The sequence below is a fragment of the Gordonia sputi NBRC 100414 genome (genome assembly GCF_000248055.1).
In the GTDB taxonomy this organism is placed as follows: Bacteria; Actinomycetota; Actinomycetes; order Mycobacteriales; family Mycobacteriaceae; genus Gordonia; species Gordonia sputi.
In genome coordinates this window covers 57,672-114,427 of the sequence record NZ_BAFC01000083.1, presented here as the reverse complement: position 1 = coordinate 114,427, position 56,756 = coordinate 57,672, and the positions used below count along the sequence as shown (strand labels likewise).

General features: G+C 65.4%; 53 protein-coding genes, 1 pseudogene and 1 riboswitch (2 of these 55 cut by a window edge). Of the genes and pseudogenes, 27 read left to right on the top strand and 27 right to left on the bottom strand.

Features of this window, described 5'->3' with window-relative positions; genetic code table 11:
• Both GOSPT_RS22845 and GOSPT_RS14000 read left to right on the top strand, forming a co-directional pair.
• Window positions 1-221 carry the 3' portion of an SRPBCC domain-containing protein gene (locus tag GOSPT_RS22845; RefSeq protein WP_005206949.1) on the top strand. It extends 109 nt beyond the left edge of the window, so only the last 221 of its 330 coding nucleotides appear in the window; its start codon lies off the left edge, out of view; it ends in the stop codon at window positions 219-221.
• A gap of 162 nt (window positions 222-383) precedes the next feature.
• A complete protein-coding gene (locus GOSPT_RS14000) occupies window positions 384-944 on the top strand; it encodes a dihydrofolate reductase family protein (RefSeq protein ID WP_005206948.1) in 561 nt (186 codons plus the stop codon).
• 128 nt (window positions 945-1,072) lie between these two features.
• Here GOSPT_RS14000 and GOSPT_RS13995 read toward each other — a convergent pair whose 3' ends face one another.
• Window positions 1,073-1,759, bottom strand: coding sequence for a DUF899 domain-containing protein (locus tag GOSPT_RS13995; RefSeq protein WP_005206947.1), 687 nt, complete (start codon window positions 1,757-1,759; stop codon window positions 1,073-1,075).
• A 191-nt stretch (window positions 1,760-1,950) separates the two neighbouring features.
• Window positions 1,951-3,618 carry an ABC-F family ATP-binding cassette domain-containing protein gene (locus tag GOSPT_RS13990; RefSeq protein ID WP_039856018.1) on the bottom strand — a complete coding sequence of 556 codons (1,668 nt, stop codon included), beginning with the start codon at window positions 3,616-3,618 and terminating at the stop codon, window positions 1,951-1,953.
• Between the two features lie 77 nt (window positions 3,619-3,695).
• Here GOSPT_RS13990 and GOSPT_RS13985 point away from each other — a divergent pair, with 77 nt between their 5' ends.
• The 4 genes from GOSPT_RS13985 (at window position 3,696) to GOSPT_RS13970 (ending at window position 6,092) form a co-directional block, all read left to right on the top strand.
• A complete protein-coding gene (locus tag GOSPT_RS13985) occupies window positions 3,696-4,091 on the top strand; it encodes a tautomerase family protein (RefSeq protein WP_005206945.1) in 396 nt (131 codons plus the stop codon).
• A 77-nt stretch (window positions 4,092-4,168) separates the two neighbouring features.
• Window positions 4,169-4,750 (top strand): dihydrofolate reductase family protein, encoded by a 582-nt coding sequence (locus GOSPT_RS13980; protein WP_005206944.1) that lies wholly within the window; start codon window positions 4,169-4,171, stop codon window positions 4,748-4,750.
• Window positions 4,751-4,797: 47 nt separating this feature from the next.
• The gene (locus GOSPT_RS13975; RefSeq protein WP_039856015.1) at window positions 4,798-5,145 is read left to right on the top strand and encodes a VOC family protein; all 348 of its coding nucleotides are present in this window, start codon (window positions 4,798-4,800) and stop codon (window positions 5,143-5,145) included.
• Window positions 5,142-6,092: an exodeoxyribonuclease III gene (locus GOSPT_RS13970; RefSeq protein WP_005206942.1), complete on the top strand. Its 951-nt coding sequence runs from the start codon at window positions 5,142-5,144 to the stop codon at window positions 6,090-6,092. The genes GOSPT_RS13975 and GOSPT_RS13970 overlap by 4 nt, the downstream gene beginning before the upstream one ends.
• On the opposite strand, the gene GOSPT_RS13965 is transcribed toward GOSPT_RS13970, so the two are convergent.
• Window positions 6,000-6,470 carry a DoxX family membrane protein gene (locus GOSPT_RS13965; RefSeq protein ID WP_005206940.1) on the bottom strand — a complete coding sequence of 157 codons (471 nt, stop codon included), beginning with the start codon at window positions 6,468-6,470 and terminating at the stop codon, window positions 6,000-6,002. The two genes, GOSPT_RS13970 and GOSPT_RS13965, sit on opposite strands and share 93 nt — an antisense overlap.
• 44 nt (window positions 6,471-6,514) lie before the next feature.
• Window positions 6,515-6,979 (bottom strand): DM13 domain-containing protein, encoded by a 465-nt coding sequence (locus GOSPT_RS13960; RefSeq protein WP_005206938.1) that lies wholly within the window; start codon window positions 6,977-6,979, stop codon window positions 6,515-6,517.
• A gap of 177 nt (window positions 6,980-7,156) precedes the next feature.
• Here GOSPT_RS13960 and GOSPT_RS13955 point away from each other — a divergent pair, with 177 nt between their 5' ends.
• The 3 genes from GOSPT_RS13955 to GOSPT_RS13945 are packed head-to-tail and all read left to right on the top strand — an operon-like array spanning window position 7,157 to window position 9,631.
• On the top strand, window positions 7,157-7,846 hold the full coding sequence (locus GOSPT_RS13955; protein ID WP_005206937.1) for a response regulator transcription factor: 690 nt from the start codon (window positions 7,157-7,159) through the stop codon (window positions 7,844-7,846).
• Window positions 7,846-8,988: a sensor histidine kinase gene (locus GOSPT_RS13950; RefSeq protein WP_005206935.1), complete on the top strand. Its 1,143-nt coding sequence runs from the start codon at window positions 7,846-7,848 to the stop codon at window positions 8,986-8,988. The genes GOSPT_RS13955 and GOSPT_RS13950 overlap by 1 nt, the downstream gene beginning before the upstream one ends.
• Before the next feature lie 34 nt (window positions 8,989-9,022).
• Complete coding sequence (locus tag GOSPT_RS13945; protein ID WP_005206933.1) at window positions 9,023-9,631, top strand: MSMEG_1061 family FMN-dependent PPOX-type flavoprotein; 609 nt, start codon at window positions 9,023-9,025, stop codon at window positions 9,629-9,631.
• On the opposite strand, the gene GOSPT_RS13940 is transcribed toward GOSPT_RS13945, so the two are convergent.
• A complete protein-coding gene (locus GOSPT_RS13940; RefSeq protein ID WP_005206930.1) occupies window positions 9,625-10,443 on the bottom strand; it encodes a DUF1684 domain-containing protein in 819 nt (272 codons plus the stop codon). The two genes, GOSPT_RS13945 and GOSPT_RS13940, sit on opposite strands and share 7 nt — an antisense overlap.
• Window positions 10,444-10,638: 195 nt before the next feature.
• On the opposite strand from GOSPT_RS13940, the gene GOSPT_RS13935 reads away from it, so the two are divergent.
• Window positions 10,639-11,397, top strand: a complete 759-nt coding sequence (locus GOSPT_RS13935; RefSeq protein ID WP_005206928.1) for a ferritin-like domain-containing protein — start codon at window positions 10,639-10,641, stop codon at window positions 11,395-11,397.
• 5 nt (window positions 11,398-11,402) lie between these two features.
• Here GOSPT_RS13935 and thiD read toward each other — a convergent pair whose 3' ends face one another.
• The gene (gene thiD, locus GOSPT_RS13930; RefSeq protein WP_005206926.1) at window positions 11,403-12,215 is read right to left on the bottom strand and encodes a bifunctional hydroxymethylpyrimidine kinase/phosphomethylpyrimidine kinase; all 813 of its coding nucleotides are present in this window, start codon (window positions 12,213-12,215) and stop codon (window positions 11,403-11,405) included.
• Window positions 12,216-12,321: 106 nt separating this feature from the next.
• A complete protein-coding gene (locus GOSPT_RS13925; RefSeq protein ID WP_005206925.1) occupies window positions 12,322-13,695 on the bottom strand; it encodes an NADP-dependent succinic semialdehyde dehydrogenase in 1,374 nt (457 codons plus the stop codon).
• Window positions 13,696-13,799: 104 nt separating this feature from the next.
• Between GOSPT_RS13925 and GOSPT_RS13920 the strand changes: the two genes are divergently transcribed.
• Entirely contained in the window at window positions 13,800-14,222 is a 423-nt protein-coding gene (locus tag GOSPT_RS13920; protein WP_005206924.1) for a nitroreductase family deazaflavin-dependent oxidoreductase, read from the top strand.
• 80 nt (window positions 14,223-14,302) lie between these two features.
• Complete coding sequence (locus GOSPT_RS13915) at window positions 14,303-14,800, top strand: flavin reductase family protein (protein WP_005206922.1); 498 nt, start codon at window positions 14,303-14,305, stop codon at window positions 14,798-14,800.
• Here the strand turns inward: GOSPT_RS13915 and GOSPT_RS13910 are convergent, their stop codons facing one another.
• The 6 genes from GOSPT_RS13910 to GOSPT_RS13885 form a co-directional block, all read right to left on the bottom strand.
• Window positions 14,801-15,037, bottom strand: coding sequence for a hypothetical protein (locus GOSPT_RS13910; RefSeq protein ID WP_005206920.1), 237 nt, complete (start codon window positions 15,035-15,037; stop codon window positions 14,801-14,803).
• A gap of 112 nt (window positions 15,038-15,149) precedes the next feature.
• On the bottom strand, window positions 15,150-16,004 hold the full coding sequence (locus GOSPT_RS13905; protein WP_005206918.1) for a sigma-70 family RNA polymerase sigma factor: 855 nt from the start codon (window positions 16,002-16,004) through the stop codon (window positions 15,150-15,152).
• Between the two features lie 126 nt (window positions 16,005-16,130).
• Window positions 16,131-17,207 (bottom strand): threonine aldolase family protein, encoded by a 1,077-nt coding sequence (locus GOSPT_RS13900; RefSeq protein WP_039856055.1) that lies wholly within the window; start codon window positions 17,205-17,207, stop codon window positions 16,131-16,133.
• Window positions 17,208-17,244: 37 nt separating this feature from the next.
• On the bottom strand, window positions 17,245-18,774 hold the full coding sequence (locus GOSPT_RS13895; protein ID WP_005206915.1) for a pyridoxal phosphate-dependent decarboxylase family protein: 1,530 nt from the start codon (window positions 18,772-18,774) through the stop codon (window positions 17,245-17,247).
• Between the two features lie 18 nt (window positions 18,775-18,792).
• On the bottom strand, window positions 18,793-20,181 hold the full coding sequence (locus GOSPT_RS13890) for an MFS transporter (RefSeq protein WP_005206913.1): 1,389 nt from the start codon (window positions 20,179-20,181) through the stop codon (window positions 18,793-18,795).
• Window positions 20,174-22,132, bottom strand: a complete 1,959-nt coding sequence (locus GOSPT_RS13885) for an amidohydrolase family protein (protein WP_039856009.1) — start codon at window positions 22,130-22,132, stop codon at window positions 20,174-20,176. The genes GOSPT_RS13890 and GOSPT_RS13885 overlap by 8 nt, the downstream gene beginning before the upstream one ends.
• 178 nt (window positions 22,133-22,310) lie before the next feature.
• On the opposite strand from GOSPT_RS13885, the gene GOSPT_RS13880 reads away from it, so the two are divergent.
• Window positions 22,311-23,342, top strand: a complete 1,032-nt coding sequence (locus GOSPT_RS13880; protein WP_039856052.1) for an LLM class flavin-dependent oxidoreductase — start codon at window positions 22,311-22,313, stop codon at window positions 23,340-23,342.
• 43 nt (window positions 23,343-23,385) lie between these two features.
• Here the strand turns inward: GOSPT_RS13880 and GOSPT_RS13875 are convergent.
• A pseudogene (locus tag GOSPT_RS13875) lies at window positions 23,386-25,279 on the bottom strand (acyl-CoA thioester hydrolase/BAAT C-terminal domain-containing protein).
• A gap of 175 nt (window positions 25,280-25,454) precedes the next feature.
• On the opposite strand from GOSPT_RS13875, the gene GOSPT_RS13870 reads away from it, so the two are divergent.
• Both GOSPT_RS13870 and GOSPT_RS13865 read left to right on the top strand, forming a co-directional pair.
• Window positions 25,455-27,923, top strand: coding sequence for a Tex family protein (locus GOSPT_RS13870; protein WP_005206906.1), 2,469 nt, complete (start codon window positions 25,455-25,457; stop codon window positions 27,921-27,923).
• A gap of 86 nt (window positions 27,924-28,009) precedes the next feature.
• Entirely contained in the window at window positions 28,010-28,426 is a 417-nt protein-coding gene (locus GOSPT_RS13865; RefSeq protein WP_005206903.1) for an NUDIX hydrolase, read from the top strand.
• Here GOSPT_RS13865 and GOSPT_RS13860 read toward each other — a convergent pair.
• A complete protein-coding gene (locus tag GOSPT_RS13860; RefSeq protein WP_005206901.1) occupies window positions 28,398-29,201 on the bottom strand; it encodes an SGNH/GDSL hydrolase family protein in 804 nt (267 codons plus the stop codon). The two genes, GOSPT_RS13865 and GOSPT_RS13860, sit on opposite strands and share 29 nt — an antisense overlap.
• Before the next feature lie 118 nt (window positions 29,202-29,319).
• Here GOSPT_RS13860 and GOSPT_RS13855 point away from each other — a divergent pair, with 118 nt between their 5' ends.
• Both GOSPT_RS13855 and GOSPT_RS13850 read left to right on the top strand, forming a co-directional pair.
• Window positions 29,320-30,132, top strand: coding sequence for a shikimate 5-dehydrogenase (locus GOSPT_RS13855; protein WP_005206899.1), 813 nt, complete (start codon window positions 29,320-29,322; stop codon window positions 30,130-30,132).
• Window positions 30,133-30,265: 133 nt separating this feature from the next.
• Window positions 30,266-31,648, top strand: a complete 1,383-nt coding sequence (locus GOSPT_RS13850) for a glycoside hydrolase family 183 protein (protein WP_005206898.1) — start codon at window positions 30,266-30,268, stop codon at window positions 31,646-31,648.
• A gap of 12 nt (window positions 31,649-31,660) precedes the next feature.
• Here the strand turns inward: GOSPT_RS13850 and poxB are convergent, their stop codons facing one another.
• Together poxB and GOSPT_RS13840 are read right to left on the bottom strand one after the other, a co-directional pair.
• Window positions 31,661-33,394, bottom strand: coding sequence for a ubiquinone-dependent pyruvate dehydrogenase (gene poxB / locus GOSPT_RS13845; protein ID WP_005206895.1), 1,734 nt, complete (start codon window positions 33,392-33,394; stop codon window positions 31,661-31,663).
• 96 nt (window positions 33,395-33,490) lie between these two features.
• On the bottom strand, window positions 33,491-33,892 hold the full coding sequence (locus GOSPT_RS13840) for a PIN domain-containing protein (RefSeq protein WP_005206887.1): 402 nt from the start codon (window positions 33,890-33,892) through the stop codon (window positions 33,491-33,493).
• A gap of 70 nt (window positions 33,893-33,962) precedes the next feature.
• Here GOSPT_RS13840 and mug point away from each other — a divergent pair, with 70 nt between their 5' ends.
• A complete protein-coding gene (gene mug / locus GOSPT_RS13835; RefSeq protein ID WP_005206885.1) occupies window positions 33,963-34,532 on the top strand; it encodes a G/U mismatch-specific DNA glycosylase in 570 nt (189 codons plus the stop codon).
• A gap of 55 nt (window positions 34,533-34,587) precedes the next feature.
• Here the strand turns inward: mug and GOSPT_RS13830 are convergent, their stop codons facing one another.
• The 4 genes from GOSPT_RS13830 to GOSPT_RS13815 form a co-directional block, all read right to left on the bottom strand.
• A complete protein-coding gene (locus GOSPT_RS13830) occupies window positions 34,588-34,884 on the bottom strand; it encodes a DUF503 domain-containing protein (protein ID WP_005206883.1) in 297 nt (98 codons plus the stop codon).
• A gap of 83 nt (window positions 34,885-34,967) precedes the next feature.
• Entirely contained in the window at window positions 34,968-35,822 is an 855-nt protein-coding gene (gene ppk2, locus GOSPT_RS13825; RefSeq protein ID WP_005206882.1) for a polyphosphate kinase 2, read from the bottom strand.
• Window positions 35,823-35,916: 94 nt separating this feature from the next.
• A complete protein-coding gene (locus GOSPT_RS13820) occupies window positions 35,917-36,903 on the bottom strand; it encodes a malate dehydrogenase (RefSeq protein ID WP_005206879.1) in 987 nt (328 codons plus the stop codon).
• Window positions 36,904-37,017: 114 nt separating this feature from the next.
• Window positions 37,018-37,512: an META domain-containing protein gene (locus GOSPT_RS13815; protein ID WP_231894662.1), complete on the bottom strand. Its 495-nt coding sequence runs from the start codon at window positions 37,510-37,512 to the stop codon at window positions 37,018-37,020.
• 131 nt (window positions 37,513-37,643) lie between these two features.
• Here GOSPT_RS13815 and secA2 point away from each other — a divergent pair, with 131 nt between their 5' ends.
• The 8 genes from secA2 (at window position 37,644) to gcvP (ending at window position 47,284) form a co-directional block, all read left to right on the top strand.
• Window positions 37,644-40,094 carry an accessory Sec system translocase SecA2 gene (secA2, locus tag GOSPT_RS13810; protein ID WP_005206875.1) on the top strand — a complete coding sequence of 817 codons (2,451 nt, stop codon included), beginning with the start codon at window positions 37,644-37,646 and terminating at the stop codon, window positions 40,092-40,094.
• Window positions 40,095-40,116: 22 nt separating this feature from the next.
• A complete protein-coding gene (locus tag GOSPT_RS13805) occupies window positions 40,117-40,716 on the top strand; it encodes a CDP-alcohol phosphatidyltransferase family protein (protein WP_245548720.1) in 600 nt (199 codons plus the stop codon).
• A 28-nt stretch (window positions 40,717-40,744) separates the two neighbouring features.
• Complete coding sequence (gene gcvH, locus GOSPT_RS13800; RefSeq protein WP_005206871.1) at window positions 40,745-41,149, top strand: glycine cleavage system protein GcvH; 405 nt, start codon at window positions 40,745-40,747, stop codon at window positions 41,147-41,149.
• Window positions 41,150-41,361: 212 nt separating this feature from the next.
• Complete coding sequence (gene garA / locus GOSPT_RS13795) at window positions 41,362-41,811, top strand: glycogen accumulation regulator GarA (RefSeq protein ID WP_005206869.1); 450 nt, start codon at window positions 41,362-41,364, stop codon at window positions 41,809-41,811.
• Window positions 41,812-41,854: 43 nt separating this feature from the next.
• Complete coding sequence (ftsR, locus tag GOSPT_RS13790) at window positions 41,855-42,541, top strand: transcriptional regulator FtsR (RefSeq protein ID WP_005206868.1); 687 nt, start codon at window positions 41,855-41,857, stop codon at window positions 42,539-42,541.
• A gap of 117 nt (window positions 42,542-42,658) precedes the next feature.
• On the top strand, window positions 42,659-43,159 hold the full coding sequence (locus tag GOSPT_RS13785; RefSeq protein ID WP_005206867.1) for a bifunctional nuclease family protein: 501 nt from the start codon (window positions 42,659-42,661) through the stop codon (window positions 43,157-43,159).
• A gap of 264 nt (window positions 43,160-43,423) precedes the next feature.
• Window positions 43,424-44,104, top strand: a complete 681-nt coding sequence (locus tag GOSPT_RS13780; RefSeq protein WP_005206866.1) for a MerR family transcriptional regulator — start codon at window positions 43,424-43,426, stop codon at window positions 44,102-44,104.
• Window positions 44,105-44,130: 26 nt separating this feature from the next.
• Window positions 44,131-44,222, top strand: a riboswitch (glycine riboswitch).
• 167 nt (window positions 44,223-44,389) lie between these two features.
• Window positions 44,390-47,284: an aminomethyl-transferring glycine dehydrogenase gene (gcvP, locus tag GOSPT_RS13775; protein WP_051993899.1), complete on the top strand. Its 2,895-nt coding sequence runs from the start codon at window positions 44,390-44,392 to the stop codon at window positions 47,282-47,284.
• A gap of 10 nt (window positions 47,285-47,294) precedes the next feature.
• Here gcvP and GOSPT_RS13770 read toward each other — a convergent pair whose 3' ends face one another.
• The 6 genes from GOSPT_RS13770 to guaB1 form a co-directional block, all read right to left on the bottom strand.
• Window positions 47,295-48,494: a substrate-binding domain-containing protein gene (locus tag GOSPT_RS13770; RefSeq protein WP_005206864.1), complete on the bottom strand. Its 1,200-nt coding sequence runs from the start codon at window positions 48,492-48,494 to the stop codon at window positions 47,295-47,297.
• 67 nt (window positions 48,495-48,561) lie between these two features.
• Window positions 48,562-50,778: a malate synthase G gene (locus tag GOSPT_RS13765; RefSeq protein ID WP_005206862.1), complete on the bottom strand. Its 2,217-nt coding sequence runs from the start codon at window positions 50,776-50,778 to the stop codon at window positions 48,562-48,564.
• 141 nt (window positions 50,779-50,919) lie between these two features.
• The gene (locus GOSPT_RS13760) at window positions 50,920-51,897 is read right to left on the bottom strand and encodes a hypothetical protein (RefSeq protein WP_005206860.1); all 978 of its coding nucleotides are present in this window, start codon (window positions 51,895-51,897) and stop codon (window positions 50,920-50,922) included.
• Complete coding sequence (locus GOSPT_RS13755) at window positions 51,894-52,970, bottom strand: hemolysin family protein (protein WP_005206858.1); 1,077 nt, start codon at window positions 52,968-52,970, stop codon at window positions 51,894-51,896. The genes GOSPT_RS13760 and GOSPT_RS13755 overlap by 4 nt, the downstream gene beginning before the upstream one ends.
• Window positions 52,963-54,369, bottom strand: coding sequence for a hemolysin family protein (locus tag GOSPT_RS13750; RefSeq protein WP_005206857.1), 1,407 nt, complete (start codon window positions 54,367-54,369; stop codon window positions 52,963-52,965). Before GOSPT_RS13750 ends, GOSPT_RS13755 begins: the two co-directional genes overlap by 8 nt.
• A gap of 150 nt (window positions 54,370-54,519) precedes the next feature.
• Window positions 54,520-55,959, bottom strand: a complete 1,440-nt coding sequence (gene guaB1 / locus GOSPT_RS13745) for a GMP reductase (RefSeq protein ID WP_039856047.1) — start codon at window positions 55,957-55,959, stop codon at window positions 54,520-54,522.
• Between the two features lie 148 nt (window positions 55,960-56,107).
• On the opposite strand from guaB1, the gene GOSPT_RS13740 reads away from it, so the two are divergent.
• Window positions 56,108-56,756, top strand: the 5' portion of a protein-coding gene (locus GOSPT_RS13740; protein ID WP_005206846.1) for a glycosyltransferase family 2 protein. 395 nt of this gene lie beyond the right edge of the window; 649 of the gene's 1,044 nt are visible here — the first part of the coding sequence; its start codon is at window positions 56,108-56,110; the stop codon falls past the right edge of the window.

Genomic DNA, 56,756 nt, shown 5'->3' with positions numbered 1-56,756 from the left:
CGGTCGGCAACACTTTGCCCGCAAGTGAGATCGAGTTCGATATCCGATCAGGCGGTTATCAGCAATGGACGGAGGTATCCGCCGCCGATCCACACATCCGCGTCCGGGTGCGCGTCGATTTGACCGACGTGGTGGAGGGCGAACTCATCGACGGTCTGATGCATGTCGGTGGTCAGCTTCCGGGAGGAATTGAGCCATTCCAGACCAGGATTCGGTACTAGTTTTCCGACGAGAACGATGGACGGACTCGGCTCACGATCCGCCAATGGCTCCCTCCAGAGCAACGGGGCAGTGCTCGGCGAGGCTGGAGCGAGGCATTGACCAAACTGGACGCCGAAATACTCGCGGCCAGACCCCATCATCCGAGATAGGAGAACAGTGAAGTGGCCAAGCTGATCTATGCCAACAACATGTCGCTTGACGGGTACGTGGAAGACGAAAGTGGCAAGTTCGATTGGTTCCCCGTCGACGATGAAGTTTTTGCGGCGCACACCGACCTTCTTCGCTCCGCGGGCACCTTCCTCTACGGCCGGCGCCTCTACGAAGCGATGTCCGTTTGGGAGACCGATCCCGCCTTTGCAGAACAATCGGACCTCATGGCCGAGTTCGTAAAAGTATGGAAGGCGGCGAGCAAAGTCGTGTACTCGTCCACCTTGACCGACGTGGCAACCGGTGACACGCGAATCGAGCGCCAGTTCGATGCCGCAGCGATACGCGAAATGAAGGCAGCGGCCACCAGCAATCTCACCATCGGCGGCGCACAGGTAGCCTCGGCGGCGTTCAATGCAGGGCTGGTCGACGAGTGCGAACTCTTCGTCCTCCCCATTGTTGTCGGCGGCGGTAAGCCAGCTCTGTCGCGCGGCGTTCGAGCCGCGCTCGAACTGCTCGACGAGCACCGTTTCGGAAACGGTGTAGTTCGCCTTCGGTATCGCGTTCTGACCTGAGTCGCCGCAGGGACTAACGGCCAGTCGAGTTCCGGTTTCCCAGAAGCGCGGATTCCGCGCGTGTGGGCAACCGCAAGCGGCACCGCCAGGGAGCGGCGGGCCGGGAGGTCCCGCCCTCGGCAGGAGCGCTAGTCGTTCTCGTACCGGTCGCTGAGGCGCATCCACGAGTACGTCGGTTCCTGCGGGACGCCGGGTGGCGAGTTCTCCCAGTCCTCTTGACGGCCGAACGGCGTGAGGTCGAGAAGGTCGAACACGAGCATGAATGTCTCTTCGCCTCGACCGAACGTCGACCACGTATGAAATACACGGTCGCCCCGGCGAAGGAAGACGCTGATCGCTTGGCGCTCCTCGCCGTCGACGGTCGCACCGAAGTCGGTGTTGAATGCGTCGCCGACGGTCGAGTACCACGGCAGCTGCCAGCCCATGCGATCTCTGAAGGCACTCAGCCGATCCAGTGGTGCACGGGAGGTCAGGACGAACGACGTCCGTCGAGCGTGGAGGTGGGAGAGCGGACCAATATGGTCGGCCATCATCGAACAGCCGTCACAGCCTTCCTCCCAGTCAGGACCAAACATGAAGTGCTGCACGATGAGCTGAGGCCGTCCGTCGAAGAGGTCAAGCAGTGTCACGCGCCCATTCGCGCCCTCGAAGGCATAGTCCGAGCGCACTTCGACCATCGGCATGCGGCGTCGTGCCGCGCTGACCGCGTCCTTCATGCGGGTGAGCGCCTTCTCCTGCTGCAGCAGAACACTCCTGGCATCGTCCCAGGCAGCGCGGTCGACGATGGCCGGCCAGTCGGGGTCGCTGCTCGTCATCGGCGCACCTCTTCCGTGCCGTCACTACCGCGCTGTAACCATGCCTTGAGCGATGCGAGCATTCTGCGTCCACCCTTCACCGTGATGTCCACCATTCAGCACCACCGGACGTCGCATTGTTCCCATTTGGGTAGATTGCCGGGAAATCTGCCGCCAATCCGGCGCAACAACTATCGCGGTCGCCGCCTGGATCACTCGACGGTCACGTGCCCGCCGTCGACGTGCCATCGGGTGTCGATGCGCACCTTCTCGAGCATCCGACGGTCGTGGGTGACCAGGAGCAGCGCGCCGTCGAACGACTCGAGTGCCGCTTCGAGCTGTTCGATCGCGGGCAAGTCGAGATGGTTGGTCGGTTCGTCGAGCACGAGTACGTTGACTCCGCGCGCCTGAAGCAGTGCCAATGCCGCGCGGGTGCGCTCGCCGGGCGACAGGTCGCCGACGGCGCGGTCGACGTGATCGGCGCGGAGGCCGAACTTGGCCAGTAGTGTTCGCACTTGTTCGGTCGAGTAGTCGGGGACGAGTTCCTCGAACCGGTCGGCGAGCGGTTGTGGACCGGTGAATTGTCCACGCGCCTGGTCGATTTGGCCGATCGCCACACTTGCGCCGAGACTTGACGTGCCCTCGTCGGGCGTCACGGACCCGGTGAGGAGGCGTAGGAGCGTCGACTTTCCGGCTCCATTGGGTCCGGTGATGCCGATCCGCTCGCCGGCGTTGACCTGGAGCGACACCGGCCCGAGGGTGAAGTCTCCCTGTCGCACAACGGCGTTGGCGACGGTGGCGACCACCGAGCTCGATCGCGGCGCCGACCCGATGGTGAACTCCAGCACCCACTCCTTGCGGGGCTCGGCGACTTCGTCGAGTCGAGCGATGCGACTCTCCATCTGGCGCACCTTCTGCGCCTGCTTCTCGCTGGACTCGCTGGCTGCGCGGCGTCGAATCTTGTCGTTGTCGGGAGCCTTGCGCATGGCGTTGCGCACACCCTGACTCGACCATTCGCGTTGAGTGCGCGCCCGCGCCACGAGGTCGGCCTTCTTCTCGGCGAACTCCTCGTACTCCTCGCGGCGGTGGCGCCGCGCGACCTCGCGCTCCTCCAGAAAGCTCTCGTAGCCGCCGTTGTAGACGGTGTTGGTGTGCTGGGCGAGGTCGAGTTCGATCACGCGAGTCACGCAGCGCGCCATGAACTCTCGGTCGTGACTCACCAGCACAACGCCACCGCGCATGCCGCTGACGACTTCTTCGAGTCGCGCGAGGCCATCGAGATCGAGGTCGTTCGTGGGTTCGTCGAGGAGCACGATGTCGAAACGTGAACACAGCAGCGCGGCCAACCCGACGCGAGCCGCCTGGCCTCCCGACAGCCCGGTCATCAAAGCGTCTTCGGGAGGAGTGTCGCCGGTTCGTAGACCGACGTCGGCGAGTACGGCCGGCAGTCGCTCGTCGAGATCGGCGGCACCGGTGGCCAGCCAGTGGTCGAGCGCCGCCGAATACACATCGGCCGGATCATCCTCTGCGCCCGACGCCGGCGCCTCGTCGGCCAGTGCTGCCGCTGCTAGCTCCATGGCCTCGCTGGCCGCAGCGCAGCCCGTTCGTCGAGCAACGTACTGGGCGACCGTCTCACCCGGCACGCGCTCGTGCTCCTGTGGCAGCCACCCGACGAAGGCGTCGGCCGGCGCGCGCGTGACAGTGCCCTCGAGCGGAGCGAGGCTGCCCGACAGGACCGCCAGCAACGTCGATTTGCCCGCGCCGTTGGCGCCAACAACTCCGACAACGTCGCCCGGCGCGACCGTCAGATCGAGATGATCGAACAGCACACGATGGGCGTAGCCGCCGGCGATGTCCTTGGCGACGAGTGATGCGGTCATTGCTATATCGTCGCACTCACGTCGTTGCGACATGCTCGCCGAGTCCGGCCGTGGTGTGCAGGCGGTATCGTTTCTTGATGCCAAGCACCCAGGTCGAAGTTCGTCGGACGTACGCCCCAGAGACCGAGGCGGCGATTCTGGACGCGGTTCACGACTCCTTGGTCGCAGCGTTCGCGATCCCCGTCGAAGACAAACACGTGAGACTTGTTGTGCACGAGCCTCATCGCTTCGCGGTACCGCCGACCCTGTCGTCTCCGGAGGCGTACACCCTCGTTGTCGTCGACTGCTTTGCCGGCCGGAGCGTCGACGCCAAACGTGCTCTCTACCGAGAGGTTTCACGACGACTGGGCGTGCTCGGCATCCCGGCCGACCACATCACGGTCATCGTTCGCGATATCGAGATGGCAAATTGGGGTATTCGAGGCGGGCAGGCCGCCTGCGATGTGGACTTGGGTTTCGACGTCAACGTGTGAGTGAAGCGCACGCTCGCCGCGACGCACGCGCGTGAGAAGACATCGTCGACTCATGTCCGTTATGGGAGAATCAACCGATGCGCAGACTCGTCTACTACGTGGCAACGACGCTCGACGGATTCATCGCTGGACCCGACGGTGGTGACCCTTCCGGGGCCGACTTCTTCCCGATCACCGACGACGTTGTGCAGTTCATCGTCGAGAACTATCCCGAGACGCTACCGGACCCGGTGCGCACAGCGCTCGGAATCGACGGTGCGGGAACAGTTTTCGACACGGTCGTCGAGGGGCGTGGATCGTACGAACTCGGTCTTGCCGCGGGTATCCCCGACGCGTACCCACATCTTCGTCACCTGGTGTTCTCGACGACTCTTCCAGGGAGCAACTCTGGAGCCGTGGAGATCGTGCGAGACGAACCCGCCGAGACAGTGCGCGAACTCAAACGCGAAGAGGGACTCGACATTTGGCTTGTCGGCGGCGGAACGCTGGCACATGCGTTGCTTCCCGAGATCGACAGGTTGGTGCTCAAAGTGAACCCGTCGATCATCGGCAGTGGGGTGCCGTTGTTCAACGGGCCGTTCGCGCCGACCCTGTTCACCCCGGTGGACGAGACAGATCTCCCCGGCGGTGTACGGGTGCTCACCTACGACCGCCGCTGACGCCGGCCCCGGCCGTCGGGCCGGGCGGTCGGTGAGAGAGTGGGAGTATGCATGTTGATCGAGTGGTTCCCAATCTCACCGTCTCGGATCTCCACCAGGCCGTTGCTGAGCACTCTGCGATCCTCGGCCTGCGCGTCCTCATGGATCACGGATGGATCGTCACTCTGGGAGACGACGACGGGCATCAGCTCAGCGTCATGACCTCCGACGCGTCCGCGCCGGTCAACCCCGACGTCTCGATCTTCGTCGACGACGTCCGAGAAGCGCTCGCCCAGGCGCATGCCGCGGGAGTGGAGATCGTGCACCCGCTGACCGACGAACCGTGGGGCGTCACACGATTCTTCTACCGGGCATCCGACGGTCGCGTGATCAACGTCGGCACCCACACGCAATGAACGACGGCGGGGCCGCGTCCCACAACCGGCCTGACCCTTTCACGGTTGTGTCATTCAACGTCAACGGGATTCGAGCAGCGCGACGTCGAGGATTCGACGCGTGGTTGGCAGAACGAAGCCCCGACGTCGTGGCGCTTCAGGAACTGCGCTCTCCGGCAACGGAAGTCGGCAGTTTTCCCGGCTACTCGATCGCGCTCGACGTCGGATCGATTGCCGGACGTAACGGCGTGGCAATTCTGACCAAGACACCACCGACCGCAGTGCGGACCTGGCTGACCGATCCGCCGAAAGCACGCGGACTCAACGAATTCGCCACGCACGGAAGGTACATCGAAGTCGACCTCGCCGACCGACCGGTCACTGTCGGGTGCCTCTACCTGCCGAAGGGCGGACTGCCCGCGCATCGTCAACGAACAGGAGCCATGCGCGACGCCCCCGACGGTGGGGCGAAGTACGACCGAAAGCAACGATTCCTGAGTGCATTCGCTCGTGAGCTGAACCGAAATCGCCTGTCGGCCCAACGTGACGGTCGGGAGTTTCTGCTCGTCGGGGATCTGAACATCGCCCATACCGAACACGACGTGACCAACTGGCGCGCTGCCCGGTCGATGGACGGCTTCCTGCCCGAAGACCGCGCCTGGTTCGATTCGGTTTTGGGTTCGCGTCGACTCGTCGACGTGGTCCGGCGTATCCATGGTGATCGACCCGGACCGCTGACCTGGTGGAGCTGGGCGGGGGAGTCGTTCGCCAAGGACGTCGGCTGGCGCGTCGACCATCAGCTCGCCACGCCAGGTCTGGCTCGCCGCGCCGTGTCGGTGACAGTGGACAAAGAACCATCGCCGGCGCAGCGATTGTCAGACCACGCGCCGCTCGTGGTGACCTATCGCGAGCGACGACCTTTTCAACTGGTGGACGGCCGCCAGCGAGGTGCGCAGGTTTACTCGTGACGCCGTCGACGCGAACGCCGCGACGGCCACCGAGAGCGCGAGCATGATCGGGTATTGGGTGACGAGCTGATCCGCCGACCAGTAGTTGCAGAGCTGAAACGCTGACAGCAGCGCCACAGGCAATGTGGCGAGTCCGAGGACCAGCGCAATACCCAGTGCCACTTCGAGCAGCGGGACGCCAACGCCGAAGGCAGTCGGAACATGTCCGACGACGTCGCGGGTGAACGCGCGGTAGAAGCCGGGTACTCGCTCGTTGCTTGCTGCACTCTGCACGACGAGAAGAATGTCGGCCCGCCCGAAACCGGCGTGATACTTGACGATCCCTTCGTGCAGCCAGAGCGCGCCGAGTGCCACACGTGCGAGGGTGGCGGTGACCACCGTTGCCACCCTCGCTCTGCGCGCGACGCGGGAATCCGTTGTCGTCACTTCATCAGCTCTGCGGCACCGAATACGGCTTTTGCCTTGTCGCAGTGCACCACCACGTCCGAGTAGGCGGCAGCATCGACGCCGGTGGGCACCTCGAAGGACTGAGAAGCCTTGTCGTAGGCGACTTTACCGAGTGCGACTCCGTTGCTGACGTCTGATTCCGAGGTGCCCTTGGCCAGGTAGAGATGCAGATCGGGACCCTCGTCGGACGAGAAGCCTGACAATTCCACCTTTCCCGCCGTGAGAGTCGCTGTGCCCGACACCTTTTTGTCGTTGAGTCCCGCGAACGCTCCGTGTGCTGCAGCTGTCGAGCTCATGGGGGCCATCGACGTCTCGGCCGATGCGGACATCGGGGCCGCCGAGGTCGTCGTCGCAGATGTGCTCTGATCGCTGCATCCGGCGATGGCGCCGACGACTACAAAGGCTGCGAAGGCGCTGGCGATGAAGGTCTTGATCCGCATGTGTTTCTCCTGACGTGGTGGATGTGCCGACTCGGCACGACAGGAATTACAGCAATCGCGGAGGGCGCAATCGGCGATCATTTCAGCGTCGTAAGCCCACATTTCAGCGCCGTAATGATTTCAGCACCGTAATAACTGAAGCTGGGGGACACGCGATTTCGCGGTTACGCTCGACTGATGCAGCAAGGCGCACGAGTGATGGTCGTCGAGGACGACCCGGCGGTCCGAACCGTCGTCGCTGATCACCTTCGTGCTGCGGGGTGCGAGGTCGCGATGCACGCCGATGGAGAGAAGGCATGGGTTGCGCTCAGCGCGGAGATGCCCGATCTGCTGATTCTGGATCGGATGATCCCACTGATCGACGGCGATGAATTGTGTCGTCGGGTGCGCGCAGTGTCTGAGGTACCGATCATCATGTTGACGGCGCTCGATGGACCCGACCATCGAATAGCCGGACTCGAGCGAGGCGCCGACGATTATCTCGGCAAGCCATTCGCGTTGAGGGAGTTGCAGCTTCGAGTGAACTCGTTGTTGCGCCGCAGCGCCAACACCAGTGCGCCGTTGACATTCACCGCGGGGCTGTTCCGCGTCGATCCCGCTCATCGCAGAGTGTGGGTCGACGGAAAGGAGATCGCGTTGACAGCCCGCGAGTACGAACTCCTGCTCTATCTGGTGCGCACTCCGGATCGGGTTGTCAGCCGGGAGGAGATCCTACGCGAAGTGTGGCAGTGGGCCTTCGGCGACGCATCGACGGTGACAGTTCACGTGCGACGGTTGCGCGAGAAGATCGAACCCGAGCCTCGCTTTCCGCGCTTTCTGCACACCGAGTGGGGCGCCGGATACCGATTCACCGCACGGGGCGAATGATGTTGGGCCCTTATGAAGTCCTGCTGATCGCGGGCACCACGTTCGCGGCGACCGCGCTGGTGACCATCCTTACGGTGCTGGTCCTCAGGCTCACGCCGCACAGAGGTATTGCCCTGCGATGCGCTGTCGTCCTCGCGGGATCGTTGGTGTCGATCGTGGTGTCCACCCTGGCGGTTGCCGCGGAGATGTACCTGTCCGGGCACGACGTCGTCGTGCTCGCGTATGTCATCGGAATCTCGGCGCTGATGAGCATGATCGCCGGCTGGGCGGTGACGGGGCGCGCCATTCGATCGCCGGTTGAGGCGCTCGTCGCCGATGCCCGCCGGGTCGGCGACGGTGACGTTGTTACCGCGTCGCTCACAGGATGGCGCGAATTCGACGAGGTGTCAGCAGAATTGGCCGAGACATCGCGACGCCTGGCAGACGCCCGCGCACAGATTGCTGAATTGGATGCCGCGCGACGGCAGTTCTTCGCCTGGATCTCGCATGATCTGCGAACACCTCTCGCCGGAATGAGGGCGATGGCTGAGGCACTCGAGGATGGCACGGCAGCCGAGCCGGGACTCTACATCGCAACGATTCGCACGAAGGTCGACACAATCAACAAAATGGTCGACGACCTGTTCCAGCTGTCCAAGCTCCAGACTGGTTCGTTGGAGCTGTGTTGCGAGCCTGTTGTCCTACGCGATCTTGTCAGCGACGCCGTGGCGGACGTTCAGGCAATCGCGACCGGTCGAGGTATACGCATTGTCGACGATGGAATTGACGGTCACGTCGTCTGGGCGGATCCCCGCGAGATCACACGCGCGATCGGCAACCTGCTGAGCAACGCCGTACGGCATGCGCCGGATGAGAGCACGATCACCGTCCGTGCAGTCGAAGGCGACGCGACGCTGGTGCTCAGCGTCGTCGATCAGGGCGAGGGCGTGTCGTCGGAAGACCTCGGGTCGATCTTCGACATCGGATGGCGCGCAGACACCGCGCGCACCTCTGACCGCGTCGATACTGCGACGACGGGGGCCGGTCTGGGCCTCGCGATTGTGCGAGGCATCGTCGAAGCGCACGGTGGAAGCATTCGGGCGCAACGCACGGCCGCCGGCTTTCAACTGGATCTGGAACTGCCGACCGCCGCAGCCGGTTGACCTCATATCGTGCTGGCTGGGCATCATGGAGGGTATGCAGATCACCACGCAGGCACAGTTGCGGGAGGTCGTCGGGCATCCGGCAGAGATCATCGCGAACAAGGCCATGCCGCAGCTGCTGGCGGCGCACGTCGAATGGCTCGCCGCGACACCGATGATCTTCCTGGCCACATCGGACGCGTCGGGACGCGTGGATGTATCACCCAAGGGCGACCCCGCGGGCAAGGTGGTGCACGTCATCGACGAACACACCATCGCGATCCCCGAGCGCCCAGGTAATCGACGCGTGGACGGTTACGAGAACATCCTCACCAATCCGCACGTCGGCGCGATCGCGGTGATCCCGGGGCGTGGCGACACGTTGCGGGTCAACGGATCGGCACGCATCGTCGACGATGGTCCGTACTTCGACCACCTCGCGGTCCGCGGCAAGCGACCCATCCTCGCCGTCGAGGTCGACGTCGAGGAGGTGTTTTTCCACTGCTCCAAGGCATTCATGCGGTCCGAACTCTGGAAGCCCGAGACGTGGGACCCCACGAGGGTGCCGAGCACTGCGAAGCTCGCCAAACAGGTGATGGCGGGCCTCGACGACATTCCGGACGAGGAATTCGGCGACGAAGCGTACCGACCGTGGCTCTACTGAGCTGAGCGCTCGTACGGCGTCTTCTCACCGGCGGTGACCTCGACATCGAGGTGATTGCCCGCGGGCGGTAGCGGGCACGTGGCGAAGTCGATGAACGCGCACGGCAGATTGGTCGCGCGATTGAAGTCGAGCACCACACGTCCGCCGTTGCGCAGCACCTCGTCGGCGGCGTCGACGGCCAGGCTTCGATTCGCCGCATACGTGGTGATTCCCGAGGTTGTATCTGTGAACAGCACGCTCAGCCCGCCCTGCTTGCCGTTGAAGGCAATGAGTCGACGCTGCTGCCCGTCGTGGTCAAAGACCAGCTCACCGGGGGAGACGTACACGTGGGCCAAACCCTCCGCGACGGCGCCGACGGTCACCGGCCGCGGCTGTTCGTACGGCTCGAACCGCGCTTCGACGACCCACGCGGGATCGGCGTCATATGCCGGAACGCCACGAAAATTGCGCACCGTGGGCGCGTTCTCGTCGTGCACGCGGATCAGATAGCCGTCGCCGCGTCGTGCTACCTCGATGTGTACGTTTTCGATGTCCACGACCTCACCCGGGCCGGTCGGTTCGAGGTCGAAATCGCGGGTGTCGAAGGACTCGCCGTCGCCCGGTCGAAGGTGGGCGGTCGGGCCGTCGAACCACCAGGTTCCCGGCAGCCCCTCGAAACGCGACGGTTCAGTGTCGAGCCATTCGAGGCGGTTGATCGACAGCCAACCGAGCGGAGCCGCGAGATCGCGCTCGCGGGTGGCGTGCCACTGCTGCCATTCCTCAGCGAAGCCATCCTCGGCAGACGTTGCCGATGTGGACACTGTTCGGGTCATTCGATGCTCCCTGGATCGTTCGCGTTACTGACGTCCACTGCAACGACGAGGAGTAGACCGTCATGCCCACAGACGTCCGCTGGGTCCAACCCTTGACTCGGCGTCGGCCGCCCCTGCAGTCCCTCGTGCACGCGCTCACCGGGCTGGCATCGTCTGTCCGAATGAGCATCGGACAGCAGACGCTAGCCTGGCCGGATGAACCCGTCCCGATACTGGCGTAACGACTTCGACGATGCCATCCCACGACGCGTGCGCGCAGGCGAACCCGACTGGGGCTGCGGTTCGAAACTGCCGCGCTCGGTGGTCGAGAGTCTGCAGAAGTTCCAGGTCGGAGAAAGCGGTGACGGTGCGCACCTGATTGCCAAAGCGGACTCGACCGGCGACACGGATTACGCACACGCGGTGCGGCTTTTCGTCGCAGAGGAGCGCAATCACGCGCGAATGCTCGAGGAACTGCTATGTGTCGCTGGCGCTGTTCCAATCGATCAACACTGGTCGGATGCCGTGTTCGTGCGAATCCGACGCTCGATGGGGCTGCGGATGGAGATCATGATCCTCGCGATCGCCGAGGTGATCGCGCTGCGCTACTACCGTGCGCTCGCGGAGGGGGACGACGCTCTTCTCACCGAGGTTGCCGAGCGGATTCTCGCCGACGAGGTGCGCCACGTGCCGTTTCAGTGCCACCGCCTGCGCGTGGCATTTGCGCGCACTCCGACGTGGCAGCGCGCCGGTATCGCTGCGGCCTGGCGTGGGCTGGCGCTGGCGGTCTCTGCGCTTGTCGCCGTCGACCACGGTGGTGCGCTCAGGGACCTGGGTGTCGGGAAATGGCGGTTCGTCCTCGAGACCCGACGGTTGTTCGCCGACGCATCCGACGCGGCGTTCGGTCAGGCCCGCGAACTCGCGGACGACGGCTTGCCGACGTCCAGACAGCCCGCCGGGGTCCACGCGGGCTGAAGCGATCAGGCCTCGAGCGCGTCCACGAAAGCGCCCTGCCACACCGTGTCGAACGGGGTGTGCCCCGACACGCGGCCGTTGATGCCCGCCGTGGTGAATTCCTTGGCGAACGCCACAGCCTCACCGATCTCGGCGCCCTTCGCCAACTCGGCCGTGATGGCGGCGGCGAGCGTACATCCGGCCCCGGAGACTCGCTCGGACCCGACTTTCGGCGCGGCAAGGACTGTCACGTCAGACCCGTCGAACAGCACGTCGACGGCGTCGTCCCCGGGAAGTTCGACGCCGCCCTTCGCGATGACGTACTTCGGCCCGAGATCGGCGATGCGGCGCGCGGCCTCAGCGAGATCGTCGACGCTGGTGATCTCGTCCATGCCGGACAGGATCTGCGCCTCGAAGAGATTCGGGGTGACCACCGTCGCGAGCGGAATGACCTTCTCGCGCAAGGCCGTATCGGTGTCGAGTGCGGCGCCCGGCTCTTGGCCCTTGCAGATGAGGACGGGATCGACGACGACATGCCGCCACTGTCGCGCGGCAAGAGCGTCGGCGACGACGTCGATGGTCGCGGGAGTCCCGAGCATGCCGACCTTGACCACGTCGAGGTCGTGGGTCGCTGTGGCCGCCTCGATCTGGTCGGCGATGACGTCCGGTTCGACGGGGACGAACCGGTGCGCCCACCCGTTCTTCGGATCGAACGAGACGATGCAGGTGGTGGTGCCCACTCCGTAGACACCCAGCTCCTGGAAGGTCTTCAGATCGACTTGAATCCCGGCGCCGCCAGTCGCTTCCGAACCGGCGATGACATATGCAAAATCAACCACACATCAAGCCTACGACTCCGCAGCTCGCGGCCTGAAGTCGCCTTTCACGAGGCGGCAGTGGAGCTCGAGCGCGAGGCCGTCGACTTGTTTGACGATCAGGCTCCGATCAGGCAATCCATACCGTCTTGATGTTGCAGAACTCGTGGATGCCGTGGGAGGTCAGTTCGCGGCCATTGCCTGATCGCTTGATCCCGCCGAATCCCAGTTCTGGATACGAGGTGGTCATGCCGTTGATGAACACCTGGCCCGATTCGATCCGGTCGATGAACTGATCCTGTTCGGCCTCGTCGGTGGTCCAGGCGTTTCCGCCGAGGCCGAAGGTGGTGTCGTTGGCGATCGCAATCGCCTCGTCGATGTCCTCGACGCGGTACAGCGCTGCTACCGGACCGAACGCTTCGGCGGAGTAGATCTCCATGTCGTCGGTGATGTCGGCGAGGATCGTCGGTTGGTAGAACCATCCGGGCCGCTCGACTCTGCTGCCACCGATGAGTACCTTCGCGCCCTTGCCGACAGCGTCGTCGACAAGTTCTTCGAGATCGGTGCGCCCCTGTTCGGTGGCGAGCGGTCCGACGTCGGTGGCGTCGTCGGTGGGATCTCCGATGACGAGGCCGCGGAATCCCTCGGTGAAATGGTCGACGAACTGGTCGTATACGTCGGCGTGGATGATGAATCGTTTTGCGGCGATACAGGATTGGCCGTTGTTCTGTACTCGTGCCGTGACGGCGGTCTTCGCGGCGGCCGCGATGTCGGCGCTGGGCATGACGATGAAGGGGTCGCTCCCTCCGAGTTCGAGCACGGTGTGCTTGACCTCGTCTCCCGCGATCGCGGCCACCGACCGACCCGCGGGTTCGCTTCCGGTCAGTGTCGCCGCGGCGACCCGCGGATCGCGCAGGATCGACTCGATCATTCCCGAACCGATCAGGAGCGTCTGGAAGCAGCTCTCCGGAAAACCGGCTCGATGCAGGACGTCTTCGAGATACAGGGCTGATTGCGGAACGTTGGAGGCGTGCTTGAGAATGCCGACGTTGCCCGCCATCAGCGCGGGTGCCGCGAAGCGCACCGCCTGCCAGAGCGGGAAGTTCCACGGCATGATCGCCAGTACGACGCCGAGTGGTTGATAGCGCATATATGCGCGACTGGCGCCAACAGCTTCGGCGTCGGCCTGCTCGTCGGCGAGCATGGCGGCGCCGTGGTCGGCGTAGTAGCGAAAGCCCTTCGCGCACTTCAGTGTTTCTGCCTTCGCCGAGGCGAGGGTCTTGCCCATCTCCTCGGTCATCATGGCTGCGACGCCGTCGGCTTCGGCTTCGAGTAGGTCGGCGGTGGCGCGCAGCCAGGTCGCGCGCTGCTCGAACGAGGTGGTGCGATAGCTCGCGAAACCACTGACCGCTCGGTCGAGCGCCTCGTCGACTTGGTCTTCTGTCAGGGAATCGAACTCCCGGACGATCTCTCCGGTCGCCGGATTGGTGGTGGCAATGGCCATGTCGCTGGTCCTTCCGCGTCGGGTCCCCTCTCATGCCTACCACTCGTGATCGAAACGTTGCGTCGATGCGGAATCAGCGCGGCGCGGAGGGCGTTGTGCGACCCATGAGCGAACAACCGGAATTGAGCCCGAGCGACTGGGTACGTGATCAGACCAAGAAGATCCTCGAGCAGGGGACGACCGACGGTGTGCTGGTTGCCGATCGTCCCGTCGTGCTGTTCACCACGACGGGTGCCAAGTCGGGGAAAAAGCGCTACACACCATTGATGCGCGTCGAGGAGAACGGCAAGTACGCCATGGTCGCGTCGAAGGGTGGCGCTCCCGAACATCCGGCGTGGTACTTCAACGTCAAGGCGAATCCGCAGATCACAGTCCAGGACGGCGACAAGGTGTACGAACTCACCGCCCGCGAGGTCGAGGGCGATGAGCGTGAGCACTGGTGGGAGCTCGCGGTGGCCGCATACCCGCCCTACGCCGAATACCAGACCAAGACCGATCGTCAGATCCCGGTGTTCGTGCTCGAATGACGATATCGGCAGCTCCCGCGGGGTGATTTGCCTCCCATCTCATGGACTTGAAGTGCTGTTGAGGTTTTATCGTCGACGGTATGCAGTCGCTTTCTGACGCGGTGGATGCGCGCACTGCCTTCACCACCGCGTTTCGTCTTCACCCTGCGGGAGTTGCCATTGTCGCCGCCGAGACTTCTGGGGGTCTCGCGGGCCTGACGGTCTCGAGCCTGGCGTCGGTGTCCGTCGACCCGCTCGCCGTTTCGTTCTCTGTGACCAGTTCGCGGGGGAGCGCCGGCGCGGTGCTCGGCGCCGACACCATCGGAATCAGTTTGCTCGACGCCCGACACGTCGACGTTGCCGACGCCTTTGCCCGTCCAGGGGCACCCAGATTCACGACGAATCAGGGCTGGACCAGTTTCGAGTCGGGCGAGCCGGTCCTGCGTGATGCAACCGCTGCGCTGCGGTGTGTCGTCGTCGAAACGATTGCGGTGGGATCGTCAACCCTCGTCGTTGCCGAGGTACTCGAGACGCGGCTCGGTTCGTCGACGCAACCGCCGATGGTCTACCGCGACCGCGCTTTCCACGGGCTCACCTGATCAGTCCTCGGGCAGCCCTGCGAACGTCTGCTTGACGCCCTTGTACCAACCTATCGACTGACGAGGGTGGCGCCAGCGACCCTTCATCGCGTCGCGCGCGTCCTGATGTGTTGTGTCACCGGCTTTTTCGGCATCCTTGAGATGCTGGTCCTGCGCTTTGATGATCTCGTCGGCGGTCGCGCCGTGGTGCGCCAGCTCGCAGGGGCCGCCGAGTTGCGTGCAGGTCATGGTTTTCATCGGATCTCCTCAATAAAGGGCCGTGCTTTGTGTACGGGCGGTTCTTGGTCATAGATTTCTTGGTGCTGCACAGGGATGACGAATCGGCGGCCTCGAATGTGACCGAACGAGGTCAGGCGCGGTACTCGTTCTTCTCGCGTCGGACAACACGGCCGAGAACGTCCTGATCGGCGCGGAACGTGATCCGGGCGACCATGCCGTCGACCACGTCGAAGTCGAACAGGACCATCGCGGCGCCGCGACGGAACCACGCCGACGCCGGGCGGTCGTCGACGAAGACCGCCAGCGCGCCCTTGGCGCTCCCGTTGAAGAAATCGGCGATGCTGCGTCGGCCGTCGATCTGGGCGGGGGTGCCGGTGGCTATCGCAACGTCGTCGGCTCTGACCTGGGCGTCGGGAGCCAGGAGCTCGAGAAGACGCTCGAAGTCACCGTCGCGGGCTGCAGCCATGAACGCGTCGACGACCTCCCAGTCGGCGAGGGTGTCGTCGGCCGCGGGTTGGCGAACTTTTGCCCTGGCCCTCGAGGCGAGTTTGCGTGCGGCCGTGGGCGTGATGTCGAGTGCTGACGCGATGGTCGCGAATTCGAAACCGAAGGTGTCATGCATGACGAACGCGACGCGTTCGGCGGGTGACAGGCGGTCGAGAACCACGGTGAGCGCGATCCCCACTGAATCCGACAGCGCGATCACGTCAGCGGGATCGGGATCCTCGGAGTGTTCGTCGATCGCGGGTTCTGCGGCCTCGGGGATTCGGGCCCGCAGTCGGTCGAGACACAGCCTGCTGGTGACGGTGGTCAGCCAAGCCGGCAGATTTTCGATGTCGGTCTCGGTCGCGTTCATTCGCAGCCAGGCCTGCTGCACAACATCCTGGGCTTCGGCGTCGTCGCCCAGAATGCGGCCGGCCACGCGGATCAGGCGTGGGCGCTCCGCCTCGAATTGGTGGGCGCGATCATCCGAGTTCAGAACCATGTCACCACCTCGTCTCTGGCTGGCTGGTCCCAGCCCGTTGTGTCCAGTCCCAGTGTCTTGTTGTTGACTCACACCTTGTTGACGGTTCACAGCACGCAGATGTGACAGCTCCGCGGCGAGGACGGGTCACGTCGTCGCGAATCCCCAGCGGATCGCGTCGACGAAGCGGTCGACATCGTCGGTGGTCGTGTCCCAGGCGGTCATCCAGCGCACCTCGCCGACGCTTCGGTCCCAGTCGTAGAAGTGCACGCGTTCGCGGATGCGGTCGGCGATGTCGACCGGCAGTCGGGCGAAGACGGTGTTGGACTCAGTCTTCTGGGTCAACGTGAGCCCGGCGAGTGAGCCGTCGTCGATGCCCTTCTCCAGCTCGGCGCGCAGCCGGGCCGCCAGGGCGTTGGCGTGCGCGGCGTTTCGGAGACCGAGGTCGTCGTCGAACAGCGCGAGCAGCTGTGCGGAGGTGAACCGCATCTTGCTCGACAGTTGGGTGGTCGATTTGCGGAGGAATCCGGCGCCGGGAGCGCGGTCGGGGTCGATCACCACGACCGCCTCGGCGGACATGGTTCCGTTCTTCGTCCCGCCGAGGCTCACGATGTCGACACCGGCGTCGGTGAGGAACTCTCGAAACGGTTGCCGCAGAGCGGCGGCGGCGTTCCAGAGCCGCGACCCGTCGACGTGGACCGCCATTCCGAATCGGTGTGCCGTCTCACTGAGGTCGGCGATTTCTGCTGCGGTGTACAGGGTTCCGAGTTCGGTAACCTGTGTGATGCTGACCGCCAGAGGCTGTGCGAGCTGCTCATCGCCGAGCGCGTCAGCTCCTGCTTCGATCTGCGACGGAGTGAGCTTGCCGTCGCCGGTGCTCATGCCGATCACCTTGATGCCCGAAAGACGCTCGGGCGCAGCGCCTTCAGAGGTGTTGATGTGTGCGCTGGATGGCGCGATGACAGCACCCCACCGTGGAAGAAGTGCCGAGAGTGCGACGACGTTCGCGCCCGTGCCGTTGAAGAGCGGGTAGACCTCGGCACGATCGCCGAACTGACCACGGACCACGTCGCGGAGACTGCGCGTGTACTCGTCTGCGCCATACGGAGACTGGTGTCCGCCGTTGGCGGCTGCGAGCGCTGCGAGCACGTCGGGATGTATTCCCGCGTAGTTGTCGCTGGCGAAGGAGCGGTGGTTGTCGTCGTGTAGCGAAGAGATGGTCACGCTGTCCACGTTGTCACTCTCGGCGAGCCGGCTCAATCTACGGGCTGCAGTACGCGGCGAGGAACTCGGCCAGCAGGCGGGCGGTGACGGGGCGTGGCAGTGATTCGACGGCCGCGATGATCGCGGGCATGTCCAGGTCTGACACGCCACCATGCCGACGCGGGTCGATCCCGGCAGCAATCAGAACCTCTTCCGCTGCCGCACTGGGCAATGCGAGCGCCTGGTCGAGAGTGACGGCGCCGCTGTCGAATGCTCCGGCCAGTTCACGTAGGGCCTCGGGCGCCGGCCGGGCGGGCGCGCCGCGGACCTCTTCTGCCGCGAGCGCGAGCACCTCGACGAGTTCGTCGACGACGGAATCGGTAACCGGTGTGATCGTCAGGTGTGTGGTGGCAGGCAGGACTGTGCCGTCCGGCTGCGTGAACGCCGGCTGAGCCTGCAGTGCGAATCCGCGGGCCGACACCGCGGAGCCCCACAGGTGGGTGTCGACGGGTTCGGATGCCTCAGGGTCGGTGCGTACGGCGAGAACCGGTCCCGACGGCGCGCCGACGACGCATAGCCCGTCGATCCCGTCTATGGCTGTGACGACGTCATCGAAGGCGTGTCGGATTCGTCGCGTCAATGCGGCGTACCCGTCGGCACCCAGGGTTCGGCTGACCGCCCATGCCGAGGCGAGTCCCGCAGCGGAGCGCGAGCCGAGCAGCGTCGGATTGACGATCGGGTAGCCGGGCCAGTCGGTGATGGAGAAGAACTGGGCGCGGTGTCGGTCGCGGTCGCGGTGCAGCAGAAGCGACGAGCCTTTTGGCGCGTAGCCGTACTTGTGCAGGTCGGCGGAGAGGCTGGTGACTCCGTCTACTCGAAAATCCCAGGGAGGCAGACCATCCCACCACGCCAGTGCGAAACCGCCGAGGCAGGCGTCGACGTGGAAGGCGAGATCGCGCGACCGGGTGATCTCGGCGATCTCGGCGATCGGATCGAGCGCTCCCGTCGGGTAGTTGGGTGCCGAGGCCACAACGAGAATCGTGTCGTCCCGAATGGCATCGGCGATGTCGTTGGCGCGCACCGCAGTCGATGCCGTCGGCACGGGCACCCGAATCGCCTCGACACCGAACAACGCGGCGGCTTTGAGGAACGCCGCGTGTGCGGTCGTCGGCACGACCATCGACGACTGCCCGGGTGCGGCGCCCGCGCGATCGCGGGCAGCCTTCACGGCGAGCAGGCAGCTCTCGGTGCCACCGGAGGTGACCGACCCGACGGCGTCCGGACCGTGGAAAGTAGTGCGGCCGAACTCGATCAGATCGCGTTCCATTGCCGCCACGGAGCCGAAGACCGTCGGGTCGAGTCCGTTGACCGACTGCACCATTCGTGCTGCCGATGCCGCGACCTCGTCGAGCACCCCGAGTCCGGAATCGTAGACGTACGACAGCACATGTCCGCCGTGGGTCGGAGCATCCGCCGATCGATAGTCAGCCAGCACCTGCAGAGCCGCGTCGGCTCGATCCTTCAGGTTCGGTGGTTCCTGAGCCCGTGGAGCCACCGGGTCGGTTGCCTCGGGTTCGGGAGCGGTCATCGACATCGTCCTTTCGGGTCACTGAGTGGGGTGCCCCGTCGGGCTGGGGTGAGCTGACAGAGCGTCGACGCCGGCGTCGTCGCGATAGCCGCGGAGGAAGAGCAGACTGAATGCGACGAGTAGCGCCGGTACCAGCGAGAAGGCGAGTGCGATAGCGGTGAGCGCCGAATCCGGTTGTCCGACTGCGGTATCGCCGCTCGAAGACACGAACCCGCCGATCGCCAGAATCAGCAGGAACACGCCCGGTCCGAGAGCGAGGCCAACCGTCTCACAGGCGGTCCACACCCCGGACATGGCACCGCCCCGGTCGTGGCCGGTGGTGCGGCGATCCGATTCGATGATGTCGGGCAGCATCGCGAGCGGGAATGCCTGCATCCCCGCATATCCGACGCCTGCGACCGCCACAGAAGCCAGCATCCACCAGCCAGGGGCCCACGCCGCCACCAGCAACGACGCCGTTGCGGCGATGAACAGCACTGACGCCAGGACCAGCCCGGCCACCTTCCCGAATCGGTGTCCGAGTCGATACCAGAGCGGCATCACGATTAGCGCGGGTCCGACCAGCGCGACGAACATGTACGTCAGCGCCGACTTGTTGCCGAGGAGATACGTCGCTACGTATTGCGCGCCACCGAGCATGACCGCGCTCGCGAGTGCCTGAATCACGAAGAGTGCGACGAGAAGTCCGAAGTTGCGTACCTGTGTCAGCGCTGCGACACCATCGCGCAGGCGGGTTCTGGGCGGTTCGACGACTCGTGACGGCGCAGCGGATCGGGGCGCTGCGCCGAACGTCGCGATGAGCATCCCGGTGCCCAGGACCAGTGCTGCCACGACAGCCATGACCGCGTACCCCACGTGGCCGCCGCCCGCCGCGTCGCGAATCGCCGGACCGCCCGCGCCGACCAGCAGAATAGCGAGCGCCAGTACCGCGATTCGTGTGGTGATGAGGCGGGTCCGTTGGTGATAGTCGTGCGTGATCTCTGCGGGTAACGCGACGTAGGGCACCTGGAAGAAGCCGTAGGCGATAGCCGTCAACGTGAAGAACACGAACACCCAGGTGGCGGCCAGCGCAGGGGACGCGCTCGGTGGGACGAGGAACGTGAGTACGAACAACGGGACGAGTGCCAGCGCCCCGAAGACCATGAAGGAGCGTCGGCTCCCGGTGCGGGCTGCGCGTGCGTCCGAGCGGGCGCCGATGATCGGGTTGACCACGACGTCGATGATCTTCGGTGCGACCACGACTATCGAGGCAACCGTCGCCGCAACCGCAAGCGTGTCGGTGAGGTAGTACGCCAGTACCAATCCGGGGAGCGTGCCGAAACCACCCGTACCGACACTGCCCGCGGCGTACGACAGCAGCGTTCGACGTCCGAGCACGGCTGCAGGTGGCGCGGGCCGGTCAGCCACGGTATACCTCGACCCGTTCCCACATTCGGGTGTACGCCTCCGCGGCGGCGAACAGGTCGTCGACGACGCGGGGGCCGTCGACCGGCCCCGCCTGGACGCGAAGGCTCTCGATCCAGTCCGGCAGAAGTCCGTAATGTGCTGTGCCGTCGACGTTCACGTCGAAGACGCGTTTCCCGGAGACCTGCCTGCTGATCTCGGTGACACCGTCGGCTCCGCGGAACGGATATCTCACCGGGTTGCGACTCGCTGACGGTCGCGGGTGTGCCTGGGCGCCGAGACCACCCATGTCAGGGCCGAACCCGACGCCGAAGAAATAGTCGGGACTGCGCTGCTCGCGCAGCACACGCCACGCGGAGAGGTAGTCGGGTGGCAGGTCGCCGTGTCGCCCCTTCTCACCCGGTTTCCCCTCGGCAGGTGTCGCGAACAATCCGACGATGCCGCCGGCGGAGAGGATGCGGCCATAGTTGCGCGGATCGGTCCACGTGTGCGACGAGATCACTCCTGGATAGTGACGCCTGGAGATGATGTCGAGGACGGCTTCGGCCGATTTGGCGCTGAAGTGGTCGATGTCGATGGCCATGTTGCGGTCGATGAGTCCGTTGACCGCGTACGCGCCCAACGACGTCAGCCCGCGAACGTTGCACTGCTGCCCGCGCGGGTAGCCGAGGACCGGGTTGTCCTTCTCGGCGGTCTGGCACTTCTCGACCTGCCACGGATGCCCGTTGGACAACTGCTCGCCGGTGTTGACGGCGGTTCCGGTGACGCCCTGGTCGAATCGCGTTCCGCCGAGCGCGTTGTCGAATTTGTGCGTGAGGATCACCTGGCGAATGCCCATCGACTTCAGTTCGTCGAGTCCTCGATCGATATCGGTGCGCGAGCACAGCGAACGACCGGAGACCTCACGGCACCCGAACGGCTCGGAGATCTCGATGCCGAGAGTCACGGCCACCTTGCCGTCCGCGATGACTCGACGGGCGTCTGCCGCCGAGGACACGATGCGCAGGAATCCCTTTCCGGGGCCACCATTTTGGGCGTCGACGTAGTCGACGAGCTGGTGTAACAGCCGGTGTTGGATGCGCACCGATTCCATCTCGTTGCACGGCTGATCGCCGCGCCAGTACTTCTCGCACAGCACGCGGTTCTGCACGTAGTAGTTCTGGATCATGCGCAGTCCCGACCGCCAGGAACGTTCGATCCAGCGGTAGTAGGTCTGCTCGTGCGTTAGTGAATCCCATCTCGGCCACTGCGAGAACGTCGGCCAGCCGTCGGTGGCGTGCGGGCCGGGGCGCGACAGCACCTGCTCGGACACCGCGGGAATGCCGTCAGGCTCGTGGTCGGGGCAGTCGCGCAACGCAACCGTCACACCCAGCGGATCAAAAGGCTTACCGCAGTGCAGTTCTCCGCCGAGGAACTGCTCGGAAAGCAGATGCGCGTGCGAGTCGACGAAGCCGCGGAGATTGCCCTGGGCGTCGGTGCCACGCATGACGGGACCGGTCACGTCGATCTCCGGTTCGGGAAACGGTCGACATCCCATCGCGGGCGTGAGATGTACTTCTCGAGGTCCGCCACTTCCTGCGACGGCGGGTGTCAGTGTGCAGTCGCGACCGCTGCCTGTCACATTCCACTGGGCGCGAGGGCTGACGGGGTGCGTGAGTGTTGGCGTGCCCGCAGTCGCGGTGAGTAGACGTTCGTCCCTACCGGAGAAGAGATAGCTGCCGAGGCCGGCGGCCTTGGCGGTGAACGGCCCGGACTGCCCGCCCACGTTCTTCCCGCCTCGATCGGCGATCTGCACGCAGGTGTTCGCCAGGGCGTAGACGTCGCCCGTGACCGCTCCCGCACGTGCAGGGAGAAGGACGGTGAGGGTGCCGACGGCGAGGCAGCACGCGAGGATGAGTGCGGTCGGTGCGACCCGAACGCGGTTGTGAAGGCGAGGCGTCGCCGTTCTGGTCATTCCCGGCACGGTAACCGAGCGCGCTTGTACCCGCCGACTTTTCGATACCGGTGAGCCAAAGTCGGACGTGGTCAGGTCATCGCACCGACGTGCATTTCCTGCGACGACGCTCCGCGACGCGCGGCAGGGATGGACGGGGTATCACTGACAGGAGAGCAGAATCACGATGGGAGATGTGATGCCGCGCGAAGGCGAATCACTACAGAAGATGGGGTTCCTCACGATAGGTCGGTTCGACGAGGCCGACCCGAGGGCTGGTCACCTCGAGACGCTGCGCACGATAGAGGCGGCCGAAGAACTCGGCTTCGACAGCGTGTGGTTGCGTGACCGGCACCTGCAGCACGGCATCTCGTCGCCGGTTGCGATGCTCGCGGCCGCGTCGATGCGGACGACGCGGATCGAACTCGGTACGGCGGTGATACCGCTCGGACTGGAGAATCCGTTCCGCCTCGCCGAAGACCTCGCCACGGTCGATCTTCTCTCCGGCGGTCGTATCAATCCCGGTGTGTCCGTGGGTACTCCGATGAGATACGACGATTTCAAGACCGCGCTCTACCCGGACACCTACGACCGTGAGGACTTCTCCAAGAACCGGGTGCTGCGGCTGCTGTCGCATCTGCGGGGTGAACCGGTGAGTGAGTTCGAGGGAACCGTCGGGATCGAGACCTTCTCCCGAAGCGTTCAGCCGCAGTCACCGGGTTTGGCCGGCCGCGTCTGGTATGGCGGCGGACTCGAATCGGCGAAGTGGGCCGCTCAGCACGGATTGAACTACCTGACTTCCTCGGTGGTCAGTATCGAGGGCACGACGTCGCGGGACTTCGCGACAATTCAGGCCGAACACATCGACGCCTACCGGGCAAACCATCCCGATCCGTCGTCGGCGCGCGTGTCGCAAGGGCTCGTGGTGATCCCGACGGACTCCGCGACACCCGACCAGGTACGCAAATACGAGGCATACGCGCAGTCTCGCTTCGAGCGGACGCTGAGCCCGCAGGGTCCGCGCGGAATGATGTTCTCGCCGGACTATGTCGGAAGTTCCGCTGAGTTGGCTGAGAAGCTGTTCTCGCACAAGGGGTTTCAACGAGCGACCGAGGTGGCGTTCGCGTTGCCCTTTACCTTCGACGCCGCAGACTACGAGCAGATCATCACCGACATGGCGCAGCATCTCGGACCAGCGCTGGGTTGGATACCCAAGAGCGCCGAGTCATAGGCGGTCGGGGTCGCAGGCAGTCGGGGGTCATGGGCAGTCGGGTTCACGCCAGGGTGGAGTCGAGGAATTCGGTGATCTCGGCTGTCAGCGCCAGGCAGGCCATGCCGTGTTCGCGTGGTTGGCCACCGAGATCGATCCCGCCGACCACCTGGACCTGCGACGGGTAGAGACCAGGACGCAGGAGGTGCCCCGCGCCGTCGTAGCGGATATGCGTATCGGACTGCGACCCTCGGCGGCCGAGCAGCGCGTCAGCCATCTGCTCGGATGGCCACAGGTGATCGTCGGAGCCGCTCACGCACAGGATCGGGCACGCGATCTTCTCCCACGCGATGACGGCATCTGCCGTCTGCGAGCGGTTACGTGACACGGTGTCGAGGCCCGCACTGTATGCGGGTGCCAACCTCAGCAACGTCGGCTTGGTGCGTGCGACATCTCGCGAGAGATGCCATGCGTTGCTGATCAATTGTGGCATGAGGACTCCGCTCGGCAGCGGCGCGTACGAGCACGATTGGCCGCGGTAGCTCCACGACGAGGTGTCGGGTATCTCGCCGCCGTCGCCGATCGCCTGCCAGGTCACCGAACTCGGGCTCAACAAGACGAGGGCTCCGACGGGAAGGTCGGGTTCGCGCGCGAGGGTGGCCGCCACGCCTTCGGCTCCACGGGAGATGCCCAGCGCGGCAACGGTGGTCGAATCAACCTCGGTGCGCCGTGACAGCCACGAGATCGCGGTGGCGAAGCGCTCGAGTGGAATGCCTGCGACCGGAACTGCTTCCGGGTCGGCGTCGAGCCAGTCATAGGCAAGGGCGACGATGCCGCGCGATGCCAGTGCGCAGATCGTCGCCCGCTGGGAGTCGTATCCGCCCTCCGAACCACCGAAACAGACCACGGCGCGTCGGGCATGGCCCTCTGCCGGCAGTGCGAGGAGACCGGGTCTGCCGTCGACGTCGACCTCGCTGACGCGAACGCCGGGAGCTGTTGCGGACCGGAGTCGCGTGACGTCGGAGCGATGCTGGCCTCCTCTCGCCTCGATGCGAAGCTGCCACGGTTCCGCGGGAGGAATGAACAGGTCGGCGCGGTCGGGTTCGCCGGTGAATGCCATTGCCCAGAGGATGTCGTCGACGGATTGTCCGGTGCCGGCCAGGCGGCCCTGCCACCGCCAGAGTCGGCCGTAGAGATCCTGCCCGGACACCGACACCGCGATGTCGGGGATGCCGGGGGCGTCGACGCCGATGGAGAACGGTTCGTCGTGGCGGCTGGTCGACGGCGCGCGTACGACGACGCGGGGGTCCTGATCGTCGGCAGGAGCGTCGGGCTGGGCGACCGGATCACCCGGATGCGTCGCGTCCTGTCGCTTGCTGATCGCATCGGTGTGCGACGAGAACCACGCGGGGAAGACCCCCGGAGACGGTGCCTGCGACACCCAGGAGCGTGAACGGCACAACCCAGTAGCAGACGATCGACAATGTCGACGCGCCGTCGCGGATCGTCGCCTCGCCCTGTACGAGGGGCGGGATCAGCGACACCACTGTCATCACTCCGAAGACCGCGATCCACATCCACGTCATCGCAGAGGTGATCACGCGGAATCCGTCGCTGCGCGCGACGTCGTCGGTGACGGACGCACGCGCGTACTCGCGGACGAACGGTCGACCGATCACCATGCCGACGAGGGCGATGAGGAAGATCGCGGCGTTGCCCAGTGGTTGTAGCCAGCGCTCCAGAAACGAGTCGCTGACGGTGAATGCGAGGACGGTGAACATCGCGAAAACCAATACAGCACCGGCCTCGAGGGTGTGCCAGGGCTGTCGACGCAGCCGCTGCACCGCGACAGCGAGCACGGCCAGGCAGAGGGCGACGATCACGGCGACGCGAAACGAGGTGTTGCCGACCAGAATCCAGTAGATGATCCAGGGGGAGAAGCCGATCAGGAATCCCATGTGGCACTCGATTCTCGGATAGCGGACCCAATGGTGGTGACCCCCACCGGCCGATCTTACGGCTGGTCCCGGAGGTGCGGGACGGAATCGCTTGCCGCATCCGCGACGATGTCGTCGACGACACGCACATCCACCGCACGGATCGTTGTCGGCGCGCTTCGGTAGGGTGCTCCGGGTGACTTCGAGTGCATCCGAGACGGTTTCCGGAATCAAGTCGGTCAACGCACGCCTGGCGGACGAACTCCAGGTCGGCGAGCATCAGGTGGCTGCGGCGGTCAGACTCCTCGACGAGGGTTCGACGGTTCCGTTCATCGCGCGCTACCGCAAGGAGGTGACCGGCTCGCTCGACGACGCGCAACTGCGACTGCTCGACGAACGGCTGCGTTACCTGCGCGAACTCGATGAACGACGCGCCGCTGTGCTCGCGTCGATCGAGGAACAGGGCAAACTCACCGACGAGCTGCGGAACGCTCTGCTGACGGCGGAGACCAAGTCGCGCGTCGAGGACATCTACCTGCCGTACAAGCCCAAGCGTCGAACCAAGGCGCAGATCGCGCGCGAGGCAGGCCTCGAACCACTCGCCGACCGATTGCTCAGCGACCCATCGCTCGATCCCACTGTCATCGGAGCCGAATTCGTCTCCGACGCGGTAACCGACGCCGCTGCGGCACTCGAGGGTGCCCGACACATCCTCATCGAGCGGGCCAGTGAAGATGCACAACTCGTCGGCGAGGTGCGCGAGACGTTCTGGCGACAGGGATCGTGCGCCAGCGCCCCGCGCTCGGAGGAGATCGCGAAAAGCGCTGCGGGACAGAAGTTCCGCGACTACTTCGACTTCGCGGAGCCGCTCGACGAGATGCCGTCGCACAGGGTGCTCGCCGTGTTGCGCGGCGAGAAGGAGGGCGTGCTCGCCGTCGACCTCACCGGAGGCGACGACGAGGGCTATCAGTCGATGGTCGCGGCGAGCCTCGGCGTCGACCTGTCCGGGAAGGGCGCGGCGTCGACCTGGCTGGCCACCACCGTGCGATGGGCATGGCGCACCAAACTCATGATCTCCACGGCCGTCGACGCTCGGGTCCGTCTGCGTCAGCGCGCCGAGGACGACGCCGTCGCGGTGTTCGCGAAGAACCTGAAAGACCTGCTCCTCGCAGCACCCGCGGGCAACCGCACCACTCTGGGCCTCGACCCGGGGTTCCGGACAGGCGTCAAGGTCGCCGTGGTCGACGGCACCGGAAAGGTGCTCGACACGTGCGCGATCTTTCCGCATCAGCCGCAGAAGCAGTGGGACACGGCGAAGGCGACGTTGGCCGCGTTGGTGGCGCGCCACGGCGTCGAATTGATCGCTATCGGAAACGGCACGGCGTCGAGGGAGACGGATTCACTTGCCGCCGAACTCATCTCGGATATCTCGGCATCGGGAGCACGGCCGCCGATCAAGGCAACGGTGAGCGAAGCGGGAGCATCGGTCTACTCGGCGTCGGAGTACGCGTCGGGTGAGCTACCCGACCTCGACGTCTCGATCCGTGGCGCGGTGTCGATCGCGCGCCGCCTGCAGGATCCGCTGGCAGAACTGGTGAAGATCGATCCGAAGTCGATCGGTGTCGGTCAGTATCAACACGACGTCACGCCGGGCACGCTCGCCCGTAGCCTCGACGCGGTGGTCGAGGACGCGGTGAACGCCGTCGGCGTCGACCTCAACACCGCGTCGGTGCCGCTGCTGGCCCGGGTGTCGGGTGTGGCACCGACACTCGCCGAGGCCATCGTCGCACATCGGGATGCCGCGGGCCGATTCCGCAGTCGAGCGGCATTGCTCGAGGTTCCTCGATTGGGGCCCAAGGCATTTGAGCAGTGCGCGGGATTCCTGCGGATCACCGATGGCGACGACCCGCTCGACGCGTCGGGCGTGCACCCCGAGGCGTATCCCGTGGTGCGTCGCATCCTCGACCGCACAGGCCTCGAACTCGCAGGACTCATCGGCGACGAGCGATCACTGAAGTCGTTGAAGCCCGCAGAGTTCGCCGACGAGAGGTTCGGCGTGCCGACGGTCACCGACATCCTCGGCGAGCTCGAGAAGCCGGGACGCGATCCGCGCCCCGCCTTCACCACCGCAACCTTCGCCGCGGGCGTCGAGAAGGTCTCCGACCTCCAGCCCGGCATGGTCCTCGAAGGTGTCGTCACCAACGTCGCCGCGTTCGGCGCGTTCGTCGACGTCGGAGTACATCAGGACGGGCTCGTCCACGTGTCCGCCATGTCGACTCGGTTCGTCTCCGACCCCCACGAGGTGGTCAAGTCCGGCCAGGTGGTCAAGGTGAAGGTCGTGGAGGTCGATGTCGATCGACAGCGGATCGGACTGAGCCTTCGGCTCGACGATGAGGTACGTAGTCCGCGCGGCGATCGTGGCGCGCGCCGCAACGACGCCCGCACGGGTCAGGATTCGCGCCAAGCCCCTCGTGGCGGGGCAGCGAACGGACGCGGCGGAAACGACGGCCGCGCCGATCGAGGCCGCGCCGGAAACGGGCAGGCTCGTGGCGGTCAACCGCGCGGGGGGAAGGGACGTGACGGCAAGGGACGGGACCGACGAGAGTCCCAGCCGATCAACGGATCGATGGCCCAGGCGCTGCGCGACGCGGGCTTCGGAAAATGACGCGGGTGTGTGGACATGACGCGAGCTCGGGGAACGACTTCGCTTACGTCGCACCGTGAGTGGTCACACATGAGCGCAGCGAGCCGATGACGTCGCCCGGCGGGCCCGCCCCGGTCATCACGGTTGCCGCGGTCGTCATCCGCGACGACGACGGCCGGTTGCTGACGGTCCGGAAAAAGGGGGCCGTCAGATTCATGCTGCCCGGCGGTAAGCCCGAACCGGGGGAGAATCGTCGACGTACGGCGCTGCGCGAGTCCCGAGAGGAACTGGCGGTCGAGCTACGCGCCGACGACCTCGTCGAACTGGGTGTGTTCCGCGCCGACGCCGCCAACGAGGTCGGTCATCTCGTCGAAGCCACGGTGTTCGAGCACCCGTACGTCCGCGTCGACGCGCCTGCCGCCGAGATCGCGGAACTTCAGTGGATCGACGTCGCGTCGGCGGATGTCCCGCTGGCGCCGCTGCTCGCCGACCACATCATCCCGCTGTTGCTGGCTCGGGGCTGACTTCACCGAGCGCGTCGGCAGCGACGACCGGCACAGGCCACCGCGGACTGATGCTGTCACCCGACGACACCCCACGCACGCGACGCATGAGCCAGGGATAGAGAAATGTGCGCGCCCACTCGACGTTGTCGCGTCGCCGTTGCTCACGTGTCTGCACTGGTGGCGGGGCCAGTGAGGGTACGTCGATAGTGTGCGGTGCGCCGATCAGGTCGAGTACCTCGCATGCCATGCGTGCGTGTCCGAGCGACGACATGTGCAGTCGGTCGGTGTCCCACATCCGGTAGTCGTCGTATCCGGCGAGCCGCCAGAAGTCGAGGATGCGCGCGCCTTGGCGCTCAGCAATCGCCCGCAGCAGCTCGTTGTAGATGGCGCTCCGACCTCGCGTGAGCCGGAAAATGGGAGCCCAGCCGGCGTCGTACGCGGTGAACACGATGACCGTTGCACCCGTCGAGCGCAGTCGGGCCAAAGCCTTCTCGTAGCGGGACATCATGGCGTCGAGGTCGATCGAGCCACGCATCAGATCATTCCCACCCGCGTAGATGGTGATCAGATCGGGTTGCAGCGATAAGGCGCGGTCGATCTGCTCGTCGAGCACCTGATCGAGCAGGCGGCCACGGATCGCAAGGTTGGCGTAGCGCAGCGCGGGGTTATCGACGGCGAGCTGTTCCGCGACACGATCGGCCCATCCGCGTAACCCGTTGGGGCGGGTGGGATCCGTATCGCCGACCCCCTCCGTAAACGAATCACCAAGTGCCACATATGTGTTCCAGCCCACAGAATCGACCTCCTGAAGTCTCGGTGCGACCAACGACGAGGCTACGACGCGACTCGTCGTGCTGTCACATCGTCGTTCTGTCGATCGAAGTGGCGATGCGGGCAGTAGCGTGGCGCGCATGCCGATTCTCAACAAGGACATGACCCTGTGCATCTCGCTCGCCGCGCGGCCGTCGAACATCGGCACGCGGTTTCACAACTATCTCTACGACGAGCTCGGTCTGAACTACATCTACAAGGCATTCACCACCACCGACATCCACGGCGCGATTGCCGGTGTTCGTGCGCTCGGCATTCGTGGGTGTTCGGTGTCGATGCCGTTCAAAGAGGCTGTGATCGACCTCGTCGACGAGGTGGAGAAGTCTGCGGCGACGATCGACTCCGTGAACACGATCGTCAACGACGACGGCTATCTCAGGGCGTCGAACACCGACTACGAGGCGGTGGCCACGCTCATCGCAGACATCGATCCCGCGTCGTCGGTCGTGGTGCGGGGATCTGGTGGAATGGCGAAAGCCGTGGTGGCCGCGTTTCGTGGCGCAGGTTTCGACGACCTGACGGTGTGGGCTCGTAACGCTACAGCGGGCGAGGCGTTGGCGTCGAAGTACGGCTACCGAGCCATCGATAGCGCGCAAGCTCCGGGAACGCAGATCCTGGTCAACGTGACCCCGCTGGGCATGCAGGGCGCCGACGAGAACGTGCAGTCGTTCGACGACGACGCGATCGCCGCTGCTGATCTCGTATTCGACGTCGTCGCGCTGCCGGCACAGACGCCCCTGATCCGCGCGTCCTCGGCAGCGGGGACACCGGTGGTCACCGGTGCGCAGGTCATCGCACTGCAGGCGGCGGCGCAGTTCGAGAAGTACACCGGCAGGGTACTGACTGCGGATCAGGTCGCCCGAGCGTCAGAGTTCTCGCGCTCCGAAACGTGATCGTGACCGTGCCCATGTGTGAACGGTAATACCCATACGCCACAATGGCCTCTTGAATCACATCTGCCACACACGTGACAGATGTGCTGCAGCCGACCCGCAGTCGGACCGTTCATCGAGAGGACCATCGACCATGCTCCGAATACGAGCAGGTGCACGCAGACTCGTTGTCGCGGCGCTCGTGGCGACCTCCGTGGGCGCTTTTCTCGTCGCTGGTGAGGGACGTGCGACTGCGGCACCCTGCGCGAATGCGGGTAACGGCTCGCTTCCCGATCTCGGCAGCGCATCCGGGTCGCTGGGCGGGACGGGCTCACTGGGGACCGGCTCTCTGGGAACCGGGTCACTGGGGTCGGGTTCCGTGGGTTCTGGCTCGTCCGGTGCGCGCCCCGGCCTCGGAACGCAGGGCCCGCTGCCGATCTACATCACCCCACGCGCCCGGACGGTGTCGTGGGTGACCGGGCCACGCAGCATCAACCGCACGTTCAGTCGATTCACGATCAGTGGGACCGACCTCGGCATCTCCTGGGACAACGGCTCCGGGCAGACTCTGATGGCGTTCGGCGACACCTTCGGCGACTGCAACGCAGCCGGTCAGGAGTGGCGACACAACACGCTCATGCGGACACGCGACACCAAGTTCGACGACGGCGTGAGCGTCCCGCCCGGCGTGCCCGGCGACGTGCAGTCAGGCAGTCCCGTCGACGCTGCCCGTCCCACCTTTGCGCGCGAACTGATCCCGGCACTCGGTGTCAGTCCCATCGAGACGACCACCATCCCCACCGCCGCGATATCGCTGCCCTGGGGATCGGGGTATCGGCAGTTCATCAACTTCATGTCGGTACGGTCATGGGGCTCCGCCGGTCACTGGGTGACCAACTATTCAGCCGTCGCGCACTCTGACGACAACGGACAGAACTGGACGGTCGATCGCGACACCATCCTGGTGAATTCGCCTGTGGCCGCAGCCCTTCCGTTCGATCTGCCGCCTGCGGAACCCAACAACGGAAAGTTTCAGCAGAACGCCTACGTACGCGGGCACGGTGCGCAGAGCGACTATGTGTACCAATTCGGTACGCCCAACGGACGATTCGGCGCAGGCTTCCTCGCACGGTTCAAGCCGACCGACATCCTCGACGTGACCAAGTACCAGTACTGGGCAGGTCGCGATCGCAAGTGGGTCGACAACATCGCCGACGTTCCCGACGACGGATCGGCGATCGTCGTGCCAGCTCCCGTCACGGAACTGTCGGTGGCGTGGAGTCCGTACCTGAACAAGTACATGATGCTCGACGGCGACAACGGGATTCGCATCCGCACAGCGGATCGACCAGAAGGTCCGTGGAGCGCACCGACCTACCTCGTGGAGAAGGGTGCCGTCGTCCTGTACGGACCCATGATCCAACCGCACTCGCCCGCAGTCGTCGGGTCATCGCCCGAACTGTTCTTCAACGCCTCGCGCTGGAGCGACTACAACGTGATGCTGCTGCGCGCCGACCTCAGCAAGGTGCCGCACTGAGCGCTGCGGGCCTCAGTCGAAGAGCCTGCGGAAGACGTTCGTTTCGGCCAGGTCCATCAGTTCGTCGCCGCGTCCGGAGAGAACGGTCCGAATCGCATACAGCGTGAATCCCTTCGCCTGCGCTGCCGATACCGTTGGCGGGATCGACAACTCCTGTCGCGCAGTGACGACATCGAGCAGCGCAGGCCCGTCGTGAGCGAGGAACTCGCGTACCGCGGAATCGAGGTCGCCGGGATTCTCGACGCGGTCGCCCTTGATCCCGATCGCACGCGCCAGTGCGGCGAAGTCGGGGTTCTCCAGGTCGGTACCGAAGTTCACGAACCCCGCGGCCTTCATCTCCAACTCGACGAAGTTCAGCGACGAATTGTTGAAGACGACGATCTTCACCGGCAGGGCGTTCTGCGTGAGCGTCAGCAACTCGCCGAGCAACATGGCGAGCCCGCCGTCGCCCGCCATGGCGATGACTTGCCTACCCGGGTAGCTCGCCTGTGCGCCGACTCCCTGAGACACCGCGTTCGCCATCGACCCGTGCGTGAACGAGCCGATCAGTCGCCGTTTCCCGTTCATCTCGAGGTATCGCGCCGCCCAGACGACCGGCGAGCCGACGTCCGGGATGAACACTGCGTCGTCGGTGGCGTGGTCGGAGAGCAGTTTGGCCAGATACTGCGGATGGATCGGCGTCTTGCCGTCGTTCACGGCAAGGTCGTTCAGCGACGCGCGCGCCTTGATGTAGTGCTCACGCGACGAACGTAGATGTTCTGAGCTGCGGTTCCGGTCGATGAGGGGGAGCAGGGCAGGGATCGTATCGGCGACGGACCCGACGAGCCCGACGTCGACCGGTGTGCGTCGACCGATCTGCTCGCCGCGGATGTCGAGTTGGATGATCGTCGCCTTGGAGGGGAAGAACTGTTGATACGGAAAGTCGGTGCCCAGCATCAACAACGTGTCGCACTTCTCGATGGCGCGATACCCCGAGCTGAAGCCGAGCAGTCCGGTCATCCCGACGTCGTACGGGTTGTCGTACTCCAGAAACTCCTTGCCGCGCAGTGCGTGGACAACAGGTGCCTGGAGAGCTCCTGCCAACTCGACGACGGCGTCGTGGGCGCCCGCAGTGCCTGCGCCTCCCAGGATGGTGACCTTCTCGGCAGCATTCAGCGCGGCCGCGACGTCGTGTAATTGGGCGTCGGTGGGGCGGACGATCCTGTCGATGGCGCGGATCGCCGCGCCACCCCGACGCTGATGCTCCTTCTCGAGGAAGTTCTCACCGGGGATCACGAGCACGGCAACACCGCGTCGTTCGACGGCGGTGCGGATCGCGATGTCGAGCAGGCGGGGCAATTGTGCTGGGGTGCTGACCATTTCACAAAAGTCGCTGCACTCGACGAACAACTGCTCGGGGTGCGTCTCCTGGAAGTACCCGCTGCCGATCTCCGCGGCCGGTATATGAGCAGCGATCGCGAGCACCGGAACGCGACTGCGCTGCGCGTCGAAGAGACCGTTGATCAGGTGCAGATTGCCCGGCCCGCAGCTTCCGACGCACACCGCGAGCTCGCCGGTGAGTGCCGCCTCCGCAGAGGCGGCGAATGCGGCACCTTCCTCGTGGCGCGCGTGGACCCACTCGATCCGCTGATCCTTGCGTAACGCATCGGTGAATCCGTTCAACGAGTCGCCGGGGATTCCGTAGACCCTCTGCACTCCGGATCGATCGAGCGTTTCGATGATGCTGTCGGCCACGGTTCGTGCCACGTGCACACTCCTTGATCGGGGACGGGGCGTTCAGTTCGGCGTGCTCTGATCCCATCGTAGGCACGCCGCGCGCGGTACCTGCCGCGCCTGCGTCGGTTACGCCCCCTCTCGGATCACCTTTGGGCCGATGGTCTCAGCGCCCAAAGCTTCTACCCGAGAACGTAATTCGCGATCGGCGGTGACCACCGCGACCTGCCTGTCACGGTTCTCCGACACCACGTCGACGATGGTGTCGTCGCCCGATCCAGTCGCTTCGACAATGCGGATGCCCGGCCGGCCCACGGCCCCGCGAGCGCGCCCCTCCACGACAACCGTGATGTCGACGGGGCCGGGCATACCCGGCACGCCGGTGTGGGCGAACGGTGCCACCGAGTCGAGGAGGCGTTCGGTCGCTGCACGACGGTCCCGCCACCAACCGTCGGGAACCGAACCGACGACGTTGGCGGCGTCGACGACAAGGAGGGGAAGCGCTGGACGCGGGGCGTCGTCGAAGCTCATCTACCCATGGAATGCGCCCGACGGCAGGAAGTCAAGCACGTAACGAGGTGACGCGCGTAGCGTCTGCCAGATGGGCTTCACCAAAGCCGAACTGGCTACGTATAGCGATCGGCTGGTTCCCGACCTCGTCGGGCCGGGTTGCCGATTACTGTTCGTCGGCATCAATCCCGGTCTGTGGAGCGCGGCAACCGGCGCGCATTTCGCCCGACCCGGCAACAGGTTCTGGCCTGCGCTGTATCGAGCGGGCATCACAGACCACGTCGTCGACGCGTCGGCCGGGATGAGCGACGCCGATCGCGATGAGGTCATCGGCGCCGGGGTGGGAATCACCAACGTCGTCGAAAGGGCAACGGCGACAGCCGCAGAACTCGACAAGGCGGAGCTCGTCGCGGGCGGCGAACGACTGCGGGCGAGGGTCGAACACATCGGTCCCGAGGTTGTGGCTGTTGCCGGTATCACCGCGTACCGCAGCGCATTCGGCGATCGCCACGCACAGCCGGGCGATCAGGGCGAACGCTGGGGCGCCGCCCGGGTGTGGGTGGTGCCCAACCCGAGCGGACTCAACGCACACGAAACCGTCGACACCCTTGCGGCGGCGTATCGCGTCGTCGCTGCCGAGGCCGGAATCGTCGACCGTTGAGTCGGTCAGCCCGCTGAGTCGGCGATGTCTGCTGAGTGAGCGGTCTGCGTGCCGGTCAGATGTCGGTGGACGACAGTTCACGTCTGCGCACCGACAGCAGCTCGACCTCGGGGCGCGCCGCCGCGAACCGCTCCACCGAATCGAGGATCTCGACGACATGCCCCCGATCGGCGGCGACGACGCTGACCCCGATCGTCGTGCGCCGGTGGGCGTCGAGATGGCCGACCTCTGCGACTGCCACCGCGAAACGTCGTTTGCACTCCGCGACGAACGGGCGGACAAGCGAGCGTTTCGTTTTGAGCGAGTGCACGTCACCGAGCAGGAAGTCGAATTCAGCGATACCGATCCACATCGCGACTCATGCTACGCAGGTGTTCCGTTCTGGTCGCCGGGTTTTCGGGTCAGTCACCGGTCTTCATCAATCACCGGTGTTCATCAATCACTGTGTCCCATGAGTTCTGAGACGTGGTCGGGAACGTACTTCGACAACGAGCGCGGCGGGCGGTGATAGTTACCGCTCTCGATCGGCTTCTTCGGCAGTGAGACCTGCGGGCGTGGAACCTCGTGATAGTCGATGGTGGAGAGAAGGTGCGACATCATGTTGAGTCGCGCATGCTTCTTGATGTCGGATTCGACGACGAACCAGGGACTCAGCGCGGTGTCGGTGTGCACCATCATCTCGTCCTTCGCGCGGGAGTAGTCCTCCCATCGGTAGACGGACTCCAGATCCATCGGGCTCAATTTCCACTGTCGCACAGGGTCGTTCATGCGCGAGCGGAACCGGCGGAGCTGCTCGTCGTCGGACACCGAGAACCAGTACTTACGCAAGAGGATTCCGTCGTCGATCAGCATCTGTTCGAAGATCGGGGTCTGTCGGAGAAAGCGGGTGTGTTCTTCGGGGGTGCAGAAGCCCATCACCTTTTCGACTCCTGCACGGTTGTACCAGGACCTGTCGAATAGCACGATCTCGCCGGGAGCGGGCAGCTGAGCCACGTAGCGCTGGTAATACCACTGGCCGCGTTCACGATCGGTGGGGGCGGGCAGAGCGGCCACGCGCGCGATCCGAGGGCTGAGGTACTCGGTGATGCGCTTGATGGTGCCGCCCTTACCGGCTGCGTCGCGGCCCTCGAAGACGACGACCACGCGAGCACCTGTCTCGCGTACCCACTCCTGCAGCTTGACCATTTCGGTCTGCAGCCGGAAGAGCTCGGCCTCGTACACCTTGTTGGAGATCTTCTTCTGCTTGGGCTCGGCGGACTGCGACTTTTTCGACGTCGACTTCTTTGACATGTCGGAAGTTTAAGCTGCCGTGAACGATTGGGTAGTCAAGAGTGACCAACAGGAGACCTAGTGGTACCCGGCGTGGTACTCAGCTGCCCCCGCGTCAGCGCCGTGCGGCGACCGCGTCGAGTTCTGACTGCAGTTCGGCCACCGACGCGTCGATGCGGGCTCGCGAGAACTCATTGATCTCGAGGCCGTCGACGATCTGCCACGCGCCGTCGACCGATCGGACGGGGAACGAGCACATCAGGCCTTCGGGAACTCCATACGCACCCGGGGAACTGACCGCGGCCGACGTCCAGTCGTCGGTGGGGGTACCGAGGACCCAGTCGCGCACGTGATCGATTGCCGCATTGGCGGCCGACGCCGCGGACGACGCGCCCCGCGCCTCGATGATGGCGGTGCCTCGCGCGGCGACCGTCGGAATGAAGTCGTCGACGAGCCAGTCGGTGTCCGCGGCGACGTCGGCTCCACTGCGATCTCCGACGCGCGCGTGGAAGATGTCGGGGTATTGCGTCGCCGAGTGATTGCCCCAGATGCTCACCCTGCTGATGTCGCGCACGGGGGCTCCGGTGTGTGCCGCGAGTTGCGCGATGGCCCTGTTGTGGTCGAGTCGTGTCAGTGCGGTGAATCGCTCGGCGGGCACGTCGGGGGCGCTCGCCGCCGCGACCGCCGCATTGGTGTTCGCCGGATTGCCGACAACGATGACGCGGATGTCGTCGGCCGCGACGTCGTTGATGACAGCACCCTGCTCGGCGAAGATGGCCGAGTTCGCCGACAGCAGATCCGCACGTTCCATACCTTTGGAGCGCGGCTTCGCGCCGACGAGGAGCCCGAAGTCGGTGCCGTCGAAGGCCGCACGCGCGTCGTCGAAGATGTCGACGGAGGTCAGCAGCGGAAATGCTCCGTCCTGCAACTCCATGGCCGTGCCGTGTGCCGCGGAGATCGCCTGGGGGAGTTCGAGTAGCCGGAGCTTGATCGGGCGGTCGGGTCCGAGCATGTCGCCCGCGGCGATGCGGAACACTGCTGCGTACCCGATGCTTCCGGCGGCGCCGGTCACGGTGACGACCACAGGGGTGGTGTCTGTCATCTTCGATTTCCTGTCTCGTTGTAGGTGACGTGTCGATGTGTACCCGAGGCGGCGTCGGTCAGGTCTGTGGGGCCGGTCAGGTCTGTGGGGAGGTGTCAGGTCGGCGGGAATACGTCAGGTCTGTGGAGAACCCTCGGTCAGAACGACTTTCGTGTCGCCGTGGGTGAGGGTCAACGTGTTTCCCTGCAGATCCCAGGTGACCGAATCGGAGAGGAAATCGGTCAACCACTTGTCTGCGCCGGCACGCGGCGGGGGACACGCCATCATCGTGGTGGCGAGCTTGTCGGTTCGGAACGTGTTGTCGACGAAGGTCAGCGCACCGTTGTGGCGATTGCAGCCTGCCGTTGCCGAGATTCGCCCGGTTTCGGGGAACGAGACCTGCATCGGCCCGCCGCCGGGAATCGGTGTACCGGTCACCGAGGTCGACGAGTAGTTCTTGCCGACCAGCACGCCAGGGTCGACCTCTCGTGATGCCGAGTCCGTGCTCCCACCACAGGCGGCGAGGATGAGGACACATGCAGCGACCAACGACGCGACGAGCAGTCCCACCGGTGAACGAGACGGTGCTGGTCGGTACTGACACGTCGAACCCCGGCGTCGGATGCTCACGTGATTCACGGTAGTCGAAAGCGTCTGTTGGATGCGTCGTAATTCGCGGCCGCGTGGCCGCGTACCGTGGTTGTCGATCCGGGCCGTGACGTCGGAGTTCGGATGAAACGACGAGGTAGGAGAATCGTTCGGTGGGAAAGCTGACGAACAGCATGTGGCGGTTGCTGGGAGCCCAGTCCTCACGTAACCAGTCCAAGTCGGTCGGGTTGATCAAAGAGGCTGACAACTACACCGACTGGGCCGCGGGCTTGGACACCGAGCACTTCCGTGAAGAGGCCGAGAAACTCGAGATCAGTGCCGACGAGAAGGACCGAGCCAAGTTTCTCGCGTTGGCTCGGGAGGCTGCCGACCGCACCCTGGGCCTGAGGCCGTTCGACGTCCAGCTCCAGGGCGCGTTGCGTCTGCTCGAGGGCGACGTCATCGAGATGGGTACGGGTGAGGGCAAGACCCTCGCCGGCGCGATCGCTGCCGTCGGCTATGTCCTCGACGGCCATCAGGTGCACGTCATCTCGGTCAACGACTACCTGGCCACTCGTGACGCGGAGTGGATGAAACCGCTGTTCGATTCGTTCGGGATCGTCGCAGGCGCGGTGTCGGAGAACTCGACTCGCGAAGAACGCAAGAGGGCGTACGCGGGCGACATCACCTACGGATCGGTCAACGAGATCGGGTTCGACGTGCTGCGCGACCAGCTCGCACAGTCAGAGGATGATCTGGTCTCGCCGACGCCCGACGTCGCGATCATCGACGAGGCCGACTCCGTGCTGGTCGACGAGGCGCTCATCCCGCTGGTGCTCGCAGGCTCGACCGAGGCCGAGGTTCCCGACCAGGCGATCCACGAGGTTGTCGGCCGGTTGAAGAACAAGCACTACGACATCGACGCCGAAGGCCGGAACGTGACTCTCACCGACGAGGGCGCCGCCTTCGTCGAAGAGGAACTCGGCCGCATCAACCTCTACGACGAAGAACACGTCGGCACCACGCTCGTCCACGTGAACATCGCGATGCACGCGCACTATCTGCTCGAGCGCGACGGCCACTACATCGTTCGCGACGGCGGCGTCCATCTCATCAACGCCTCGCGTGGTCGCGTCGCGCAGTTGCAGCGCTGGCCCGACGGCGTGCAGGCCGCGGTCGAGATCAAAGAAGGACTCGCACAGACGGATTCGGGCGAGGTCATCGACACGCTCACCGTGCAGGCGCTCATCGGCCGCTACCCGCGGGTGTGCGGTATGACCGGTACAGCGCTCGCCGCCGGCGAGCAGTTGCGCCAGTTCTACGAATTGCGCGTCTCGCAGATCCCGCCGAACACCGCCAACATCCGTACCGACCTTCCCGATCGTGTGTACGACACGAAGGCCAACAAGGTCGAGGCGGTGGTCAACTACGTCAAGGAGATCCACGAGACCGGGCAACCGGTGCTGATCGGAACCCACGACGTCGCCGAATCGGAGGAACTGGCCTACTTCCTCGAAAAGGCGGGTGTCCCGAGCGTCGTCCTCAACGCGAAGAACGACGTCGAGGAGGCGAAGATCATCGCGGAGGCGGGCGTGAAGGGCGCGGTCACCGTGTCGACCCAGATGGCAGGCCGAGGCACCGACATCCGGCTCGGCGGTTCCGACGACGATCCGGCGGCACGCGAGGAGGTCGTCGAACTCGGCGGCCTGTGTGTGGTGGGAACCGGCCGTCACGACACCGAACGACTCGACAATCAGCTCCGCGGCCGTGCAGGCCGTCAGGGAGACCCGGGTTCTGCGGTGTTCTTCAGCAGTCTCGAGGATCCGGTCGTCACCAAGAATCTGGCGTTCAAGCGGGACCCGGTCTCGTCGGAACCCGACGGATCGATGGGACAGAAGGGCATCGACCTGATCGAGCAGGCCCAGCGTGTAGCCGAGGGCGTGATGCTCGAACTCCACGCCAACACCTGGCGCTACAACAAGCTGGTCAACCAGCAGCGTGAGATCGTCGTCGCGCGTCGGATGAAGCTGCTTACGACGGACACCGCGCTCGAGGAGCTCGCCGAACTCGAGCCGGAGCGCTACGCCGAACTGACCGGGACCGCGAGCCCGTCGGCAGACCGAGGAGACAAGGCAGACAAGGCATCGGCGAAAGAGTCGGCGGCTGACAAGGAGCCGGAGGACGCGGGGGTCGAGGACAAGGCGGCCGACACGACCGACGAAGCTGAATCCACCCCCGCGGCACCCGTCGAGCCAGTCGACCGCGGTGTTCTCGTCCAGGCGGCCCGCGAGATCATGCTCTACCACCTCGACCGCGCCTGGGCCGATCACCTCGCCTTCGTCTCGGATGTGCGCGCAAGCATCCACCTGCGCGCGATCGGCAAGGAAAGCCCGCTCGACGAGTTCCATCGGCTGATCCTCGCCGAGTTCGGCGAACTGCCGAACGAGGCCGTCGAGAATGCGCGTGCAACGTTCCGCGACGTTGCGATCACCGCCGACGGCGTCGACCTCGGTTCCGCCGACCTCCACCGATCGACGACGACGTGGACCTACATGGTCCACGACAACCTGTTCGCGTCGGGCGGGGCCAAGACCCTGCAGGGCGTCATCGGCATCTTCCGCTGACGTGGACGACCACCCCGAGTCCGTGAGCTCGACGTCGCGGATCCTCACGGTGCCCAACGTGCTGAGCGTGCTGCGTCTGGCGCTCATCCCGGTGTTCCTGTGGCTGTTGCTCGACGTCAAGGCCGATGCCTGGGCGTTCTGGGTACTCATGTTGTCGGGCTTCACCGACTGGGCCGACGGCAAGCTGGCTCGTCTGCTCAACCAGTCGTCGCGGCTCGGTGAACTGCTCGATCCGCTGGCCGACCGGCTCTACATCGTGATCATTCCGGTCGCCTTTGCGATCAGGGGGATCATCCCGTGGTGGATCATCGGGATCATCGTGGCGCGTGACGTGCTGCTGTTCGCGTCCGGTCCGCTGCTTCGCAGTCGGGGTCTGTTGGCTTTACCGGTGCTCTACATCGGCAAGGCGGCGACATTCGCGTTGATGAGTGCGTTCCCATGGTTGCTTGCGGGACAATTGGATTCGGTGATCGGCACGATCTGTTACCCGATCGGTTGGGCATTCCTGATCTGGGGCGTCGCGCTGTATGTGTGGTCATTCCTGCTGTACTGGGCGCAGACGATTGCGGTGGTCACGAAGATGCCGCGTGCTGGCGTGCCGACCGGCAGGGACATGGCCTAAAGTCTCGGAGGACTAGAAAGGGGTCGACGTGACCGATACCAATGTGCCGGCTGAACTGAGCTACACCCCCGAACACGAGTGGGTGCGCAAGGTCGGTCCGACCACGGTCCGAGTGGGGATCACCGACTACGCGCAGGGACAGCTCGGCGACGTCGTGTTCGTGCAGCTCCCGGAGATCGACAGCGAGGTCGAGGTGGGCGAGTCGTTTGCCGAGGTCGAATCGACCAAGAGCGTCTCCGATATCTTCGGGCCGCTCAACGGGACGATCTCGAAGGTCAACGACGAGCTCGACTCGTCGCCCGACCTGGTCAACTCGGAGCCCTACGACTCCGGTTGGCTCGTCGAGATCAGCCTCGACGACGCATCGGTCCTCGACGCGCAACTGGCCGACATGCTCGACGCAGATGGCTACCGGGCCGTGATCGAAGGCTGACCATTCCCGGGGTATGGGAAAGTATGATCGTCGTTGTCGTGGCCGAGTCGCACGTGGTTGCGTTCGGCACAGGCGGTACGGTTTAGCCAACGGAAATCGACGTCGCATCCGCGGCGTCGGGTGGCCTGGTGCGAGACCTCGCAGCGCGTGAGCGCGGACGCCGACGGTGAGTGCACTCAAGGTGACGAACGGATGAGGACGAAGGAGAAGCGGTGAGCGATAACGACAACGGCTACGAGGCGCCGGTGGAAACCACATCGGTGTTTCGCGAAGAGTTCATCAATGAACTCGACGCGGGCGCGGCGACCTCGAGCGAGCCGGCCGACACGGGTGTCGAGCGGTTGTCGCCCGGTACCGCATTGCTCGTCGTGAAGCGTGGCCCGAACGCCGGTTCGCGCTTCCTGCTCGACCAGCCGACCACCTCGGCGGGCCGGCACCCCGACAGCGACATTTTCCTCGACGACGTCACGGTGAGCCGTCGACATGCCGAATTCCGATTGGGAGACAACGAGTTCCAGGTTGTCGACGTCGGCAGCCTCAACGGCACCTACGTCAATCGCGAGCCCGTCGACAGCGCGGCTCTCAGCAATGGTGACGAGGTCCAGATCGGAAAGTTCCGGTTGGTCTTCCTGAGTGGTCCGCGCGACGGTTCCGGCGCCTGACACCGTGCCGGCCTCGACTGCGGACGCGCGCGGCGGGGGATCGATGTCCATCGGGTCGGTCCTCGCGCTGCTGCGCGAGGACTTTCCCGATGTGACGATCTCAAAGATTCGTTTCCTCGAAGCCGAAGGGCTTGTCACGCCTGAACGCGCGCCGTCGGGCTACCGGCGATTCAGTCAGTCCGACTGTGAGCGCCTGCGTTTCGTGCTCACGGCACAGCGCGATCGCTACCTGCCGCTCAAGGTCATCAAAGAGCAACTCGACGCCATCGACCACGGCGACGGGGGATTCGGCGCAGGGGGCACCCCCGTACTCTCGACGGCGCGCAGCGTCGTCGCACCGGCCACCGACTTCTCGGCGCGCGGTGGTCGCGTCTCCCGCGAGACCCTCATCGAGCGAACCGGAGTCGATTCGGCGTTCGTGACCGAACTCCAGCGCAACGGTCTACTGACATCCGGACCTGCAGGATTCTTCGACGAGGACGCGGTACGGCTCGTCGAAGCCGCAGCGGCCCTCGCCAACTACGGCGTGGAGACAAGACATCTGCGCGCGTTCAAGGTGTCCGCGGATCGTGAGGCAGGACTCGTCGCGCAGATCGCCAACCCGATCGCGAAGGGTAAGGGCACCGGTGCCCGCGACCGTGCCGAGGAACTCATCCGCGAAATCGCCGCACTGTCGGTGACCCTGCACACGCAACTGGTCAAGCAGGCCGTGCGCGGCGTGCTCGATTGACGTCCTTCTCGACGATTGCGGTACGGCGCGCCGGGGCTGTGTATCTCGCCACGACGCCGCTGTGGGTCCAGTCGGTGTAGCGTCGATGGCAATTATTGACGGCTCGGGAGGTGCGAGATGAGCGAGATGCGTGTGGTGGGCATTCGGGTCGAGCCGCCGCAGAGTCAGCCGGTTCTGCTTCTGCGTGAGGTAGACGGCGAGCGCTACCTGCCCATCTGGATCGGGCAGAGCGAGGCGGCGTCGATCGCGTTGCGCCAAAAAGGGATCGAGCCGCCCCGGCCGCTCACCCATGACCTGATCGTGAACCTCATCGAAGAGTTCGGGCAGACACTCGTCGAGGTGCGCATCGTCGACATGCAGGAGGGCACCTTCTACGCCGAGATGGTCTTCTCCGGCGATGTGCGGGTGTCGGCGCGTCCGTCGGATTCGATCGCGGTCGCGATGCGCGCCGAGGTGCCGATCATCGCCGACGAGGAAGTCCTTGCCGAGGCGGGCCTGTTGATTCCCGACGAGGAATCCGAAGACGGTCCCGAGGCGAAAGAGGACGAGGTGGAGAAGTTCCGCGAATTTCTCGACAACGTTTCGCCCGACGACTTCAAGGCCAGCGGCGGAGCCTGACTCGGCGGATGGTTTCGTAGCTTTCTGTACGGCGCTGCAGCGACACGTCACGGTTCCATATCCCGGAGATCACCGTTTGTCTCGATCTCAAGTTGAGGTTGAGTCTTAGGGCGCGTCGCATTGATTCGGTGCATCGCCGCGACATACGGTCACGCACGTGATCGTCGGGGACACACCCGATGGTGGAGAGCAGATCGGGTTCGGCGGCGTATCGTGGTTGCAGGTCCGCACCGGTCCGATCCGAGCGTGGCGAGGGAGTCTGCAGTGGGCGATATGCCGTTCGACGGTGAAGATGGTCAGCCGTCAGACAGCGAGACGACGACCGACGGCAGCGTCGGCGTGGAAGCCGAGCACCCGTCGGACGACCCGACCCCGCGTCGCAGGGCTACCCAGGGCAGCCTCGACGACATTGCGCCGGGACTCTTCCCCAACGACACCGTTCCCGACGAACTCGTCGGCTACCGGGTGCCGAGCGCGTGCCAGATCGCCGGAATCACCTACCGACAACTCGACTACTGGGCACGCACGTCACTCGTCGTGCCGTCCATCCGCGGTGCGGCGGGCTCGGGCAGTCAGCGCCTCTATTCCTTCAAGGACATCCTGGTCCTCAAGATCGTCAAGCGTCTGCTCGACACCGGTATCTCGTTGCAGAACATCCGCGTCGCCGTCGATCACCTGCGCCAGCGCGGCGTCGAAGATCTTGCCGGGATCACCCTGTTCTCCGACGGCACCACCGTCTACGAGTGCACATCTGCCGAAGAGGTCGTCGACCTCCTGCAGGGCGGACAGGGCGTGTTCGGCATCGCGGTCAACGGTGCCATGCGCGAGCTGACCGGCGCCATCGCCGATTTCCCCGGCGAACGAGCCGACGGTGGAGTCACCGAGTCGGCCCCCGAAGACGAACTCGCAGCGCGTCGCAAGAACCGCACTCGCCGAACCGGATGAGCGTACGGGTAGACTGAACAACGCGTCGCTGCAGTACGGGAGAGCGTCATCTCGAATGGCCGCCGAAGGAGCAACACCTCCTCGTCAAACTCTCAGGCACCCGGACCGTACTGTCGACGGCGTCTCTGGAAAGTGGTGACGGCCAAGCCGTTACCCGCCCACGGTGAAAGGTTCTCGTGTCATCGCTGACACGATGACTGAATCTCTCAGGCGCCGCCCCGCGGCATGACAGAGGGGGAGGGCCGACCCGCCGGTACGACCGGTGCGCGCGAGAGGTTCCACCCCATGACATCCGTCGATGCCTCGACCCCTGAGATCCGCGGCTCCGAGTTCACGTCTGCTGCCTTCGTCGACCGCCACGTCGGGCCGGACGCGGATGAGACCGCCAGAATCCTCGCGCTCCTCGGCGTCGAGTCACTCGACGACCTCGCTCGGCGGGTCGTGCCGTCACTGATCCTCGACGATCCGTCGGACAACGGGCTGTCGGCACTCGACGCCCCGCTGACCGAGCAGGAGGCGCTCGAGCGTCTGTCGGCGCTGGCATCGAAGAACACCGTCAACCGGTCGATGATCGGTCTCGGCTACTACGACACCATCACGCCCGGCGTCATCCTGCGCAACGTCGTCGAGAATCCGGCCTGGTACACCGCGTACACGCCGTACCAGCCGGAGATCAGCCAGGGCAGGCTCGAGGCGCTGCTGAACTTCCAGACGATGGTCTCCGACCTCACGACCATGGAGGTGGCGAACGCGTCGATGCTCGACGAGGCCACCGCCGCCGCCGAAGCCATGACGCTCATGCGGCGTGCCGGAAAGTCGAAGTCGACTCGGCTCGTCGTCGACTCCGATCTCTTCCCGCAGACCAGGGCTGTCATCGACACCCGCGCACTGCCGCTCGGTATCGAGGTCGTCGAGGCGACGCTGAATCCGGGGCTGCCGGGATGTGGGCTTCCCGACGGCGACTATTTCGGTGTCATCCTCCAGACGCCGGGAGCGTCGGGTCGAATCCTCGACGTCGCGCCGATCATCGACGCCGCGCACGAGGCCGGTGCTCTGGTCACGGTCGGGGCCGATCTCCTCGCACTGACCCTCATCACGCCGCCCGGAGAGCAGGGTGCCGATGTGTGCTTCGGGACCCCCCAGCGATTCGGCGTGCCGATGGGCTTCGGTGGACCGCATGCAGGCTACTTGTCGGTGCGCGCCAAGCTTTCTCGTCAGCTCCCCGGGCGTCTCGTCGGTGTCTCCAAGGACGCCGACGACAACCTCGCCTATCGGTTGGCGCTGCAGACACGTGAGCAGCACATCCGCCGCGAGAAGGCGACAAGCAACATCTGCACCGCGCAGGTGCTGCTGGCTATCGTGGCGGCGATGTATGCCGCATACCACGGCCCAGAAGGCTTGCGCGCCATCGCACGTCGGGTACACGCACATGCCGTGACGCTCGCCGACAGTCTGAGCGCCGCCGGATTCAGCGTCGAACACGCGACCTTCTTCGACACGGTGCAGGTCCGCGTGGACGGTCGCGCAGACGCCATCGTCGCCGATGCCCACCGCGCGGGAATCAACCTGCGCAGGGTGGATGCCGACACGGTGTCGATCGCGTGCGACGAGACCACCTCGGCCGCAGACATCGATGGGGTCCTCGAGGTGTTCGAGGTGGCAGGTGTGACGCCGCGCGGTTTCGCGCAGTCGATCGAGACTCGGACGAGTGAGTTCCTGACGCATCCGGCTTTCAACAGGTACCGCACCGAGACGTCGATGTTGCGTTACCTTCGTGCCCTGTCGGACAAGGACATCGCGCTCGACCGGAGCATGATTCCACTCGGGTCGTGCACCATGAAGCTCAATGCCACCACCGAGATGGAGCCCATCACCTGGCCCGAATTCACCCGGCTGCACCCCTTCGCGCCGGACAGCGACGGCGCAGGCATTCGCGAACTGATCGCCAACCTCGAACAGTGGCTGGTGACGATCACCGGCTACGACAGCGTGAGCCTTCAGCCGAACGCCGGTTCGCAGGGTGAGTTCGCCGGCCTGCTCGCGATTCGCCAGTATCACCTCAGCCGGGACGACGCGGCTCGTGACATCTGCTTGATCCCGTCGAGCGCGCACGGCACCAACGCGGCGTCCGCGGTGATGGCGGGCATGCGCGTCGTGGTCGTCGCGTGCCGCGAGAACGGTGATGTCGACGTCGATGACCTGCGCGCCAAGATCGACGCTCATGGTGAGTCACTGGCAGCGATCATGATCACCTACCCGTCGACCCACGGTGTGTTCGAGCACGACATCCGCGACATCTGCGCGGCAGTCCACGATGCAGGCGGTCAGGTCTACATCGACGGTGCGAACCTCAACGCGCTGGTCGGAGTTGCGCGCCCCGGTCGGTTCGGCGGCGACGTCAGTCACCTGAATCTGCACAAGACCTTCTGCATCCCGCACGGCGGTGGTGGTCCGGGCGTCGGGCCGATCGCGGTGCGCTCGCACCTGGCGCCGTTCCTGCCCGGACACCCCCTCGCCGACGAACTGCCCGGTGCGGCAACGATTTCGGCGGCGCCGTACGGCTCGGCGTCGATCCTCCCGATCACCTACGCCTACGTCGCCATGATGGGCGCCGACGGGCTGCGTCGCGCCACACTAACCGCGATCGCGTCGGCAAACTACATCGCCCGACGCCTCGGCGATCACTACCCGGTGCTCTACACCGGCGACGGTGGATGGGTCGCGCACGAGTGCATCCTGGATCTCCGCGGGCTGACGAAGGAAACCGGCGTGACCGTCGACGACGTCGCAAAGCGATTGGCCGACTACGGTTTCCACGCGCCGACGATGAGCTTCCCGGTGGCGGGCACCCTGATGGTCGAGCCGACCGAGAGTGAGAACCTCGACGAGATCGACGCCTTCTGCGACGCGATGATCGCCATTCGTGCCGAGATCGACAAGGTGGGCGACGGCACCTGGACCGTCGACGACAACCCGCTGCGCGGAGCACCGCACACCGCGGAATGCCTTGTCGCCGAATGGGATCACGCCTACTCCCGCCAAGAAGCGGTCTATCCCCAGGGATTGCCGTCCGCGGGTGCGCGCGCCAAGGTCTTCCCGGCGGTGCGTCGTATCGACGGCACCTACGGAGACCGAAACCTCGTCTGCTCGTGCCCGCCGATCGAGGCGTTCGCGGACTGACCGTCTCGGTTCAGGCGGAGGGGCCGAAGTCGCGTCCGTAGACGAGTTTGTTGATCGTCACGATGGCCGAGTTCTCGGGCTGCGGCATCGGCTCCTTGGTGATCGGGAATCCGACGGTCTTGGTCGCGGGCGGTAGCGGTGCATTGCCGCGGAATCCCTGCGACGTCAGCAACGACAGGTGCTTCTGGTCTTGGGCGAAGCGGAAGAAGTCGGCGATCGCGGCGCTCGACACGGGCGAGACCTGATCACCGGCGAGCCGGATGATCGGGAAATCGGCAAAGGGTGTCGGGCCGCTCGGCACGATCTCGGCGAGTCGGGCCGTCGCATCCTCGCGGGTGAGTTTGTAGAGCTGCTGCTCGGTGATCGGAACAGCGTGGATGGGCGAGGTTTTCGCGTCGGTCGCGTCGCGCATGACCGTCGCCGCGCCGACAGGGCTGCCGTCGGGTGATTGGGGCGCGCCGTCGAGCATCGCACCGACGCTCGACGCGACGCGATCGGATGAGGCGTCGTCGTTGGTCAGTGGCCCGGTGGTGCGCATGACGCGCATGGCTACCGCCTGTGCGGCGAGCGAGGACGCGTCGGACTGCGCGCCGAGCGGCATCGCCATGCGCAGCGAACCCCAGCCCGTGATGTCGAAGTCGCGGAGGCTGTCGTCGCGTTGCTGCAGCGTCGGGACCTGGCCCCAGTCGATCTTGCCGTCGATCTTGCTGCCCAGTTCTGCTGACGTCGCAAGAACCACCGGTGAGGTCACCAACGACGTCGGTGTGCCCTCGAGTGCCGACGGTTTCGCCTGAGCCAACTCTGCGGCCCATACCGACGACTGCGGAATCCACGCGGCGGGAAACGCGCCCATCGACGCGGCGTCCCAATTTCCGGCCAGCCCGTCCAGGGTGGTCTTCGCGTCGCCCGCACGCACGGCGACGGTGATGCAGTGGTCGCGGACGACGGGTTTGCTCGCACCGAACTCGCGAGCGATCGCGATCAGTGCCGGAGCGACGTCGGCGTCGGCTACGACGTCGACCGTCGCGGGCCCCTCGATGCACGAGGCAGCGGCAGAATCAGCCTGCTTGTCGAGGTGGTCGCCGAGTTGCTGCCATGCCACGATCACGGCGGCTATCAGCACGAGAGCGAGTAATACGAACACCAGCCCGCGGCTGATCCCCCGCTGCCTGATTCCGCTTCCGCCACCGGTTACCCGATGATGCGCCACTACCGCCTCCGTTGTCGCGTGCGAGGTCCCGGACAGAAAGGGCGTCCGTCCGGGACCTCACGCGTGTTCACGCCTTGGCCGCGGCAGCCTTGTACTCGCGGCGCTTGCGATGCAGGATCGGCTCGGTGTAGCCGCTCGGCTGCTTCGCTCCCTCGAGGATAAGTTCCTTGGCGGCCTGGAATGCGATATTCGTGTCGAAATCCGGAGCCATCGGCGAATAGGTCGGATCGTCAGCGTTTTGCCGATCGACCACCGGGGCCATCCGCTCGAGCGCAGCGACGACGTCGTCGGCGGTGACGATCCCGTGATGAATCCAGTTGGCGAGCAGCTGGCTGGAGATGCGCAGCGTTGCGCGGTCTTCCATGAGCGCGACGTCGTGGATGTCGGGAACCTTGGAACAGCCGACGCCGTGGTCGATCCAGCGCACCACGTAGCCCAGGATCGACTGGCAGTTGTTGTCGAGTTCTTCCTTCTTCTCCGCGTCGGACCAGTCGGTCTTCGGTGCCAGCGGAATGGTCAGGATGTCGTCGACCGATGCCGGGTCGCGCTTGGCGATCTCGTCCTGGCGCTCGAACACATCGACGAGGTGGTAGTGCATCGCGTGCAGTGTCGCGCCGGTGGGTGAGGGCACCCACGCGGTGCTCGCGCCGGCCTCGGGCTGTGCGATCTTCTGCTCGACCATGTCGGCCATCAGGTCGGTCATGGCCCACATGCCCTTACCGATCTGCGCCTTGTGCTGGAGACCGGCGTGCAGACCGATGTCGACGTTGGAGTCCTCGTAGGTGACCATCCACTTGGCCTTCTTCATCTCGCCCTTGCGGATCATCGCACCCGCCTCCATGGAGGTGTGGATCTCGTCGCCGGTGCGGTCGAGGAAGCCGGTGTTGATGAACACCACACGGTCTTCTGCGGCCTTGATCGAGGCCTTGAGGTTCACCGAGGTGCGGCGCTCCTCGTCCATGATGCCGACCTTGAGGGTGTTCTCCGGCAGGCCGAGAACCTTCTCCACACGACCGAACAACTCAACGGTGAACGCGGCCTCGTCGGGTCCGTGCATCTTGGGCTTGACGATGTAGATCGAACCCGTGCGCGAGTTCTGCAGACCGTCCTCGCTCAATCCGTGAATGCCCGCGAGCGAGGTGACCAGAGCGTCGAGGATGCCCTCGGGCACCTCGTTGCCCTCGGCGTCGAGAACAGCGGGGTTGGTCATGAGGTGGCCGACATTGCGCACGAACAGCAGCGAACGACCGTGCAGGTCGAAGCCCGTGCCGTCGGGCGCGGTGTAGGTCCGGTTGGGGTTGAGCACGCGGGTGAACGTCTTGCCGCCCTTGCTGACCTCTTCGGACAGGTCGCCCTTGTTGAGTCCGAGCCAGTTGCGGTAGCCGAGGACCTTGTCGTCGGCGTCGACTGCGGCGACCGAGTCCTCGAAGTCCATGATCGTGGTGATCGCCGACTCCATCACGACGTCCTTGATGCCTGCCGGATCGGTCTGCCCGATCGGCGACGACGGGTCGATCTCGATGTCGAGGTACAAGCCGTTGTGGCGCAACAGGACCGACGCGGGGGACGCCGCGTCGCCGGTGTAGCCCGCGAACGCTGAGGGATCGGCGAGGGTCGACGTCGTGCCGTCGGCGAGCGTCACCTGGACCGCGCCGTCGACCACGGCGATCTTGGTGACGTCGGTGTAGCTGCACTGTTCGAGCGGAACAGCCTTGTCCAGGAAGCTCTTTGCGTACGCGATGACCTTGTCGCCGCGAACCTTGTTGTAGCCCTTGCCCTTCTCGGCGCCGCCCTCGTCGCTGATGACGTCGGTGCCGTACAGGGCGTCGTAGAGCGAGCCCCAGCGTGCGTTGGACGCGTTCAGTGCGAATCGCGCGTTGAGGATCGGCACGACGAGCTGAGGTCCGGCCGTCTCGGAGATCTCGCGGTCGACGTTTGTGGTGCCGATCTGGAAGTCGGCGGGCACCTCGGCGAGGTAGCCGACCTCGGTGAGGAACTGCTTGTACTCGCCGAACACCGCGGGGTCGGAGAAGTCGACGCCCTTGTGGTCGCGGTGCCACGCGTCGATCTTGCTCTGCAGGTCGTCACGCACCGCGAGCAGTTCACGGTTGCGGGGTGCGAGGTCGTTGATGACGGCAGCGGCGCCCTTCCAGAAGGTGTCCTTGTCGACACCCGAGCCCGGAAGCGCCTCGTTGTTGATGAAGTCGTAGAGGACGGTGGCGACCTGAAGGCCCTCCACATTCGTGCGGGCGGTGGAGTCAACGGCAGGGGTCTGGTCCGACATAAGAGCCTTCCTTCTCCGGTGGCCCGGAAGCCGGTGGCGTTGCGGCTTCGGTGTCGAATCCGCGCACGTCATCAGCCCTCATCGGGACAACAGGGGCGATCGTGAACGCGCTCCATGTTACCCGCGAGGTAAATCGCGTCGTCAGCAGGCGTCGAGCAGCACGCCGAGGTGAGAACGCAGCGTGCCCCGCAGCTCGGCGCCACGATCGGCGATGGCCGACTGCTCGCGGACGTACTCGGCCCGCCCCGCGGGCGTCTCGATCTCGACCGGCGCGTAGCCGAGGTCTCGCAGGTCGTAGGGACTCGCTCGCATGTCGAGCTCGCGGGCGGTGAGTGCGAGCTCGAACGCGGCGAGTGTCAGCTCCGCGGGAATCAGCGGCGCGAGGTTGATGCATGCGCGGTACAGGTCCATGGTCGCGTGCAGACAGCCGGGTTGTTCGTGCTCGATCTGTGTCTGCCGCGACAACGTCGACTCGTTTCGTGGACGAGCCGCGTCGGTGAAGAAGCGGAAAGCGTCGAAGTGCGTGCACCGCAACGGCATCGATTCGACGACGGCGTCGGTCGCCGCGGGTCCGAGCCGCAGCGGGACGGAATGTCGGGGAGCGTCGGTGCGGTAGACCATCGCCCACTCGTGCAGACCGAAGCATCCCAGGCGGGCGGGGCGGGAGGCGGTGGCGTCGAGCAGTGCACAGGTGGCGAGCAGCGCACCACGCCGTTCGGTCAGGAACGCCGGGTCGACCGTCACGCCCCCGCCGGGAGTCCGGGTGTAGCCGCGAAGGGTCGACAGCTCTTCGAGGACGCGCGCTTGGCCGCGGTCGCCCGTGGTTCCCGGTGCCGCCAGCACGACGCCGTAGCCGGGGTGCCAGCGTCGTATGTGGGAGGGGCGTGCCGAGTAGTAGGTGAACAAGAAGTCGAGGACGGGGTGCTTTTCGCCCTGCGCCCTCGACCGCAGGTAGGGCCCGACGAGTTCTTCGACGCGCGCCTCGTGATCGGCGCGACGCGCCTGCCAGACGTCGGGAGATAAGACGGCAGGGGATAAGACGTCGGGGGATAAGACGTCGGGGGAGAGGACAGGGTTCGAGAGCTCGACAGGGCTGGGAGTCGCGTGCGCCATGGTCACACCCGGTGCGTCTCGTCGCGGACGGTGCCGACGAACTCCTCCACGAGGTCGGCGAGCGCCACGATGCCGACGGTGCGTCCCGAGTCGTCGACCACCGCGCCGAGGTGCGAGCTGGTGCGGCGCAGGGCGCGCGTCGCGTCGTCGAGTGGGGTGTCGATGCCGATCACCGGAAGTGGACGGATCTTGTCGACGCCGATGATCGTCTCCTGGCCGACGTTGCCGTCGAGGATGTCGTCGAGCACGTCCTTCAGGTGGAGGTAGCCGGTGAAGGTGCCGTCGAGGCCGCGCACCGGGAACCGGGAGAAACCGGTGTCGCTGACGGCTCGCTCGACCGACCCGAGGGTGGGGCCGACGCCACCGGTCACCGGATCGACCTCGACGTCGACGCTGCGCATCCGATCGAGCGGGATCATCACCTCCGACACCGTGCGGGCGACCGACCGCAGTGCGCGGGTCAGACGCTCGTGTTCCTCCGCGTCGATCAGGCCTTCCTCACGGGACTCGCCGAGCATCTGCGCGAGTTCGACGGGCGAGACCGTCGAATCGAGCTCGTCCTTCGGCTCGACGCGCAATGCGCGAAGCGTGATGTTCGCCAGCCAGTTGTAGAACGCGATGAGCGGGCGGACGATCTTGATGAAGCCGAGGTGAACAGGGACGAGCAGCATGGCTGCGCGTTCCGGACCGGCGAGCGCGATGTTCTTGGGCACCATCTCGCCGAGCAGGATGTGCAGCACCGCAACGAGTCCGAGCGCCACGGCGAACGAGATGGGGTGCAGCAGCGACTCGGGGACATGTGCGACCTCGAGTGGTAGCTCGAGGATGTGTGCGACGGCCGGTTCGCCGACGCGACCGAGCAGGATCGAACAGATCGTGATGCCCAACTGCGCGCCCGCGAGCATGAGCGAGAGATGCTCGCTTGCGCGGATCACGGTGCGTGCCCGCGATTTTCCGCTCTCGGCGAGCGCTTCCAGTCGGTCGCGTCGTGCCGAGATGAGGGAGAATTCAGCGCCGACGAAAAATGCGTTGCCCGCGAGCAACACCACGGTGAGAACGATTGCCCATGCGTCATTCATCGTGAGCTCCCGGGCTGTCGCTCGATGCGTCGTCGGATGTGATGGGTGTCAGTCGCACGACGTCGACGCGTCGACCGTCCATCGCGACGACGGTCGCATTCCACGGGGTGGTGTCGAACTCCTCGTCGGATTCGTCTTCGTCGTCGTCGCGCAGAGACACGACCATCGGGAGGTCGACGGAATCGCCTGCTGCCGGGATGCGACCGAGTTCGTTCATCACAAGCCCGCCGAGCGTGTCATACGGGCCATCGGGAGCGCGGTAGCCGGTGGCGTCTGCGACCTCGTCGGTGCGGAGCAGTCCCGAGAGCAGGTATCCGTTGGCGTCGACCTGGACGTCGGCGCGCTCGTCGTCGTGCTCGTCGGTGACGTCGCCGAGAATCTCTTCGATGAGGTCCTCGGTCGTCACGATGCCGGCAGTGCCGCCGTACTCGTCGATCACGACGCAGACCTCCATGCCGTCGGCACGGATCTGCTCCATCAGCGCGTCGCCGTCGAGAGTCGTCGGGACGGTGGGTACCGAGCGCGCTATCGACGAGAGGGACGTCGAGAGTTGTTCTTCCGGGGCGACGGTGAACGCCTGCTTGATGTGGACGACGCCGATCATGTCGTCGAGATCGCCGTCGTTGACGATCGGGAAGCGTGAATGTCCGGTCCGCGACGTCGCCATGACGAGGTCGCGAATCGTATCGTCGCGGTCGAGGTATTCGACCGTGACGCGCGGCGTCATCAGATCCTCTGCGGTGAGTTCACCGAACTTGAGTGACCGATCGACGAGCATCGCGGTCTCCGGGTCGATCGACCCCTGTTTGGCCGAGTTGCGTACGAGCGAACCGAACTCCGACGGTGACCGCGCCGACCGCAGTTCCTCGGCGGGCTCGATACCCATCCGACGGACGATCCAGTTCGCGGCGCCGTTGAGACCCCGGATGACCCAGCGGAACGCCAGCGAAAAGTAGGCGAGAGGGGCTGCGGTGGCGCGTGCCACCGCCATCGGACGTGCGATGGCGATGTTCTTGGGGACCAGCTCGCCGAGCACCATCGACAGCGACGTCGCGATGAGCAGCGCGAAAACGAGTGAGAGGACCGACGCGACCGATTCGCTCACGCCCATCGCGCGGAATACGGGACCGAGGATCTGTGCCAGCACCGGCTCGGCGATATAGCCGGTGATCAGCGTCGTGATCGTGATACCGAGCTGTGCGCCCGAGAGCTGGAACGACAGCGTCTTGTGCGCGCGTTGCACAATGCGTGAACGACGGTCGCCGCGCGTGGCGACCTCGGATTCGACAGCTGACCGTTCGAGCGCCGTGAGGGAGAACTCGGCTGCGACGAAGATCGCGGTACCAAGTGTCAGCGCTATGAAGCCGATCAGGCTGGCGACGATGATCAGCGCCTGCACGTGTCACCTTCGTGTCGAGGTAGAGCGTCCGGTGCCTGTGGCACAGGCGATCCCTCCATGACGCACCGAGTGGCTGGGGACAGCGCCACGGAGTCGGTGCACTCCGTGGGCAACGCAGACCATTCTAGGTGCGGCGTCGGTGGCGAGGGCTCACCAACCTGTCGGTAGCGGTTTGCCCTCGGCGAAGCCTGCGGGCGACTGCACTCCGAGAACCACGCGCTCGCGCAGCTCGCCGAGTGATCGCGCGCCGGTGTAGGTCGCCGTGCTGCGCACACCCGAACAGATGTGGTCGATGAGGTCTTCGACGCTCGGACGCTCGGCGTCGAGCTTGATCCGTGAACTGGAGATGCCCTCCTCGAACAGAGCCTTGCGGGCCTGGTCGAAAGCGCTGTCGGCAGAGGTGCGTGCTGCGACAGCGCGCTTGGACGCCATCCCGAAGCTCTCCTTGTAGAGCGCGCCCGACGCGTCGCGCTTGAGGTCGCCGGGCGACTCGTAGGTCCCCGCGAACCACGACCCGATCATCACGTTCGACGCGCCTGCGGCAATGGCAAGCGCGACGTCGCGAGGATGGCGGACACCTCCATCGGCCCACACGTGCTTGCCGAGTTCTGCTGCGGTGGTTGAACATTCGGCGACCGCGGAGAACTGCGGCCGTCCGACGCCGGTCATCATCCGCGTCGTGCACATCGCGCCGGGCCCGACGCCGACCTTCACGATGTCGGCTCCGGCGTTGATGAGGTCGCGTGTGCCCGCGGCCGACACGACGTTTCCGGCGGCCAACGGGACGCCGAGGTCGGCCGTTGCGACAGCTTCGAGCGCCGAGAGCATCTTCTCCTGGTGGCCGTGTGCCGTGTCGATGACCAGGAGGTCGGAACCGGCGGCCACGAGTGCCTTCGCCTTGCCGACGACGTCGCCGTTGATGCCGACGGCTGTCGCGATGCGGAGGCGGTTCTCGTCGTCGACGGCAGGGCGGTAGATGCCGCTGCGCAGTGCGCCAGTCCGGGTGACCACGCCGGTGAGGCGTCCGTCGCCGTCGAGCATGATCGCCGCGTGCTGGTGCGCGGCGTCGAGGATCTCGAAGACCTCCCGGACGTCTGTTCCGGCAGCCACTGAGACGAACCCGCGGTCGAGGACGTCGCCGAGTCGGGTGAAGCGGTCGACGTCGGTACAGGCCGCCTCGTCGACGGTGCCGACGGGCCGGCCGTCACGGTCGACGACCACGACGATGCCGTGCGCACGTTTGGTGATCAGTGCGAGCGCGTCGCTGACCGAATCGTCGAGTTCGAGCGTGACCGGGGTGTCGGCGACGAGGTCGCGCGACTTGACGAACGCGATGCTCGACTCCACGGCCGGGATCGGTAGGTCCTGCGGTAACACGACCAATCCGCCCCGGCGGGCGACGGTTTCAGCCATCCGCTTTCCGGCGACAGCGGTCATGTTCGCGACGACGACGGGGATGGTCGTGCCGGAGCCGTCGGAGGAGGCGAGGTCGACGTCGAAGCGGGAGATCACGTCACTGCGTGACGGAACGACGAAGACATCGTCGTAGGTGAGGTCGTAAGCGGGCGAGTGTCCCGAGAGAAAGCGCACGTACACACACTGTACCCGGCGATGACTCGGCTGCGATCGCGGGTTGTTGCCGTTCGGCGCGTCGGGCGATCGGAGTCTTTTCTTGCGGGGAAGGCTAGGCTAACTTTGCTGGCAAACCGCTGTGAAGTGACTGAGGGCGAGGAGTGACGTGGGCAAGGTGGCGCCGACGCCCGATCAGACGCGCCTGTCCGTAGTCATACCCGTGTATCGGAGTGCGCGGTACATCGAGCCGTCTCTGCGCGCGATCCTGCGGCAAGTCAGGCCAGTCGACGAAGTCGTCCTGGTCGACGACCGTGGCGACGACGGGTCGATCGCGGTGGCGACGTACATCCTCACGTCGGCTGGTGTCGACCACCGCGTTGTCGAACTCGACCGCAACCGTGGCGCGGGCTATGCGCGCAACGCCGGCGTGCGTGCAGCAACCGGCGACGTGATCTGGTTCTTCGACAGCGACGACCTCGCCGACCCCACATTCACCGCGCGCATGCTCGACGCGCTGGTCCGAGAACATGCCGACTTCGCTTCCTGCCGAACGATGTTCGTCGATCCTGCTGGGGCTGCTCTCGGCGTTGCCGAACGTCGAATGCGGCGGCGATTTGTCGACGGCCACGAATTCGCCCGAATGCTCATGCGGGGCAGGGTGAAGGCGTATCCGCCGGCACGATTGTTCCGCCGCGCGGTGCTCGGCGATGCACCCTGGGATGAGCGCAGAGCGTATGAGGACATGGCTGCAACGCTGCGCATCGCGCTGCGGGCCGACCGCGTCGCGCTCGTCGACGAGCCGCTGCTCTGGTATC

What these genes read in the sequence shown, in the direction of transcription:
- ppk2 (WP_005206882.1), bottom strand. Translation starts at nt 35,822, where the DNA reads ATGTCAAAGAAGTCGACGTCGAAAAAGTCGCAGTCCGCCGAGCCCAAG.
- GOSPT_RS13920 (WP_005206924.1), top strand. Translation starts at nt 13,800, where the DNA reads ATGAGCGAACAACCGGAATTGAGCCCGAGCGACTGGGTACGTGATCAG.
- GOSPT_RS13995 (WP_005206947.1), bottom strand. Translation starts at nt 1,759, where the DNA reads ATGACGAGCAGCGACCCCGACTGGCCGGCCATCGTCGACCGCGCTGCC.
- GOSPT_RS13955 (WP_005206937.1), top strand. Translation starts at nt 7,157, where the DNA reads ATGCAGCAAGGCGCACGAGTGATGGTCGTCGAGGACGACCCGGCGGTC.
- GOSPT_RS13935 (WP_005206928.1), top strand. Translation starts at nt 10,639, where the DNA reads ATGAACCCGTCCCGATACTGGCGTAACGACTTCGACGATGCCATCCCA.
- GOSPT_RS13785 (WP_005206867.1), top strand. Translation starts at nt 42,659, where the DNA reads ATGAGCGAGATGCGTGTGGTGGGCATTCGGGTCGAGCCGCCGCAGAGT.
- GOSPT_RS13850 (WP_005206898.1), top strand. Translation starts at nt 30,266, where the DNA reads ATGCTCCGAATACGAGCAGGTGCACGCAGACTCGTTGTCGCGGCGCTC.
- GOSPT_RS13950 (WP_005206935.1), top strand. Translation starts at nt 7,846, where the DNA reads ATGTTGGGCCCTTATGAAGTCCTGCTGATCGCGGGCACCACGTTCGCG.
- GOSPT_RS13990 (WP_039856018.1), bottom strand. Translation starts at nt 3,618, where the DNA reads ATGACCGCATCACTCGTCGCCAAGGACATCGCCGGCGGCTACGCCCAT.
- GOSPT_RS13895 (WP_005206915.1), bottom strand. Translation starts at nt 18,774, where the DNA reads ATGACCGCTCCCGAACCCGAGGCAACCGACCCGGTGGCTCCACGGGCT.
- GOSPT_RS13865 (WP_005206903.1), top strand. Translation starts at nt 28,010, where the DNA reads ATGACGTCGCCCGGCGGGCCCGCCCCGGTCATCACGGTTGCCGCGGTC.
- GOSPT_RS13820 (WP_005206879.1), bottom strand. Translation starts at nt 36,903, where the DNA reads ATGACAGACACCACCCCTGTGGTCGTCACCGTGACCGGCGCCGCCGGA.
- GOSPT_RS13885 (WP_039856009.1), bottom strand. Translation starts at nt 22,132, where the DNA reads ATGACCAGAACGGCGACGCCTCGCCTTCACAACCGCGTTCGGGTCGCA.
- GOSPT_RS13980 (WP_005206944.1), top strand. Translation starts at nt 4,169, where the DNA reads ATGCGCAGACTCGTCTACTACGTGGCAACGACGCTCGACGGATTCATC.
- GOSPT_RS13840 (WP_005206887.1), bottom strand. Translation starts at nt 33,892, where the DNA reads ATGAGCTTCGACGACGCCCCGCGTCCAGCGCTTCCCCTCCTTGTCGTC.
- GOSPT_RS13970 (WP_005206942.1), top strand. Translation starts at nt 5,142, where the DNA reads ATGAACGACGGCGGGGCCGCGTCCCACAACCGGCCTGACCCTTTCACG.
- GOSPT_RS13975 (WP_039856015.1), top strand. Translation starts at nt 4,798, where the DNA reads ATGCATGTTGATCGAGTGGTTCCCAATCTCACCGTCTCGGATCTCCAC.
- GOSPT_RS13830 (WP_005206883.1), bottom strand. Translation starts at nt 34,884, where the DNA reads ATGTGGATCGGTATCGCTGAATTCGACTTCCTGCTCGGTGACGTGCAC.
- GOSPT_RS13960 (WP_005206938.1), bottom strand. Translation starts at nt 6,979, where the DNA reads ATGCGGATCAAGACCTTCATCGCCAGCGCCTTCGCAGCCTTTGTAGTC.
- ftsR (WP_005206868.1), top strand. Translation starts at nt 41,855, where the DNA reads ATGTCCATCGGGTCGGTCCTCGCGCTGCTGCGCGAGGACTTTCCCGAT.
- GOSPT_RS13905 (WP_005206918.1), bottom strand. Translation starts at nt 16,004, where the DNA reads ATGGTTCTGAACTCGGATGATCGCGCCCACCAATTCGAGGCGGAGCGC.
- GOSPT_RS13755 (WP_005206858.1), bottom strand. Translation starts at nt 52,970, where the DNA reads ATGAATGACGCATGGGCAATCGTTCTCACCGTGGTGTTGCTCGCGGGC.
- GOSPT_RS13940 (WP_005206930.1), bottom strand. Translation starts at nt 10,443, where the DNA reads ATGACCCGAACAGTGTCCACATCGGCAACGTCTGCCGAGGATGGCTTC.
- mug (WP_005206885.1), top strand. Translation starts at nt 33,963, where the DNA reads ATGGGCTTCACCAAAGCCGAACTGGCTACGTATAGCGATCGGCTGGTT.
- gcvP (WP_051993899.1), top strand. Translation starts at nt 44,390, where the DNA reads ATGACATCCGTCGATGCCTCGACCCCTGAGATCCGCGGCTCCGAGTTC.
- GOSPT_RS13925 (WP_005206925.1), bottom strand. Translation starts at nt 13,695, where the DNA reads ATGGCCATTGCCACCACCAATCCGGCGACCGGAGAGATCGTCCGGGAG.
- GOSPT_RS13880 (WP_039856052.1), top strand. Translation starts at nt 22,311, where the DNA reads ATGCCGCGCGAAGGCGAATCACTACAGAAGATGGGGTTCCTCACGATA.
- GOSPT_RS13915 (WP_005206922.1), top strand. Translation starts at nt 14,303, where the DNA reads ATGCAGTCGCTTTCTGACGCGGTGGATGCGCGCACTGCCTTCACCACC.
- GOSPT_RS13765 (WP_005206862.1), bottom strand. Translation starts at nt 50,778, where the DNA reads ATGTCGGACCAGACCCCTGCCGTTGACTCCACCGCCCGCACGAATGTG.
- GOSPT_RS13985 (WP_005206945.1), top strand. Translation starts at nt 3,696, where the DNA reads ATGCCAAGCACCCAGGTCGAAGTTCGTCGGACGTACGCCCCAGAGACC.
- GOSPT_RS13945 (WP_005206933.1), top strand. Translation starts at nt 9,023, where the DNA reads ATGCAGATCACCACGCAGGCACAGTTGCGGGAGGTCGTCGGGCATCCG.
- GOSPT_RS13855 (WP_005206899.1), top strand. Translation starts at nt 29,320, where the DNA reads ATGCCGATTCTCAACAAGGACATGACCCTGTGCATCTCGCTCGCCGCG.
- GOSPT_RS13910 (WP_005206920.1), bottom strand. Translation starts at nt 15,037, where the DNA reads ATGAAAACCATGACCTGCACGCAACTCGGCGGCCCCTGCGAGCTGGCG.